Here is a 57,671-nt window from a genome sequence, read left to right as displayed (position 1 = left end):
CTAACCAGCTTTTTTACGACCTTTTGTTTGCGCTGCATCATTTTTGAAAAATCGAAGGACACTTCCTTGGCATTCACACCATATTTTGAACCTGCAACAGCATTATCGTAGGTTTTTGCACTATATAATAAAGTTTTGGTTGGCATACAGCCTTCATTTAAGCACACGCCACCCAGTTCTTTCTTTTCAATAAGAATAACTTTTAAGCCTTTTGCTCCAGCACGTTCGGCGGCCACATATCCTGCAGGACCACCTCCTATTATTGCTAAATCATACATAAGTGTAACTTTTTTTGGTATTTGTAGTAGAATTAGTTGAGTATACACTTACCACAACCAATCCTACTACTATCTAAAAACAACCTAAATATCTATTTGTAAATTCTCTATCTCAATGGCTATCTGCTTTAAGAATCGGGTAGCTAAACCACCATCTAAAGCTTGGTGATCGTAGGTAAGACTCAATCCCATAAAAGGCACAAAACCATAAACACCACCTCCTAAATCTGTTGGGCGCGGTACAATTGTGTTAACGCCTAAAATGGCCACCTGAGGAAGATTGATTACTGGCGTAAACATTTCGACACCGTAATTTCCGAGATTTGAAACTGTAAAAGATGCCGCTTCAGATGAAAGTAACTCTGGATCAACACTCCCTTTTTTACATGACTCTGCTACCTCCTTAAACTGACGTGATAATCCTCCAATAGATAAATCATCGGCATTTTTAATTACAGGAACCATTAAGCCTCTATCTGTATCAACAGCCAAACCCAAATGTACTTTATTGAAATATTTAACACTATCTCCCAAGAAGTGAGCATTGGCATCAGGAAACTTCTTTAAAGCTTTGATTACTGCAAAACAAACCAAATCGTTTATTGTAATATTTGGCGCCCCTTCTGTGGCCTTTATTGTTTTTCGAAGCTGCATTATATTGCGAGCATCGGCACCCAAATGGTGGGTAAGCTGAGCTGAATTCTGCAGTGAAGCATGCATAGCTTTTGCAATGAGCTTGCGTATATTCGGCAACTTTTTTATCTCATAATCTTCAGCATACACGGGATTGACACTACTTAAATCGCTAGAAGTAACAGCACCCGCTAGGCCTGTACCACTATCAGAAACAAGCAATTCTTCTTGCTTTATGATCTCTCGGGCCAAAGGTGTTACTTTAGGCGTTGCTGCTATATATGCTTGAATATCTCGTTCTATTATTCTGCCTTCGGGGCCTGAACCTACCAAAGTTTCAAAAGGGACACTATTACTATTTGCTAATTTTTTCGCTCGTGGCGATATTTTAACATCTTCAGAAGATCCACGCTCTTTTGTTTGCACAACAAGCTCTTCTTTAATATCTTCTATCTTTTCTTCTGAAGCTTCTTGTACTACAGGTACCTCTTCTAACTGAGAAGTATTAGCTCCTCTATACTCCTCTATATTTTCGCCAGGAGCACCAATTACGGCAATATTTTGCAAAACAGGAACTTCATCCCCTTCGTTGCAAAATACTTCAAGTAAAGTTCCTGCTTCAGTAGCTTCCTCTTCAAACGAAGCTTTATCGGTTTCGTAAGCGAACAAAATATCACCTTTTTTAATTTGGTCTCCCACCTTAAAGAACCATTCTGTAAAAATACATGATTCAACAGATTGCCCTTGTCGGGGCATTATAACAACTGTAGCCATATTTTAAATATTTTTATCAAATATAACACTCATCAACTTGTATTTACAAGTTAATTAATTGATTAATCATTATTTACTGATTTACAGATAATTAACACTATTTACAAGTTACTTGTATATACATTTAATTATACTTATCTTTACATTTAAAGAAAAAGCCATGCACAATAGAAAAGAATTACCTCCCTATAAATTACTCTACGAGAAAATTAGAAAGCACATAACTGATGGTATCTATAGCAAAGGTGACATACTCCCATCCGAAAATGAATTATGTAACTCACATGGGTTAACACGCCCAACGGTTCGTAAAGCCTTGGATAGATTGGTTCATGAGGGCTACATTAGAAAAAAACAAGGAAAAGGAAGCATTGTACAAGGACAACCCCAAGGAGTTGGTATACTATCGTTATCGGGTACTACTTCGGCAATTGGGAAAGATAACCTTGTTACAAAAATGATAGTTAAACCTCATTTAGTACATCCTAAAAACGACATGTTTGGTTTTCCGCTAAAAGACATTGAGAAAGAAGTTGGATTTTACCAGTTAGAAAGACTGAGAATTGTAAACAAACAACCTGTATTCTACGATATTACCTTAGTTCCAAATATAAACATCCCGCGCTTTGCAGGGCGAAATTTCGAAAACAGATCGTTATTTGATATTATGAGAACAGTATATCAGATTGAAGTAATTGGCGGCGAGCAGAAACTTATGGCAATTAATGCTGATGAAAAATTACAAGAATTCTTTAATTTACAATCAACACAGCCCATACTCAGGCTCGATAGAAGGATGGAAACGAACAAAGATGGTTTCTTCTTTTTTAGTCAGGTATTTTGCAACACTGCTGATTATGGTTTGTACGGAACTTTTTAGAATAAACTTAATACCCTAAGTTCAATATAAAATGAATGATTTCATTTTCATTCGAACTCAGGGTATTAATATGGAAAAAATAAGTGATTTAGATTTCGTTTTCGCCTTTCACATAGCCAAAATTAGCCAGTATACCCCCATCAACATATAAGATATGGCCATTTACAAAATCAGCTGCTTTTGAAGATAAAAATAACGCGGCGTTACCTACATCCTGAGGATCCCCCCAACGACCAGCTGGCGTACGAGTCATTACCAAATCATTAAATGGGTGTCCATTTTCTCTAATAGGTGCTGTTTGTGATGTTGCAATATACCCTGGTCCAATACCATTAATTTGCAGATTATATTTGGCCCACTCACATGTCATGTTCTCTGTTAGAAGTTTTAAGCCACCTTTAGCAGCTGCGTAGGCTGAAACGTTTTGACGACCATAAACACTCATCATAGAGCACATGTTAATAATTTTACCTTGACGACGCTCTATCATGCCGGGAGCAATTCGTTTTGCTACAATAAGTGGTGCAACCAAATCAACATCCAAAACCATTTCGAAGTCTTTTATTGGCATCTCTAAAATAGGAACTCGCTTTATGATACCTGCGTTGTTTACCAATATATCAATTGGTCCAACTTCTTTTTCTATAATTGAGATACCCTTGTCCACATCTTCTTCAGATGTTACATTAAAATTAACCGTAAAAACATCAATACCCACTTTGGCATATTCTGCTTTACATTCTTCTAATTTTTCATCATTAATATCATTAACACATAACTTAGCTCCTGCTAAAGCTAGGGCCTTACCACAAGCCATACCAATACCATGTGTACCTCCGGTTACCAAGGCAATTTTTCCTGATAAATTAAACAATTCATTAATCATAAGTTTCGTATTATTTTATTTAAATAGATTCATTTATTCTATATCGTTATATTAAATATTCACAATTACAAGGATTGTTCATATAAAAACCTGCTCTAGTACACATGCTTAGTTTTTACAGTATTGAGCAACAATTAAACTTACATTTACCTAGAAGCTAATTCTTTTGTTTTTCCTGATAATGATTTACATAGAGTAATCTGTATTGCACCATTCCATTTAGTAGAACGGCCTGCTTTTACTATTCCATAGCACGATTATAGAGGTAGCTTCGAATACTATTGATATAATCAGAATAGATTATTTTAGAGTCATCAACGAAATTACTGAATTTAGGAAGTTCAATAAACTCATTCGGAAGTTTTAGTAAATCTTCAGATTTATTTTACCTTATCAGAGTACTTACAAGGATAAGATTTGATTAGCTTTTCATATAAAACCTTTGTTTTTATTCTATGAACAACAAAACCCCACCTGAAAGAACTTCAACTCTCATTAGTAGTTTTGTAACTCAACACATAAGCGTTCGAATTTCCCTTTATAATCCAGCCTCGAAAGTTGTATTACTTTTTGAGCCTCTTCAGCACCATAAACATGCGTAATTTCGCAATCGCTATTGTGCCCTGGCATATCTTTATAGGTTAAAAAGTAATGCTTCAATCGTGTAATTACTAAATCAGGCAACTCACTTATATCCTTAACATTGCCATACATCACATCTTCTTTTAGTACAGATACTATTTTATCATCTGCCTCATCTCCATCAATCATTCTAAAACCACCTATTGGAATAACTTGGGCAATAATATCACCGTGAGGTATTTCTTTCTCTGTGAGCATTAATATATCAAGAGGGTCTTGATCGCCAAATATCTCCTCCTTACCAGTCATTTGAGAACAATACTCACCAACTTTTTTCCCACAATAGGTTTGTGGAATAAAGCCATAAGGTGCAGGCACAACATTAGAGTATTTTTGAGGCCGATCAATTTTTAAATAACCACTTGGCTTATCCACCTCATATTTAATTGTATCCGTAGGCACAACCTCTATAAAACATGTTATTAGGTTATTTTCTATATCTCCAACATCAATCCCATGCCAAGGGTGAGATTTATACCTCAAACCCATTAACTGACCTATAGGATCCATTATATCACTCATACTATTCATCAGGGTAAGAAATTTGTTCGAGTTAACTATAGCCTCTTATATCTCTTACAAAAATGTGTAAAAAGAACTTTTAAGCCTTTTGTTTTACAAACGAACTTAGGTTATTAAAAAAGGCGAACCCTAAGGTCCACCTCCAAAAAACTATACTTAAAATTATTATTTAACAAAGAAACTTTTGTCGTAATGCTTCAACTTGATCATCGTTAATAGGGAATAACTTACCTAGTGGAGCTCCCATAACTAATGACTTAGCACTAAACTCTGCAACCTCTAATCTATCGAATGTTTGTAACAACTGATCACCTGTTACTAAGAACGAATCATTTGAAATTAATACAGATGGGACATCTTCACTTAATAATTCAGGAATAGTATTATCTCCATCAAAATGAGAACCAAATGGCAAACAAGGAACATCTTGCAAGAATATCCAACTTTCTGGAATTGTTCTTACATCGAACTTAACTCCTGTTGTTCCGTAAGCCATTAAGTGCGGTGGCTGAGTTAAAATAATTGAATTAATATGCGGATTTAATTCATATATTTTTTGATGTAGCGCATACGATCTACTTGGCGTTTTACCTTCTTCGGCCTTACCACCTTTAATTTGTACAATATCCTCAGGAACAATGTCCCAACGCGCAATATTTGGAGGAGTAATTAAGAAATCATTATCCTTCCATCGCACCGATACCGTACCATAAGAACTGATCATTAAACCTTGATCACAAGCACGACGCACTATGTTACAAATCTCTTGTCGGATGGCTCTTTCCTCTGGTGGATAAGCTACATCATCATTCTTCTCGATGTCATACGGAATTTGATCTTCGAATGATTTAATTTGATCATCAGTAAGATATACAGGTTCGCCAATAGCTTTGGCATTAATAATAGTGCGTGCACAAAACTCAAGCGTTTCGAAACGAGTATATGCATCCATTAAATCAGACCCTCCTAAAACTGTACCATGATTCTCCATAATAACAGCCATATTTTCACTTCCTTCAAACTGAGCTGCAATTTTCTCTCCTAGCTCTTCACTTCCTGGCATACCGTATGGAGCATATCCAATAGCTCCACAAATTTCTTTAGCCTGAGGAATAATATTAGTATTAGGAATATCTCTTACAATACTGAAAGAAACTAATGCTGGTGGATGTGCATGAATTACCGCCTTAATTTCCGGACGTACATCATAAATTGCCTTATGAAAAGGAAATTCAGAAGATGGCTTATGATCGCCAATGATACTTCCATCCTTTTTAACACATATAATATCCTTTTCTGTTAGAGTTCCCTTATCAATAGCAGATGGTGTTACCCAGATATCGCCATTTTCATCTTTAATAGAAATATTACCTCCTGATGTGGTGGTCATTCCATTTTTGTAAATTCGGCTTATTACTTTTGTTATTTGCACTCTAGGGTGCATTAACTTTACATCTAATTGCTTCATATCTCTATTTTTTTATCTCTTCTATTCTACTACAAAGCAGCTTGGTAAATACCGATTGTATCTTCGAGTGTAACTCCCTTTGGGTTTCCACCTGCGCAAACATCGAGCAATGCATTTTTTGCCATTAATTCAATGTCTTTTTCTTCTACACCTAATTCTTTTAAACCACTCGGAATTCCGATATCTGCAGATAGTTTTTTAATGGCATCTATAGCCGCCTTGTTGGCTTCTTTGGTGCTCATACCTGTTGTATTAACACCCATAGCTTCTGCTATATCTCTAAATTTTTCACCACAAGCATCGGCATTAAACTCCTCAACAAAAGGGAGTAAAACCGCATTACAAACACCATGGGGTAAATTATAAAATCCTCCAAGCTGATGTGCCATTGAATGCACGTACCCTAAACCACAGTTCGAGAATGCCTGCCCTGCAATAAACTGTCCCCATGCCATTTTGCTTCGTGCCTCAACATTACTTCCATCTTTAACCGCATCTCTTAAGCTACTTGCAATTAATTCTATTGCTTTTATAGCTAAGGCATCGGACCACTCAAATGCACCTGCCGTAACATATGCTTCGATGGCGTGGGTAAGTGCATCCATACCTGTTGCAGCAGTTAATGCAGCCGGTTTATTAAGCATTAAAATTGGGTCGTTAACAGCGATATCAACCAAACAGTTTTTATCAACCATTACCATTTTAATTTTACGCTTCTCGTCGGTGATAACGTAATTAATGGTTATTTCACTAGCCGTGCCAGCAGTAGTATTAATAGCTACAATTGGTAAGGCTTTTTTACTTGACACGTGAATACCTTCGTAATGCTGTATTTCCCCACCATTGGTAGCTAAAATACCTATTGCCTTTCCGCAATCTTGAGGAGAACCACCACCTAAAGTGATGATGCAATCGCATCCAAAATCTTTTAGTAGTTGCAAACCTTCATTAACATTCTCTACTGTTGGATTTTGCTTTACACCACTATATGTGACATATTCAATTGATGCCTTTTTTAATATTGCTTTCACATGATCGGCAATACCAATTTCTACTAGAATACTATCCGTTACCAATAGAGCCTTTTTAAAACCTCTACTGCTAAATTCTTCTTCTAATTCTTTTAATGCATCAGGCCCTACAATACTTAAGGGTGGCAAATAAATTTTTCTTGAAATGTTCATTATTTGAGTTTATTATACTAGTATATCAGACACTTTTGTGAGTTCAATATTATTGTTTGAAAAGCCATCACATTCACCCGAAATAACCATAGCTGCACCCAAGGCACTGGCATTATCAATTTCGGAGGTTAACACCTTCTTATCATCGAAATAATTGGATAGAATATTTAGGAATATTGGGTTTCGAGCAAATCCTCCAGAAACGTATACTATTTTTGATTCGTCATTTTCTGGAATAATTAACTTAATAGAATCAATACAAAGACTTGTTAATTCAATAACCATTCTCGTATAAGCTTCTATAAAATTCTTAAACTGAGGTACATCTACCACTTTTAGGCCGTTGTCAAAGTTTTCAATTCCCTCTGGGAAGAAGACTTTTCGATCTCCGAATTGAGTATTTAAACTACGCTCAATCTGGTTATCATAAGGTACCGTCTTAAAATAATTGGCATCAACGCCAAAGTATTCTGTTAGCTTATCTGTAATTTTTTCGTGAAAATGCCCCATAAATAACCTTGAGGATTTCACTTGTTGATTTTGAGGTGTTAAAAAGCACAAGCAATCATTTTGTAATTGCGTACTCGTTAATGCTTCGCTATTGTACGGATTCATACTAATACACCATGTGCCCGTAGAAACAAGAATAAACTTCTCTTTAGAATTTGCCAAATAAGGCACTAAAGATGCTGAACTATCGTGAATACCGACTCCTACCTTCACCTCTTTATTCTTAATTTTGGCAGGATATACCGTATCATTGTTAACCGGCGTTGGTACCTTAATACCTTCTTTATTTAACCATGGGTGATATTGCATATTATCAAAATCCCACATAAAAGTATGACAACCAATTGAGGTAGGTTCAGAACTTACCTGATTGGTTAAAACATACGACAAGTATTGCGGAAAATGCAACACAGCATCCACCTTATCCCAAAGTGATTTCTTGGTTTTCTTAAGCCATAAAGCCTGTATACCCGAATTTAGTAACATACCCAGTGATGGACTTGCAGTTCGTCGACAAAACTCCTCTACTCCGCCATTGGCATTAAACAATTCATTTTGAATTTCAATATCAACCTCTTTCAAATAATTATATATCGGGGTTAACAAAGTTCCTTGCTTATCTAAAAAGGCCAAAGAAGCCCCATAGGTAGAAAAATTAACACCTAGAATATCGTATTGACCTTCTTCTATAATAGCACCTAATGTATCTATAATCCAATTCTGAATTTTTTCTATATCATCGCATTCTGAACCATCCTCATCAACTGTGGTCGCAAACTTTTGCTCGTGTTGATAAGCTAAGCCCATCTTTTGATTAAATAGTAAAATTTTCTTATTCGTTTTACCAATATCAAATACCGCAATTACTTTTATCGTACTCATATTAATTAGTTTCTTTAGATATCTTTCTTCTATAATTTTCAACCTCCCAATTATCTATAAAATCAATTTGATTTTGAGACATTGGGCGTGGACCTCCAAAGGAATGTGTAAGGGCACAAATTTTTACCATATCGGTAAATACATCCAACACAATTTTTGCAGAGTTCAAATTATCTTCAACACAAATAATTCCAAGCCCTTCACAAGCTATAACTTTAGGGTAATAGCCATTGGTTTTAAAAAATACAGCAAAGGCTGATAAAACATCACCACCTTTATTGAGGTATAGATATTTTGATTTACAATACACTATGTTATCGGGCGTAAATGGTTTAGATATTTCTTCAAACGCTGCTGTATTTTCAACATAACGTTTGATTAAAGAGCTACTATCAGCAACTATACTATCTGATTGTAAATCTTTTTGAAGTTGAATAACCAAGGCATTAAGTTCTTCTGACTTATTTTGCTTTTGGGTAGAATTATTGCTTTGTAAATTTTGTTTAAGCTTTTCTTCTATCTGATTATAGATAGAATCAATTTCTTTGCAGGTATTGGCTCCAACAAAAACACCATGATTCTCTAAAAATATAATTTGAGCATCTTTTTTGTTTTTATCTTTAAATAATTTTAATGCAGCTAAAACTTCTTTATACAAAACATATCCCGGATCAGTATAAGGTACATAAACTACCTCATCTCCAAATATTCGTTTAACCTCTGATTCTGAATTTAATGCGCACAACAAACCATTAACTAAAGTTGGGTGTGTATGCATTACAAAAGAATAAGGTATCACCTCGTGCATACTCGCCTCCACAGAAGGCCTTTTTCCTTCTGGAAATAAAATGGCGGCATGTAAATCTTGCTTTACTTGTTCCTCTCGCTCAGTAGGGTTTTCACTATATACTTTTGTTGACAGTACTTGCATTAGGTTTCTATCCAAACAAACAAAGCCATTCTCGTTAATAGTAGCCATGGATGTTCCACTGGCTTTCACCCACATTTTTTCATTATCCTTAAAGGAACTATTTCCACCTCCGGCAATAATATACTGGGGATCTTGTCCAAACTTTTGCGACATTTCCACCAATTGATTTATACTGTTTTTCATTTTGTAGATTCTGATTTTTTTTAAGGGAGTAATGTTTACAATACTGTGAAATAGCATTAATATAAAGTAGACAAGAGTGTATCATCAGGGCATTAAATCAACACCTTGTCTACTTTTATAATATTATCGTTTTGATAAAACTTCTTTTTCGTATGCTTGCACCTCAGCAATATAATCTTCGCCCACAGGCACATTGTTTTGTAAGCAATAGTAATCCCAAACAGCACCAAAAGGTTTTGTTTTTAATTCCTCTAGCATAGCCAAACGCTCAAAATTTTGACCTGCTTCTTCCATCTTAATCATAGAAGACGTCGGCTCTAACATGGCAATCATAAATGCTTTTTGTGCAGCTCTTGTGCCAACCACATAAGCACCAATACGATTAATTGAAGCATCAAAGAAATCTAAACCTACTTTTACTCTATCTAAATAATCGTTTCTAACAATCTCCGAAGCAATTAACTGAACATCTTCATTTAAAGTTACTACGTGATCAGAATCCCAACGAACCGGACGAGTTACGTGAAGCAATACTTGATCGACAAATTGAAGACATGCTGAGATTTTATCGCCCACTTGCTCCGTTGGGTGGAAGTGACCATTATCTAAACAAATCATTTTATCGCGACTAATGGCATAACCAAGGTAGAAATCGTGCGATCCCACAGTCATTGACTCAGCTCCAATACCAAATAATTTACTCTCGACAGCATCCATCATATGTTCTTTTGGATAGTCTGTAGCCATAGCTTCGTCGAGCGATTTTTTTAGCAATTCTCTATGTCCATTTCTATCAATAGGCGTATCTTTTGATCCATCAGGAATCCAAGTATTATGCACACAAGGTGTTCCTAATTGCTTACCAGCTTCGGCAGATATTTCACGACAACGCTTTAGATGCTCTACCCAAAACTGACGTGTTTCTTCATCCTTAGATGACAAAGTAAAACCACTATCGGCTTTTGGGTGAGAAAAATTAGACGCATTAAAATCCATTCCCAAACCATTTTTCTTACACCAATCAATCCAACTCTGAAAGTGCTTTACTTCAATTTGATTACGATCGACAAGTTCACCACCAAAATCGCCATAAATAGCGTGAAGATTTAATCTTAAATTACCCGGTAATAACGAAAGTACCTTTTCTAAATCGGCGCGCATTTCTTCAATAGTGCCTGCTTTACCTGGGTAATTTCCGGTTGTTTGAATACCACCACCTGATAACTCAGCATCTGGCGTTTCAAAACCACCAACATCATCGGTTTGCCAACAGTGAAGACTGATCGCAACCTTGCTCATATTTTTAATTACTTCCTCTGTATCAACACCTAATGCAGCATATTGAGCTTTAGCTATATCATATGCTTTTTCAATTAATTCCTTTTTTTTCATTTTAATTCTGATTTTGATTTATTGCATGTAAAAAACTTCTTCTAACTCCACAGATACCGGCGAATTATCTTCGTTGGTACGCATTAAGGTACTCATATAAGACCACCACTTCTGCACTATATCTGTTTTACCCAAATCTTGAGAACCTTCGCCCCCAGCCACTTTCTGAAAAGCAAAAAGTGTATTGGTGTCTTCATCTAAAAAGATGGAATATTCACTTACTCCAGCATCTTTTAATAGCTGTTTCAGCTCTGGCCATATTTCAGCATGGCGTTTTTTGTATTCTTCTTTTTGCCCCTCGTTAAGGTGCATTTTAAAAGCCTTACGTTCCATGTAACTGTTGTTTTATATATTAGATTCTATCCGATATTAACTACAAAGGTGGATAAGATGAGTACCAGAATACCAATGACTAGGATGGCCATTGTTTTTTTACTAACACCTTTCCACTCTCCTAAAAAGACACCCCATAAATTACCAAATGCGATATTTAAAGCCATTAGGATACTCCATGCAAATGGAGCAATATCAGATGAGAGCTGACTTTTACCCATGCCATAAAAGTGAAATTGCAAGAACCATAGCACTCCGGCTAAAAACGTATACCCTACATTGCTAATTAATACTTTAGTAGACACTTTTGTATAATCGGTGTAGGTTTTATTTTTAATATTTAGATAAACACAGTAAACAAGATTTGTAATAAACCCTCCGAACAATATGAATATGAGCGTTGGATTACTCTGAAACAATACATTTGTTCCATACTTTAATGCTACATCTTCAATAGGTTTACCTGCTGCAAACCCATAACTCATAGCCGCACTCATTAAACCCGCAACAAAAGCAATTATCAATCCTTTTTTTAGTGCAAAATCCTTTACTGCTGCCTTTCTTTCTTCATCAGATAAGCCATTATTTTTTAATGCACCAGCGTACCCAATAATTGCGATACCGGCAATACATATAGATACTCCTATAATCATTAATACACCGACTTGTGAACCCAACAGGTTTTCGCCCGCCACGATTGGCGGAATGAGTGTTCCAAAAGCTGCACAAAAACCTAAAGCTATACTTTGACCCAAAGCAATTCCGAGGTATCTGATACTTAAACCAAAGGTTAAACCTCCAACACCCCACAGGGCACCAAACAATAAGGACAACCACTTTGCCGAACTTGGTGCTTCGCCAATAATATCAAATAAAGTTCCGGATGGTACAGTTAAAAGAGCGAATACTACTGGAGCCAAAATCCAAGCTGCAACCCCTTGAGTAATCCAATAAGATTCCCAAGCCCATTCTTTAACTTTTTTGAATGGTACATAAAAGCTTGCTGCCCCAACACTACCAATAGCTATTAAACCAATTGCACTTAATGAATTCATATTTAATGTAGATTTTAAAGATTAGTTATATATTATTATCTTGCCTTGATAATTAATTACATTGACAAATGTAGGGTACAGGCACAAGCTCATCAATACACAAAAAATGTATTAATTTGCACATTATGTAGGTATACTATTGTAATCATAATAAACATTCAGCAACACACCTTATAAGCAACTGAAAAGCAATCAAATTGAAAAAAGACTAGAGAGATATGAAGGACTTTTTTAAATACTTAACCGTAAGTAATGAAAACAAAAACTGGGGATTGTTTTTAAACGTAGCAGGTCAGTCATTTATACCTACGCATGTACAATACCCCTCTTCAGAACATCCATCTAGTTACTATTTTAAGTACGAGAATGGAAGAATACTCAACGAGTACCAACTAAACTATATTACCAATGGTAGTGGTATTTTTGAAACAAAGGAAGAAAGTTTTAAGGTGGAGCCTGGCACCTTAATGATTATACGAAAACAACAATGGCATAGATACAAACCTGACAATAATATAGGGTGGACTGAACATTATATTGGCTTTGACGGCCCAATTGCCGACCACTTTTTACAACAAAAAAGTGTACTAAACAACAACTCGGTAATTTCGCTCGGGATGCACGAAGAATTAATAGATACCTACTACAAAATCTTCCACCTTGTGCAAGAAGAGAAACCTGGCTTTCAGGAAATATCCTCTGGTCTAATTATAAAATTATTGGGATACATTGTTGCCGCACAAAAGCAACAAGAGTTTAGAGGTGGTCACATTGAAGTAGCCATACAAAAACTACGTTTTGAAATGCGTAAAGAGATACTACAATTACCAGATCTTACGCAATGGGCTTCGAGCTGCAATGTAAGTTATGACTACTTTAGAACCATGTTTAAAAAATATACCGGCATATCACCACACCAATACCATCTAGAACTAAAAATATTGCGGGCTAAAGAGTTATTACTTACAACAGATAAGTCTATTAAAGAAATTAGTTATGAACTCGATTTCCAATCTATTCATTATTTCAGTAGACTTTTTAAAAAAAAGATGGGACAAAGTCCATCTTTGGTAAGAACACTCTAAACCATACAATGATAAACAATGCTGTTAGGTAAACAAATATTGTGGGTCCGTGCTTTTTTAAGAACTCAAGTAAAAACAAAAAAGGCATTTAAAACAATTGTTTTAAACGCCTTACACATACTTTCTTTTTATATGTGCCCAAGAAAAGACTCGAACTTTCACGCCCTTGCGAGCACAGCCCCCTCAAGGCTGCGTGTCTACCAATTTCACCACTTGGGCATTTATTAAAAATATGAAATTATTTTCAATAAATTAATGGAGCGAAAAACGGGACTCGAACCCGCGACCCCGACCTTGGCAAGGTCGTGCTCTACCAACTGAGCTATTTTCGCATTAGCGGTCACAAAAGTATAAAATATAATGAATGGTGCAATACTATATTCTGAATAATTACGAGGCTCATAAGACATCTCAATACTTTTTTCTCGGAGTAGGTACCAATACATTACGTAAACTATTTTATAATAAAACACTTAGTATAACAAAGCAGCTTCTTATAGAACTAATAATAATTATTCATCCATTTTATTAAAACCATTTTTCATTTTTAGCGTACAACTTTTAATAATTTAAATCAAAATCAATCTTCATGGCCAGTATATTTGGAATTAATTTTGGAAACAAAATTCCTTCAACCGATAAATTTGAAGCTTCAATTAAACAATTAGAACTAGACTTTGAACGCTTTACGGAACTAGAAAAATCGGACTTACTTTTAAGGTATAATGAATTAAAAGATATTGTTAACAGCCCAGAATTTAACTCGAAAGTGAAAAAGTTAAAAAAAGAGCGTTTTAAAGACTCTCTAGCTTTTGCAAAGGAGAAAGAATTTAAAGCTTTAAAGCGATCTAGAATAGTTAAGCGATATAATAAGTTTTTAAGTAAAGGCAATAACGAAAAAGCAGAAGAATTAAAATCAACTGCAGAAGTTATTAAGTATTACGAACTAAAAGAATATACTGTATCACAAGAGTTCACTGAAATAAAAGCTCATATGACGGATAAAAACCGTTATAAAAACTCTGAAGAACATAAACTAATAGAAGAGTTTACGGGCCTAGAAAAGAACGATGATTTAAACTGGTTTTTTAAAACTCAGAATAATAATTCATTTGAGGACCTTAACAAATGGTCGTTGACTTTTGAAGAGCAATTTAGCACTAACACATTAGATAAAAACAAATGGCTTACAGGTTACTTTTGGGGTAAAACTCTACTGAATGATAACTATGTACAGGCCAATGAAAAACAGTTCTTTACCGATAAAAATGTAAGCACTTCAAATAACTGTGCGCAAATCACTACCAAAACTGAGAAATGTACAGGTAAAGTATGGGATACTACTATTGGATTTAGACCCCAAGAATTTAACCTTACTTCAGGTATAATTAATACTGGCCAAAGCTTTCGTCAACAGTATGGTAAATTTGAAGCTAAAATTAAATTTACCCATAATAAAGATGCTCAGCATATTTTTAGTTTACACTCAGAAACTGTAACACCTCAAATTAACATCTGTAAGTCTGGAAAATCAAGCAACAAATCAATTGTAGGAAACTTTTGGCAACAAAATAATGAAGTTCAAGCTAACGAGAAAACACTAAACGCGCCAACCTCAACTAGTAAGTATTTAATTTACTCACTTGAATGGAGCAAAAATAAACTAGAGTGGAAAATTAATGGTTCAACAATTCATACAGAAACCAATAACATTCCAACAGATCCAATGTACCTCAGCTTTAGCACTCACTTTTTAGAGGAGCCAAAAAATGGCTTACCACTTTCTTTTGATATAGATTGGGTTAAAACTTATAAATTAAATTAACACATAAAAAAAGCGGCTATGCCGCTTTTTTTATCTTCAACAATAGCAATTTCCTATGCCCTATCAATCCTTGATACAGCGTATACTCCTTTAACATTTTTAATCTTCCTAATTAAAGTATTAAGCACATTTGTATCGTTTACAAAAACGGTAACAGACCCTTCAAAACTTCCTTCATTGGAATCAATTGAAATAGAACGCATCTTCATACTCATATCTTTTGTAATAACCTGACTAATGTTACTTACTATACCAATATCATCAGTTCCAGTAACTTTTAGTGTGGCCTGAAAACTTGCCGAAGCCCCATCAGTCCATTGTGCATTTACAATTCTATAACCAAATTTAGTTCGCATCTCAGGAGCATTAGGGCACGACTTCCTGTGAATTTTTATACCACCAATTGCTACTACAAAGCCAAAAATATCATCACCAAATATCGGATTACAACATTTTGCTAATGAGTAATCAACATTTTTCAGATTCTTATCAATCATTAAAACATCTGAAGATTGACTCTCTTCATCCTCTTGAACAACAAAATTAGTCGCACTTTTCAAAGAAGCTATTTCTTCAATTGGCTTTTCACTTTCCTTATCGTCTTTATGAAGGATAAATTCCTTCACAGCCATTACATCAATGGCTCCGGTTGAAACATCTCTAAAGAAATCGTTGATACTTTTTGTTTTAAAATGCTTTACCAACTGATGAGTTAACTGATCAGTTAACTCCATTTTCCAGTTTTTCAAGCGTCGTACCAGTGTTTCTTTACCAAATTCTGCTTCCTTATATTCAATTTCTCGAAGCGTTTGCTTCAACTTTGTTTTTGCTCTACTTGTAGCAACAATATTTACCCATTCAGGTCGTGGCACTTGATTATTAGCAGTAATAATCTCAATATGATCTCCGTTAGAAACCTCATGCTTAATGGATACATGTTTACCATTAATTTTAGCTCCAGTACATTTCTTTCCTACTTCTGAATGAATATCAAAGGCAAAATCTAATATTGTAGCTCCTTTGGGTAAACGACGCAAATCTCCTTTAGGAGTAAAAACAAATACCTCCTCATCGTAAAGATTCAATTTAAAATCATCAATAAAATCTACGGCGTTTCTTTCAGGATTTTCAAGGACTTCGCGAATATTACTTAACCATTCGTCCATTCCCTTCTCACCTGAGCCTCCTTTATATTTCCAATGTGCAGCCAGTCCCTTTTCAGCAACTTCGTTCATTCTATTGGTACGAATTTGAACTTCAACCCATTTCTTTTCTGGCCCTAACACCGTGGTATGTAAAGATTCATAACCATTTGATTTAGGTATTGAAAGCCAATCTCTCAAACGAGATGGATTGGGTTGATACTTATCGGTTACAACAGAATACACTTTCCAACAATCGGGCTTTTCCGTATTTCCTTCACTATCCAATATAACTCTAATGGCAAACAAATCGTACACCTTCTCAAAAGGCGTATTTTGTTTCTTCATTTTATTATGAATGGAATGAATGGACTTAGTTCTACCTTTTATATCAAACTTCAATCCCATATCAGTAAGCTCCTTTTTCAAGGGAGCAATAAAATCCCCAATATATTTATCTCTAGCTCGCTTAGTTTCATTCAGTTTTTTGGCAATAAAAGAATACATTTCTCTATTTGTAAACTTCATTACCAAATCTTCCATTTCGGATTTTATGGCGTATAAACCTAAACGATGTGCCATTGGAGCATACAAATAACCAACCTCAGCAGCAATTTTATGTTGGCGTTCCTCATCAAGTAAATGCAAAGTTCGCATTACCTGTAATCGGTCGGCTATAATTATAAGAATAACACGTACATCTTGCGCAAATGTGAGTAATAATTTTCTGAAGTTATCTGTTTCAATGGATGTATCCTTATCATATAACTCCCTAACCTTAAGCAAACCACTAACTATTGCCTCAACGTTTTCACCAAATATCTCAGATATTTCGTGCTTCTCCATATCGTCGTTTCGCAACAAATCATAAAGTAAAGCACATGTAACTGATGTTCTTCCTAAACCTATTTCGGAACCAACTATTTGGGCTACATCAAGTGAGTGTACTGCTGAAAGAATTCCGGTTTTTCTTCGAATTTCTTTTTTTCGAGACAAGGCCATTAACATTGCAGTACGAACCTCTTTTAGATCTTCTTTATTGAAAATATTTTTACTCGATTTAAGAAGACTTCTATATTTATTTATAACTTCTTTACGTTCTATAGCGCTTAGCTCATTTTGGGTCTCCATTAGGATATATATCGTTTATTTGTGATTTCAGGTATTTATAAGACCAATATATTAAATGCTAATATTAGTACATCGTTCAAAAATAACCTTCATTCGTCTTTAATCAAAACAAATGTGTCAAAAGCTTTTATGTTTTATTTGATATTACAAGCAATAATTACGATATTAAACATATTACATTATACGTAATATTACTTTATATTTTTATAACAATTAAATAGTTTAAATCATGAAAAATACTGGCTTATTTTTAGGTGGAATTATTGCAGGTGCTGTTTTAGGCGCTGCTGCAGCATTACTTTATGCTCCACAAACAGGAACTGAAACTCGTAAGGACATTAAGGACAAATTAGACGACCTTGAGAAAGAATTAGAAGTAACTAAAGGAAAGATTAAAAGCAAAGGCGGCGAATTAAAGGATGAATTAAAGGAAAAGATGGGCAATTTAGAATCTAAAATTGAACAACTTATCTCACAAGCAAAAAAAGCCCCCGAAGCTTCTGAAACGAGTGCAAACTAATTAATATCGTATGAATATTTTTTGCAGCCTAAATTGATTTTTCTATTTTTCATGAATTATTCAATTTAGGCTTATTAAAAAATACCAAACCAATACATAAGCTAAAACAAATCTTATTTAGATGGATCTAAAAAAAACGATACGTAATGAGGCCAGTGAAATATCTGAAGAGGTGGAATCATATGTTCAAAATAAAATAAACCTCACTAAACTTCAAATAGCGGAAGATATTAGTAGGTTATTCTCTTCTACAGCAATAATTGTAGTCCTATCCTACTTCAGCTTCTTCACTTTATTGATGTTATCATTGGCAGGAGGTCACTTTTTAAGCAGCTTATTGGGCAGTACTGAGTTAGGTTTTTTAATAATCGCAGCTATCTATGCTTTACTTGCTTTGGTATTCTTTTTAATGAGAAAAAAAGTTGTTCAGAAGCCAATTATCAAGTCTATTACTAGAATGTTCTTCCAAAAACACGATGATTATGAAGCCTAATAATTTTAGAAATATTGAGTCGTTTGAGGATTTTGAAAACGAAAAGGTTCGTTTGTACTATGAACTTAAATTAACAGAGAAGAAATTACTCATTAAAAAGATGGAAATTTCAGAGGCACTTAGTCCTGCAAATATTCTTACCACCATTTTTACTGAAATATCTAAACCTTTGCTAAGGCAATTTGGAGAGCTTATTAAAAACCTCTTTAGCCGCAATAAGAAATCTAACGAGGACAAAGAACAACCAGAAAAAGAAAGTTAAATCATACAAACTTCAAAGCATAAAAAAAGCGTTATAGAACTAATCTCTTATAACGCTTTTCTATTTTAATATTTTTATGCTAGGCCTTAATGCGCTTCTGCTTAAAACTAATTTTATTATATACCAACTGACTAATTTTATCATAAGTATTATCACTTGGTAAAACCGGTTCTAAAAACTCTACCATTACCTTTTTAAAAGGTTTCGGAAAGTAAGTTCCCCTTGGTAAAGCATCAAAAGCACCTTTTATTGAAACAGGTACAATGGGTACATTAAGTTCTCTACTCAATATCGCAAAGGTCTTTTTAAAATCGCCTAAGTCACCATCTTTCGTTCGGGTTCCTTCAGGAAAAATAATGAGATTTTTCTTCTTTTTAAGTGCCTCACCCATTTTTTGGATGGACTCTTTCAGATCTTTATTCAAATCCATTACAATAATATTATTTCTATTTGCTAGAAATTTAAGCCACTTACTACTCACATGCTTTTCTTTTGCATAGAAGTAAGTGTTTTTAATAATATTACTTTTCAAGAAAGAGGCAACAAACAAGCCATCAAAGTAACTTTGATGATTTGGCGCTATAATACATGGTTCATTAGGTATATTATTTAGACCCTTTCCCTTTAATCTGAAATATCCTTTAAAAAATACCTTTGACATTTTTACTAAAGCACGACCTGTAAACCATGTTTTTGGTAGCGAGAGATTTACTTTCTCCTTAAGAATCTTTGTCCAGTCAATTTTCTCAACACTCATTTTACTTCTATGCTCATTTATGTAAAATGACAACTCTTTAAGATCCTTAAAGCTAACAAGATCTACCGGCTCTATATTTACACCAAAAGTAGATTGAATAAAAACTTGAAGACTTACTTTATCAAGCGAATCCATTCCTAAATCCATTTCTAGATGATAGTGTGGAAATACTTTTTTGTTTTTCTCCTGCTCTAAATAGTTTGATAATATTTTGTACTCTTTAAGATCAACTTGTTCTGTTACAATAGGCTCTGCTACAAGCTCTGATTCTAACTCATTTAGTTTAAACCTACGCACTTTACCTAACCTAGTACGCGGAAGCTCACCTTCAAAAACCGTAAAATCCATTATCTTTTTATACGGTGCACATTGTTGGTTATAATTATCAATAACCTCCCATTTTAATTGTTTTTGAAGCTCCTCAACATTATTATTTTTAAATAATAATTCATCGGATGGAACCAAAATAGCACGTATTTGATCGCCATTTTGATAAACACCCACTTCCTTAACAAAAGCTGCGTATCGCTCTAACTTAATTTCTATCTCAACAGGATTGATATTTTTACCGTTACTTAATACAATTATTTCCTTTTTTCTACCAGTAATGTGTAAATAACCTTCTTTATCAAAATGCCCAAGGTCGCCAGTATGTAGCCAACCATTTTTCATAACCTCAGCCGTTTCTTCTGGTCGGTTATAATACCCTTGCATTATATTTTTACCACGAGCTGTAACCTCACCATCTTTAATATCAATTTCACATGATGGTAAAGGAAAACCAGGAGAACCGACTTTAACAAAACCAGGTCGGGTAAAGGTAATCATTGGAGCTGCTTCAGTCATACCATACCCTTCTAAAACCTCGAAACCGAGCGTCTTATAGTCATTTCCAACTTCAGAATCTAATGCTGCACCTCCGCAAACCATATAGCGAATGCTTCCTCCAAATTTATCATGGACTGATTTAAATATAAATCTGGAAAACGAAGGAGAATTCACTTTTTCTGCAATAGAAAATAACAGCTTTGCAACCTTACTTTGATTAATTTTATCCTTTACACCTTTACGTATAGCGCTAAATAATCGTGGTACACCTATTAAAAGTGTAACCTTAATTTCTTTTAAAGTTTTGATAATATCCTCAGAAGCCATACTAGGAGACATGGCTATTGTACCTCCTGAATATAAAGGCATAACCATAGTTCCTAAAAGAGGAAAAATGTGATGCAATGGTAGCAACATTAAAATTCGATCTTGAGGTCGAAATATTTTAACATCCTCAGAAACAGCATGGATATTTGCCAAAATATTCTGATATGACAACATAACACCCTTAGGACTGCCTGTTGTACCCGATGTATAAATAATTACGGATGTAGCATCCAAGCTAGGATCAATAACAGGATAGTCTGTATCTGAATTTTCAACCACCGCTTCATAATCATCAATAATAATTATGGTCGGTTTATACTTTACACCTTTCAAAGCTTCTTGAAGATCAGCTTTCATCTCTTCAGAAGTAAAAATAACTTCAGGGGTACAATCATTTAATATATAAGCCACTTCACTTGAAGTGCTCATAAAATCAACTGGTACTACCACTGAATTATTAATCCAACCTGCATAAAAGCTATATATCCATCCTACCCTATTTTCAGAGTATATGGCAATCTTATTTGTGGAATCTGCATTAAATAAATTGCTAAAAGCATTTATTTTTTTTCCTAAAAGGTTATATGAAATCTTCCCCTCTTTACCAACAATAGCAGTTCTATCACCTCTATATAAAAACATTATTTCTCTGTATTAATTGGGCAAATATATCAATAATTACTTAGTTGACATCAAATACCAAGCCATATACCTAATAACACCTTAGAATGCCAATTTGTTATGAGATTAAATCTTGAAGATATTGTATTATTTTTATTAGAATTGCACTTATTCTTAATGGAGAAGGTTATAAACCTCTTTATTAAGGATAAAATATTATATATTCGGAAATATTACTCATAACATAAAATATTATCTAAGATGAAAAAGGTTTATATATTCGTTGCTGATGGCTTTGAGGAGATAGAGCTTATTACTCCGCTTGACGTTTTAAGAAGGGCTGAATTGGATGTTGTTACTGTTTCTATTAGCGAAAAAAAGGAAGTAACAGGTGCTCATAATGTTACATTTTTAACTGATGCACTATTTAGTGATAGTAAATACTCAGATGCGGAACTTTTACTTTTGCCAGGAGGAATGCCAGGAGCAAAAAAACTAAACGAACATACTGAATTAAAAGAACTTGTTGCTAGTTTTAACAAAAGAGGAAAAACAATTGCTGCTATCTGTGCTGCTCCAATAGTATTAGGTGGTTTAGGAATTTTAAAACGTAAAAATGCAACTTGTTACCCTGGTTTTGAGGCTGAATTAGAAGGTGCAAATATTACAGGAGAGGCTGTTGAAGTTGATAAGAATATTATTACGGCAAAAGGCCCTGGAGCTGCAATGTATTTTTCATTAGCTATTGTTACAAAACTTTGCGGAGAACAAAAAGCAATTCAATTAGCTAAAGAAATGGTATTGGCAGGAACCTATTAGTTAAAAGCTGCTCTGATACCTAGCATATCAGAACAGCTTAACCAAAACCAAACCTAACTATAGTGATTCATTTATACCTAATAAAGTGAGCTCTCTTACTTCTACTTTTGGTATTTCGTTATTTCTTATTTTATCCGCTACTAAATTACCTACTAACTCAGCATCCTTTCTGCTTTTAAAAGCAATTTTGCCTGGTATTGCAGGTATAATATTCTGGCAGATAAACACTTTGTTATTCACATATACTTCATATCCCCATTTCTCACCTTCGCCAAAAACTTCTAAATTCACATTATCTGCGGCAGCTTTTGGTGTTTGGGGCGAGCAAGCTAGTACAAGAGTTAAAACAATAACTGTAATAATATATCTAGTCTGCGCTATCATACTCATCATATGGCTTAAAAATGTATAAATCATTAAACGAATAACTTCCATTTCCTCCTGTGGCTATATATCCCTGTCCATTAACCGTAAAGCCAACAGCTCCATTTCTACCAGCTCCTTCAAAGTCCGTTTTTTGAGTCCACCTGTCTGAAGAAGGATTATACTCCCAGGTTTCAACACTATTGCTGCTTTGAATACCTGCTGTTAAATATGCCAGTCCGCCCATAACAAAGGTACTGCCCTTATATCTAGCCATAGTATAATCATCATCAAAAGAATCATCAGTATAATCAGACAACCTGTTTAAAGCAGTCCACTCATCACTATCTGCATCGTACTTATAAAAGTCGTCTAAATAACCCCCATTACTAAGACCACTTAAAACGTAACCTTCGTTGTTAATTACAAAGCACATTGCATCCCTACGCGATGTTCCTTTCACACTTGCTTTTTTCTCCCACACGTCCGATTCACTATCATACTGATAGAAATCGCGAACAGCAACGTTTCCCGAGTCGTAACCAGTACCTACGTAACCTTTACCATTGGCATAAAAAGCAATGGCTCCATAGCGCGCTGTACCCGCAAAATCAGCTTTCTGAGTCCAAACATTAGCCTCTGGGTCATATTCGTAAAAATCTTGTAGCTTATCACTTCCATCATAACCAGTACCACAATATCCTTTTTTATCAGAAGCAAAAGCAACTGCTCCATTACGCGCTACTCCCGGAAAATCAGCTATCTGAGTCCACGAATCTTTATTCGCATCATATACAAAAAAATCATTTAACCGATCCTTATTCTCAATATCGTATCCGGTGCCTATATAAGCATCATCATTAATGGTAAAACAGACTGCTTCTGTTCTCGGAGTTCCTTCAAATGTTGATAACTCTATCCAGTTACCCAGGTAATCTTCATCATCATCGCTACAACTCACAAAAACAAATCCGAATGTTACCAAAACGGCAGTTATAATTAAGGAGTATCTCATCATCTTTTGTTCTTTAAATAGTTAGTTTATGTTTTACTGATGACAAAAATATAGCCTCCTTTACTGTGGCTAACTATAACATAGATATAAAGCCGAGAAACATCGACTAATAGGGAATTTTATTCGTTCTATCTGATTTAAATTTCTCTATGAAATGATAAAAACAGTCTATCAAAAATATATACCATTGATTATCAATAAACTAAAATCCACTCCCTTTTAACCTCTATTTTTAAACAAGTGGTTAGCGACCAAAACAGCCTATTAGTCGAATTTTAACAGGTCATAAGCTACTTTTTAAGAATCCCAAGCTCAAAAGTAATTTCCTTTGCCTGCATAAAACTTAAGAATATGAATATTAAACTGACTTTATATTGCATTATTATTGCACAATTATGTTTTGCCTGCGGCGATGATGATGTTAGCATGCTTCGATTGGGCGAAGATTTCGTCGACTCAGAATCCGGTATCGTTTTAATAGATACACTTTCAATTAAATTAAGCAACGTACACATAGATTCTATACAAACCTCTAATACCGGTGTAGCATTAGTTGGAGCTTACAACTCCGACGAAACAGGTAAAATCCAAGCGGACGCCATTTTCAGGTTAGGTCTCTGCTCAGAAAATATTACTGATGAGGATGTGTTAGATTCAATAACAATATGCGTTAAACATAACCAATATTACAGAGGTGATACCAGTCAGATTTTATCTTTTAAGATACACGAATTAGAAACTGATTTGGATGGTCTTGACGAAAGTATCTTTTATAACACCACTACTTTTTCTGTTGTTGATGAAGCTATTGGAGAGGTAAGTTACTATCCTTCGCCAAATAGTGGAGATGAGTATGAATTTAAACTTAGTAATGCGTTTAGTACACGTTTGTTTAATTTATTTTTAGAGGATGCTGACGAAGTTGGGGACGCAACATCCTTTGTTGAATATTTAAAAGGTATCGTATTTAAAAGTGATGAAAACGATGCTATTGTGGGATTTTTAGCAAATGAGGAGGATCTTAAACTAAAAATGTATTACCACAGAGTAGAACACGAGAAACTTGAATTTACGGCTACCTTCCCTATTGAAGTTTCAAACAATCAGTTCAATCATATCCAATCAGATAGGAGCACTAGTTTATTAAAAGACCTAAACACACAGAGAGAGGACATTGGCAGTCTACAGACCAATAACACCGTATTTCTGGAAGGCGGAACGGGAGTAATGACCAAAGTAATGTTTCCCGGATTGGCTCACGTATTTCAGCTTGTTTTATTAAATCAGATTATAAAAGCTGAGCTCATTTTGGAACCAACAAAACAAAGCATTGAAGCTAATGATTATAATTTACCCCTATCTTTATCGGCTTATACTACCAATAACACCAATGCAGCAACCGGTTTTTTAGTAGGAAGTGATGGTATCACAGAACTAACCTTCTCTTTAGTAAAAACTCCCCACGATTATGAAGAATCATACTACTACACAATAGACATAACTCAATATATTATCAACGAACTATTAAACGGATATTTCGACCCTGACTTTGCTTTATTGGTAAGTTTAAATGGAAGCGACCAAGCATCAACCGTTAAAAACTTAGCAATTGGTGGTGACGAAAACACCGACTTTACACCAAAATTTAAACTATACACCTATTACTACTAAATAGTGTTTATGAATAACAGGACAATAAGGGTACTTAAAAACATTGCATATTTTTCAATTCTTTGGGTACAAATAACAACAGCTCAAACCAACTCTCTATCTCCATATTCATCATTTGGAGTAGGTAGAATAGAAAATTCAGGTTTTGGCAATAACCAAGGTATGGGAGGAGCAGGAATAGCCCTACCTACTACCAACCGAATAAACGCTCTCAATGCTGCTTCATTATCAGGTGTAGATAGCTTAGAAATGTTATTTGATATAGGCCTCGGAATAAACTCAACCACTTACTCCTCTTCTTCAGGAGATGCAAGTGCTGTTTCCGGAGGCTTAAACAACATAGCTTTGGCATTTAAACTATCTCCTATTATTAATACAAGCATAGGGATATCACAATTTTCGTCAATAGGCTACAATGTTACTTCTAGCACTTATATTGATGGTGGAAATAGCGAGATAAACAAATCTTACGAAGGTAGCGGAGGAATTGATGAAGTGTTTATATCAAACTCAATATCTATATTCAAAAACTTCTCGCTAGGCCTGAAGTTCTCATACTTATTCGGACAAATAAAAAAAACAGAATACTATAACGATAGTGAAATTGGTGGTGAACTTGAATTAAATTATGCCGATAACTTAAAACAAATCTATTTTGAACCCGGATTTCAATATCACATAAATACTACTAAAAATACTTTTAGTATTGGAGGAATATACAGCCCCGAAGTCAATTTTAATTCCTCGCGAAGCGTTACCACATCCAGCACAAGTGGTGCAGGCATAATTGAAGATATTGATGGAGATAACTATGAGCTGCCAAGTATGATGGCTGGTGGTGTGGCTTGGATAAACAAAAGTGGAATTAAATTAGCTATAGATTATAGGTTACAAAAATGGAGTAATGTTGAATATACCAGCGTAAAAGTAAGCTATAAAGACAGTCATAAATTTGCCACTGGACTAGAGTACACAAATACGAAAAGTAAAAGGGCAGCGCCATATATTTGGCAACTTGGGGGATATTATGAAGATACTTATTTAAAAGTAAAAGGTAAATCCATTGTTGATAGAGGAATAAACCTAGGTGTGGCTGTGCCGCTTAGAAATAAGGACTCCTACCTCAACCTTAATTTTAATTATGGAAAAAGAGGCACAAATGATAATACCTTAATTACCGAAGATTATTATGGTGTGAACCTCAGTTTATCAATTATGGAACAATGGTTTAAAAAGCAGAAATTAAATTAACAACAATCTTCTATGCTGTAATTGATTAGAATTACAGCGTAGAAAATTGATAACGACAATAGAATTTTGCACATAAAATGATTACGCAAATTATAATTACAAACAACATTCCTACTCTTTAATCTGCCTCAAAAAAGCTTCTTTATAGTTATCTCCTATAGGTATCCAATCTTCATTAATAACAACCCTATTTTTAGTAATAGATTTTATATGCTGAATAGATATAATAAACGACCTATGAATTCGAACAAAACCCATACCTTCCAATGTCTCCAACATGCTCTTCAATGACTTGTGCGTTACCAAAGGCTGCTTATTTTTTAAATGTATTTTGATATAATCTTTTAATCCTTCAATGTATAAAATATCCTTATAGTTCACCTTCTTTTCTTTGTAATCAGCTTTTACAAACAAATAATCGGGCTTTATTGCTGGCTTAGGGGCAGGCTGTTCTGAAAGTGCAGTCTTATTTTTGATATTGTGATAATCAACCACCTTATTGGTTGCCTTTAAAAAACGATCAAACGGAATTGGCTTCACTAAATAATCAACAGCATTTAAATCAAAGGCTTCAATGGCATATTCTGAGTATGCAGTTGTAAAAATAAATAAGGGTCTTGTTTCTATACTTTTAATAAAATCGATACCTGATATATTAGGCATATGAATATCTAAAAAAATTAAATCGATAGAATGATTTCGTAATAAATCTAAAGCCTCAAGAGCAGATGAGCATTTTGCAACCAAATTAATAAACGGTATTTTGTTTATATACGATTCTAATAAATCCTGAGCCAAGGGCTCATCATCAATTATTAAGCAATTAATTCTCATCAATATCTAGTTTTAATTTTACCATAAAACGTTTTTCATTTTCGGCAATAGTCAATGTATGTCGGTTCTTATATAATAACTCCAAACGCTTATGAATATTACTTAACCCAACACCTGAGTGCGAAGAACTGCTCCTCTCTCCCTTTAAAACACTATTGATAACCAACAAACTAATTTCTGATTCTTCAACCACAATTTCAATGTCGATAGAACAATTGTTAGCATAATCAATTCCATGCTTAAAGGCATTTTCTATAAACGGAAGAAATAATAAGGGCTCTATTTCTTTTTCACCTATTTCTCCCATTACATAAAAATCAATATCAACCGATTTAGCCAGCCTAATTCGCTGCAGATCAATAAAATTTTGAATATAATTTATCTCATCTTTTAACAATACAGTTTCCTTATCTGCATCGTAAATATTATAACGCATAAGCTCTGATAATTTAAGAATAGTTTGCGGTGCTTTATCAGACTTAAGTTGTGCTAACGAATAGATATTATTGAGGGTATTAAAAAAGAAATGAGGATCGATCTGTGATTTTAAAAAGGAAAGTTCTGCACTTATTTTCTCTTTTTTTATAGCCGTTTTTTCCTTCTCCTCGTGCAGCCATTGGCTTGTAATTCTAACGCATGAACCTACAGCTATTAAAATAATTGAAAACACAGTGGAGAACTGAGGCTTACCATGTGGCTTAAAATCATTTATCAACCCCAGCTTTTCCAATGCTTCTTCGCCTACATGAGGTGGGTGACCAAAAAAATCACCTTCAATTTGATTTACGAAATAAACGTTTATCGCCAGTAATGCGATTATTGAAATAAAGTATAATACAAACCTCTTCCTAAAAAAAAGATGGGGTATTAGTAAGTAGTAATTGGTATAAAAAACCGCAATTATAAAGGAATGTAAAATATAGAATTGAGGTTTTAGAAACAGATTAAAATTTACCTTAAAGAAAAAAAGTAATGGGCTTGAAATAAACAAGGCCCAGAATAAACAGTGTATTATAATGATATAGATATTTACTTTTCTTAAGCCCATTTTTTCGTTTAGATTATAGCTCTGAAATACAATAATACAGATAATAGCTAGGATGAATAATAAAACACGACGAATCAAGAAAATTCGTCTACAAAAAGGTTTTAATTATCTACCAATAAAAAGATGTGCATTTAATATTCTATAAAAACCTACCTTTATGTACAAATGGATAATAGGTATAAAATGGAAAAATACATAGCTCTGTTAAGAGGTATTAATGTAGGAGGTCATAAAAAGATACTAATGGCCGACCTTAAAACGCTGCTAAGTAGCAACGGTCTCATTAATGTTACAAGCTATATACAAAGTGGTAATGTTATTTTTAGTATTCTAGAAGATCTTTCAAATTCTGAACTTGAATTAAAAATAGAGACTGCAATTAAAAATCACTATGGTTTTGAAGTTCCTACAATAGTAATGCACCATTCGGAATTAAAAGAAACAATTGATCAATACCCCTATATAATTCATGAAGATCTTAAAAAGCATTTAATCACCTTTTCGAAAGGTAAAATAGACTCCGCAACAAAAGAAAAACTAGATACTTTCAATTTTACTCCCGATCAATTTCACGTAGCTCCAAAGGCCATTTATCTATTTTGCCATACTGCTTACCATAAATCTAAGATGGGCAATAATTTCTTTGAAAAGCAATTAAAAACAAGTACTACAACACGTAACTGGCAAACTTGCTTAAAACTATTAGAATTAAGTAAAGATTAAAATCCAACAATCGCTACTTGGCTTGTAATTTCAATTTGGCTCTTCTATCGTACATTACTATACTTCCTGCTACAGATACATTTAAACTCAAGGGCGTATCAAATTTCACTAAATGATGCGATTTTTCAATGGCTAATTTAGATAAGCCATGATCTTCAGCTCCTAACAAATAAACACACCTTCGTGGATGCTCAAAAGTTTCTAACTCAACCGAAGCTTCATCAAGCTCTACCCCAACTAACATGGCACTTTTAGGCAGATGTTTATAGAACTCATCAAAAGTATCGTAATGAAAATAAGGCATGGCTCCAACCGCTTTATGTGTATCGCACGCCTGTTTCGCATACCTATTACCAATGGTAAAAATGAAACTTGCCCCCATATTCTGAGCCGAACGCCATAAAACACCTAAGTTTTCAGGGGTTTTCCCGTTCTGAATTCCAATGCCAAAATACCCTTGTTCTAAATTATCAATCATCAATACTTTATTTTTAGATTTCGCAAAGGTAAAAAAAGAAACAGGGTTTATTATAGCCTCTTTTAACAAAACATAACCTTCTAATTATAATAGCATTGCTCAAAGTTTTATATTTTTGTCGCTTCAAAATTTTGATGATATGCAATATAAAATGTTGGTGTTAGATTTAGATGACACCTTATTAAGAGACGATTATAGTATTTCAGAGCGCAATAAGCAATGTTTAATGAAAGCCCAAGAGCAAGGTGTATTTGTTGTATTGGCTTCAGGACGTCCGACTCAGGCTATGATGCAATATGCCGAAGAATTAGAGTTGGCTAAATACAGTTCATACATCATCTCATACAATGGTGCTATTATTACTGATATAAAAAGTGGGCAATCTATTTTTGAACAAACTCTTAACAAACAAGAAATTCACGATCTGTACGATTATAGCAAGAGCAATGACTTACACATCCTAACATATAAGAACAACGAAATATTAACCGAAACAGAATCTGAATATATTGATATTGAGAAAAATTTAACAGGGATGCCTATTAATAAGGTGCCAAGTTTTAAAGCTGAAGTGCAAGAACCCGCTGTAAAGTGTATTTTATTAGAAGACCCTATTAAACTAAAGAATATAGAACCTCTTTTAAAAGCTGATAAAACAGATTTGAGTGTAGCTATTTCAAAACCTTTCTTTTTGGAAGTAATGCCCAAAGGCATTGATAAAGCAGCAAGTATTCAACGCCTAGGCGAACGCCTAAATATTAAACAAGAGGAAATTATTGCAGTAGGAAATGCTGGTAATGATTTAACTATGGTTGAATATGCTGGCTTAGGTGTTTGGGTAGATAATGTAACACCCGAATTAAGAGATAAAGGGGATGCGATTGTATCTTCGAACAACGATGATGGTGTTGCTGAAGTTGTTGAGCAATATATTCTGAACTAGTTAAGTTTACGATTTTTATTTTTGAATCATAAAAAAAGCCAACCGAACTAAATCGGTTGGCTAACTTTTCTCAAACTAATACAAACAAACCTTATTTAATCTCAATAACTCTTTTAGGTTTCATTTTTGCTTCTTCTTTTTTTGGAAGTAAAACTGATAAAACTCCATTTAAATATTCTGCCTCAATACTTGAATCATCTACCTTTTGCTTGGCAACTTTAAAGCTCTTTTTAAAGCTAGAATAATTAAATTCTCTTAAGGTCTGCTTTCTTCCTTCCTGGGTATTCTCTTCAACAGAAGCCGAAATACTAAGCAATCCATTATTAAACTCAATACTGAAATCTTCCTTTTTAAGACCAGGAGCGGCTAACTCAATACTATAAGAATTTTCATCCTCATAAATATTAGCAGCTGGTACGCTTTTATTTCCTGAATACATACCTTGTGGAGTCATAAAAAAATCTCCACCCATAAATTCATTTAACATTGAATCTAGTCCTCTTTGTTTTCTTGTAATTACTGTCATCTCTAAAATCTCCTATTATTTAATTTTTACTTATTTGAATATTTGTTGCTTCATTTATTTCAATTGCCGTACCAACATCACATTTATGTAAAATTGACATATCTAGATATAATACAGATGCCACAATGACCTGTAAAATCCATTTCGCAAGTCATTATGTCACATCTAAACAAATTATACGAATTTATTATTTAAGATATTCGTAACAGAGGGGTAACGTTGAGGCAGTATTAATACTACATCTTTGCTTGCGAAGAAAAAAGACTCATTAGTTAAAAAACTATATACGATATCAATAATTTTTTTCCTCCCAACAATTCCTGTGTGTATCGGAGGTCTCGGCATTTCATGCCCGACCTCCGTTTTCACTTACACTCGCATAACAAATACCATTAACAATAAAACATAAAGCATCCTAGCTCAAAATCACATTAGAGATATAGTTGATCCAAAGTAATATTTATTAGTTTTGTTGGCAATATTAAAACAACATTACCATTTGTATGATTAAAGTATGTGCCTTAGCTTCGGGTAGTAACGGAAATTGTTATTATATAGAATCTGGCGATGAAGCCATAATAATTGATGCCGGGATTAGCAGGAGACAAATAGTTGAGCGAATGAAAAAAAAAGGACTCAGCCCAACAAAGCTTAAAGCATTATTTATTTCTCACGAGCATTCTGATCATTACAGAGGTGCTAAAATGGTACATTCAAAATTAAACATTCCAGTATACCTCACGCGTAAAACTGTTGAGCGCGGTTTTTTTACCATGCGCCCTAATACAGTAGAAATATTTGAAGCTGGAAAAACCGTAGAGATAGGTTCATTTAAAATACATAGTTTTCTAAAACAACACGATGCTATTGAGCCTTGCAGCTTTAGAGTAGAAGTTGCTAATAAAAACATTGGCGTTTTTACAGATATAGGAGAAGCTTGCAACAATGTAAAACAACATACTGCCTTATGCGATTGCATTTTCTTAGAATCGAACTACGATGAACAAATGCTTATAAAAGGCAAATATCCTCCTCATTTAAAAAGTCGTGTTTCTGGATCAAACGGGCACTTATCAAATGACCAAGCTGCTGATTTGATCGACCAGCATGCTTCTGATAAACTCAAATATATTCTACTATCTCATATTTCAGAAGATAATAATAGAGGAGATATCGCATTAAAGGCTTTCGACCGATTTTCAAGTAAGCACAACGTTAAACTTACTTCAAGGTACGATGCTAGCGAAATTATCGAATTATAAACACACTAAGCACTTATATATTAGCACAAATAAACAAGCATACTAATGAGAATTTTAAAAGACAAAACACAAGCTATCGCTGTTGATATTCAAGAAAGATTGTTCCCTCATATACATGAAAACAATGTACTTCAGAAAAATACTGAAATATTAATTGATGGGCTCATAGCACTTGGTGTACCCATTAAAGTTACCGAACAATATAAAAAAGGCTTAGGCAATACCATTGAATCGTTAGCAACACGCCTAGCCAATTGTGATAGTTATGAAAAAACAGCTTTTAGTTGTTATGATGACGCTCCTTTTAAAGCTGACTTTAATAAAGAAGCTCCTTTTGTAATTCTATTCGGAATTGAAGCGCATATTTGCCTCCTACAAACTGCGATTGACCTAAAAGAAAATGGCTTTCAGCCAATTATTATAGAAGACTGCGTAGGCTCGCGTAATCCCGACAATAAAAGAATTGCAATTAACAGAATGCTTCAAGAAGGTATTATTGTATCAAGCACCGAATCGATTCTTTTTGAATTGTGCCGTGCTGCCGGAAGTGATACTTTCAAAACAATATCAAAACTAATTAAATAAAAACCATGCGTGTATTTGGGCTAGGCGAAACAGTTTATGATATTATTTTTAAAGACGGAACTCCACAAGCTGCAAAGCCTGGAGGCTCTGTTTTAAATAGTATGATCTCCTTAGCTCGCATGGGCGTAGAAACATATTTTATATCAGAATTAGGAAATGATAATATCTCAGAAATTATCATTTCCTTTTTAAATAAAAATGGCGTTTCTACTCAATATATTCAACAGCATAACAATGGCCAATCTGCAGTAGCCATGGCATTTTTAAATGAGAATAATGATGCTAGCTATGAGTTTTACAAAAATTATCCTAAAACTAGATTAGATATTGAATTGCCTGACTTCAGAGAGGGTGATATTTTACTTTATGGGTCTTCATATGCCATAGATAAAAACATACGAAAACAAGTTAAAAGTATTATAAACAGGGCCAAAAGTGCAGGGGCAACTATTATGTACGATCCCAACTACCGACAAAAAGATGGTGCCAATGACTCAGAAAGAATTCTGTTTGTAAAAGAAAACTTATTATCGGCAGATATAATTAGGGGAAGCAACGAAGACTTTCTAAATATCCTCAATGCCAGAGATATTATAGAGTCTCACCAAAATACCAATCCTAATTGCCACTTATTTATTTATACTAAAAATGCTTTAGGTATTGATGCTATTTTCAATGACAATAGCAAAAGCTACTTAAGCGATAAAATAACCCCAATAAGTACAATTGGTGCTGGCGATAACTTTAATGCAGGTATTATTTATAGCATCATTCAACTTGTACTCCTAAAGAACAATCTATCAGCTATAAACGATAAGCAAGTAGATTACATCATCAGCAATGCCAAACAATTTTCTTCTGCGGTTTGCATGAGTATGGACAATTATATTCCGATAGGATTTACCCTAAAATAAATTGACTTTTAAACTTGGTGAGCCACTCTGAATAATCTGAGTAAGACCCTAACTTGCGAAGCTTACGATACAGACGCTTTCCCTCAACTGTATCCGCTAAAGGATATTCCCAAAACACTTTCAGTAAGTTTAGTTTTTTCACATCATCTAAACTTTTAATGACATCGCTAAAACTTTTATGAAACTCCATCATCTTCAAATAAAAATCCAACGTTCCATATTCTACTCCTTGCAATAAGAAAGGATTTCTTAAAAGTCCTCTTCCTATCATCCAACCATTTACCCAAGCATGTTTTATTGATTTATCGGTAACATCCATGTTTGTTAATAGGTCACCATTTCCGATAACGGGAAAATTAAATTGATCTTTGAACTCCTCAAATGTATCCCAATCAGGCGTGCCCGAATACTTTTGAGATCCCAAACGAGGATGGATAATAAGCTCACTTATTGGATATTTATTAAGCGTTTCTAATATTTTATTAAACTCAGATGCATCTGTTTTCCCCAAACGTAATTTAACAGATAGTTGAATATCTAAACCTTCTTTAAAGTAGCCTGAAAGCATTTCATCAACCAATTCAGGATGAGGTAAAACACCACTTCCTAAGCGCTTATTCACCACCATCGGAAATGGACAACCCATATTTAAATTAATTTCGTCAAAATTTCTCGTAATCATACACTTGGCAAAACTATTCAAATCTTTGGCAGTATTACATAACACTTGAGGAACAATGCGCACACCTTCCTCTGCTAACAACTCTTTTTCAGCATTATAAGCCCCATTCTTACCAACACGATAAAACGGCGTGAAATATTTATCCACACCTCCAATATGATTACTAAAAGCTTTTATGTAAAATAAATTGGTATAAGACTGTAAAGGAGCTAGATAAATCATAGTATTTTTTTTATTTTTGACACTTCAAAATTAGCATTAAATTATAGTTAAATATGGGTATTCAAAAAGATCCCTTGGGAACCGCTTGTCTTGATTACATTTCAGGAATAAAAAATTCAGAAATAATTGTACAATCAAATATTACTGAGGACGATGTTTTACCTGTTGAATATTTATTTCGACCTTTTAACCAGATGCCTGATATTGAAAAGAAAGCACTGACTATTAGCAAGGGGAAGATTCTTGATGTTGGAGCTGGAGCAGGAAGCCATGCACTATATTTACAGCAAATAAACAAAGACGTTACTGCCAATGAAATAAGTGAGAATGCATGCAGAGTAATGCAACAACGAGGTATTAAAAATATTATTCATAACGATTTTTTTCAGCTTCCAACAGATACTAAATTCGATACCATACTAATGCTAATGAATGGAATTGGTATAGCAGGAGATATTGATGGCTTAAAAATATTTTTTGACAAATGTAAAGAGCTACTATCTCCTAAAGGATCAGTAATAATAGACAGTAGCGACCTACGTTATCTATTTGAAGATGATGATGGGAGTATGCTTATCAATCTAAATGATAACTATTATGGAGAAGTTGCGTACAAGATGAAATATAAGAATACTGAGGGTGAATCTTTTAAGTGGCTTTTCATTGATGATGAATCATTAAAATTTCATGCAAAGCAGAATGGGTTTGCAATTGAGAAGATTGCAGACGGCCCTCATTACGATTATCTAGCCAAACTCACCTTACTATAATCTCGAAAGCAAACCTACTAATTAAAACACAAATTCAACCATTGGTTATATGAATATTAAGACATATTTAAAGATTTTAGTTGCCTTATTAATATTATTTGTCAGTGAGAGCGCTTGGGGGCAATGGGATGGTTTGGATCCTGCCTTCTCACCAACTATCGGTATGACGGACGTAGAAATTAATCCTATAATAATTCTCGATTTTAATGGAGCAAATATTATTGAATTTGAAAAAGAGCAAACAATATATGTTACTAATGAAGCATGGACTAGTACATTTAGTTTTTTCACAGGCAAAGATGGTGCCCCAGGCTTTCCTCCTAACCCAGAAATCCCTATGGACCCTAGGGTAACTATCAGTGGGAGCAAAGTATTTATTAATTTATCAGATGATCTATTATTGAATAGTACAGAATATATAGTGTATATCGGCCCAAACACCTTAAAGGTTGATGGTACTTATTATAACGCGTTAAGTAATCCTAACAAATGGAGATTCACAACGGCCTCCCTTCTTCCCCCTCCCACAATAACGTCCTACAATCCTACACCAAATTCATCAGGAGTCATAATAGACCAAAATCTTCAAATTGTATTCAACGAAGAAATTAAGAAAGGAAGTAGCGGTAGAATATTTATCAGACATATAGATGACGGAAGCGAACACAATAGCTTTGGAACTGATAATAATGCAGTAGTTGCTTCGGGCAACACAGTTACTATTAGCAATTCTAACCTTAATTATAATACTGGCTATTATGTAGAAATAGATGATGGCTATATACTCAATACAAGTGATGTTGCTTTCCCTGGCTTTTCAGGAGCAAGCGATTGGTATTTTACTACGGAGACTTTAATGCCTACAGCTACTTTCAATCCTGATGATAAATCAGATGGCATTAGCATTCAAAGCATTATCACCATTACCTACAGCGAGGCTATGGTAAAGACTAATGATAGCGAATTGGTTGATAGTGATTTAGCTGGACTTATTTCCTTAGCATATGGAGGTTCTAGTATTCCTTTCTCTGCAACAGTGAGCACTGATAAAACCACAATTACAATAACTCCAAACTCGAACCTACCAGAATTTGAAACAATTACTACAACAATCGCATCATTAAAAGGGGAAGTTGGAGGTGGAGAAACAGGAATACTTAGTTCTTTTTTTGTTACAGATGGTTTAATTACTTGGAATGGTTCCGTTTCGCGAGATATTACTGATGATGCCAACTGGTCGGGTACCTTTGTTGAAGGCATTAGTGTTCACATACCTGTTAGCAATAACAACCCAGTGGTTCCATCAGGCTCATCTCATTATGTAAGAAATTTAACTATTGATGCAGGAGCATCTTTAACCATTGATGCTGGTGCAACAGTTACAGTAGGGAAATACCTTGAGCTTAGGTCATCTAATAATACCACCATTGGTAATGCTAGCTTGCTTGTAAATGGCACTTTAGATACTGACCTTGCAGATGTAGTAGTTCACCAAATGGTAGAGAGAGGAAGTGTGGCCTTATACATATCGAGCCCTATGCAGAGCTCTACATTAGCTGATGCTACAGAAATAAGAAGCGCTTATGCATATAACTCGCCTTCTGCTAATTGGTCTCTATTAACCACAAATGATACTTTTGATCCAGGAATTGGATATTTTGTTTACTCAAACGAAGGAGAAATTACTTTTAAAGGTGATTTAAATCAAGGAGACCAAGCTCCAATACCAACATACAGAACTACATCACCCAATAATTACGGTTGGAACCTAATTGGTAATCCTTATCCTTGCAGCATTGATTGGAACTTGGTTGACAAAACTAATATGAAAGATCAGTTTTATATTATGAAAAGAGATAACCAATCCTATGGTGTATATAATGCAGGGGGAGGGTCTCAAGTAAACCTAAACCCCATAAATCCAAGCCATATACCATCTTGCCATGCATTTTGGACTCAAGTAGAAATAGGTGAACCAAATGGAACGCTTACCTTTACCGAAGCATCAAAAGTTGACTCGCATTATAGCTACTTGAAAACAGTTAACTCAAATACTCAAAAAGAAATTCGCTTTAGTGGGCTAAATTCTAACAATATTGAAGATGAACTATTAATTGCCTTTAACGAGAATTCTGATGATCTTTTTGATAATTATGATTCCGAAAGACGAATGGCATCAAACGATGAACTATTACAACTATATACCATTCATTCAAACAAACAACTAGTAATTGATACATATAACAACCTTAATGATAGTAAAACTATTCAACTTGGATTTAAAGTAGGTAAAGCAGGTACTTATAAAATCAAACTCAAAAACTTAGTAAATATTGAGGATGATATTTCTATTGAACTTGAGGATATAATAGATGGTAGCACTACTCAGATGAACAAAAATAGCGAATACACTTTTGAAACAGCAAGTGGCAGTTTTAATAATCGATTCCGTATAAACTTATCTAGCACTTCTACTGATATTGATAATGGTAAAAAAGATGCGGATATATCAGTTTATAATGTTAACGATAATATCTACATAAAAATACCCGATTTAAACAATCCTCATTACAAAATATATGATGTATCGGGTGCACTAGTTAGTTCAGGTAGACTAAACTCTAACGAAAACAATATCATTAAGTCAAAATCATCAGGTTTAGTAATTGTGAAAATTATTTCTAATGATTACGCATATAATAAAAAAATTATTATCAAAAAATAGTACATTTGTTGCATATGACTAAACGCAAATATAACAGCCCCGAGATCGACTCTATAATTATTGATGCAGAAATTTCAATGATACTAATGAGTGAAGGAAGTCCTCCTGTTGGCCCTCCAGAAGGGGGCAAGGTAGCCAACGAGCCCGCAACCAATAATACAAGCTCATTTGAACACAACCCCTTCGGAACTGAAGAGTAAAAAATATAAAGGTTATCACTTACTAAGTGGTAACCTTTTTTTTATCTTTGCGCCGAATATAATTAAATGATATTGTGGGAAGATCAAGAAAAAGAAAACCGCTATTTGAAAAGGTTGAGGTAATAGATGTAGCTGCAGAAGGCAAAGCAATGGCTAAGATAGATGATAAAGTTCTATTTATTCAACATGCTGTACCTGGTGATATTGTTGACGTGCAGGTTAATAAAAAACGTAAAAACTATCTTGAGGGTTATGTAACACAATATCATACCTTATCTGATATTAGAGTAGAACCATTTTGTGAGCATTTTGGAAAATGTGGTGGATGCAAGTGGCAACCCCTTCCTTATGCAGAGCAGTTAAAATACAAACAACGCGAAGTTGAGAATAACCTAAAACGACTAGGCAAAATTGAGCTTCCTGAAGTTGATTCAATTGTTGGTTCTGAGAAAACACAATTCTATCGTAATAAATTAGAATATACTTTTTCTAATAAAAGATGGCTCGATAATGACGAAATGCAAATGGAAGAGGGATCACTTGAGCGTTATGGTTTAGGATTTCACGTACCTCGAATGTTTGATAAAGTTATCGATGTGAAAAAATGCTGGCTACAAGATGAGCCTTCAAATAGCATTAGATTGGCCATCAAAAAATATGCACTTGACAATGGTCTTACATTCTTCGATATCAGAAATCACGAAGGTTTTTTAAGGACATTAATTATCAGAACCACTTCTACCGGAGAAGTAATGGTTATAGTAGCATTTTATCATGAAGATGTTGAAAAACGCGAAGGCTTATTAGAGCATTTAAAAACAGAATTCCCACAAATTACTTCGTTAATGTATGTGATTAACGAGAAAGCAAATGATACCATCGGCGATCAGGATATTATCTGCTATAATGGTCAGGATTTCATCACTGAAGAGATGGAAGAGTTAAAATTCAGAATTGGACCGAAGTCTTTTTATCAGACCAACTCTGATCAGGCATATGAGCTGTATAAAATAACTCGCGATTTTGCTGAACTTAAGGGTGATGAAATAGTATATGATTTATATACAGGTACAGGAACGATTGCAAATTTTGTTGCTAAAAAAGCTAAGAAAGTAGTCGGTATAGAATACGTTCCTGAGGCTATTGAAGATGCGAAACTAAATTCGGCGAATAACAAAATAGACAACACAAGCTTCTATGCAGGTGATATGAAGGACATTCTTAATGAGCAATTTATTAGCGAAAATGGAATGCCTGATACAATTATTGTAGATCCTCCAAGAGCAGGAATGCATGAAGATGTTGTGAATACCTTATTAAAAACAAATGCCCCTCGCATAGTATATGTTAGCTGTAACTCAGCCACACAGGCGCGTGATTTAGGATTAATGGATCACAAATATAAAGTTACCAAAGTTCAACCTGTTGATATGTTTCCACATACGCACCATGTTGAAAATGTGGTTCAATTAGAATTAAGATAAAAATAAAATAATTAAGCTGTATAATAAAGAAAAGCACCAACGTATAAACTGTTGATGCCTTTCTTTAAATACACTATAATTACCCAATTGTCTACTACTCAACATCACCCGATAGGGTGCTAATACTCTTTTTTCCTTTTAACTCTCTAATCACAAAATCACCAGAAACAGAGTTCCCTTCAAAATCACCCTTCACTTTATTAATTTCAACATCGCCTGATACCGTATTGGTATCAACATCGCCACCAATATTTGTTACACTCATATCACCAGACACCGTATTTAATTCTACATCACAAGCTATATTGTTCAATATAATATCACCAGAAACAGTATTGCACTCTAATTCATCAGTGCCTACTCCTGAAACATTTATATCGCCACTAACGGTATTTATTTCTAATTCACAATTTTTAGGTGTAGTTATATACAACTTGCCTTCACAATTTCCTTTTGTTTTATTTGGGTGTATCAGTTTAACAATTAACGTAGATCCACTTTTCTTAGTAGTGATACTGTATTCTTTCTTCTCATTTTCCCATTCAACGTATCCATTAACTTCAGTTTTATCCGATCCTGACTCGTCAACAAATACATCTGAAAAAACCATATCCACTTCAATTTCTTTTATTCCAGAAAATTCCGCGTTTATGTCGAACCTTTTATTTTGTGCACTTAGAGCTACTGTTATGCTAAAAAGTATAATTAAGGATGCTAAAGTTTTCATATCATTTTTTTTTTTAGATTATATACTTGAGACGCCTCCCTATGACCATAAGTTACAGCTAAACAAAAAAATAATTCTAAACCATTAAAGCTTAATGCTTGTTTCCCTAGATATCAGAATGATTTATTCTAACATTTCAACTAAATAAATTATGAGTAAAAAAATTTTAGCTTTTGGAGCAAGTAGTAGCAAAAACTCCATTAATAAAAAATTCAGTCAATTTGCAGCCAAACTTTTTAACGATTCCGAAATTACCCTAATCGATTTAAATGATTTTGAACTTCCTATTTACAGCATCGATAAGGAACAAGTTGAGATACCTGAATTAGCACACAAAATCAACAATATAATCCAAAGCTCTGATGCTTATATTATTTCATTTGCTGAGCACAATGGCGCATATACCGCTGCCTATAAAAACATTTTCGATTGGGTTACCAGAATCAATAAAAATGTGTGGAATAACAAACCCATGCTTCTTTTATCAACCTCTCCGGGACCTAATGGAGCTTCATTGGTTTTAAACATAGCACATAAAACATATGCGCATAGCAACTCAAATACAATAGCAACATTTTCACTACCTTCCTTTTACGATAACTTTGATGATCAAAAAGGTATTACCGACGATAAACTAAACGATGATTTCAACAAAACAATCACCACATTTTCAAACGCTTTATAAAAAAACAATATGAAAATTCTTCTTACAGGTGCAACAGGATATATTGGTAAACGCATATTACCTGTATTGGTGAATCAAGGTCACCAAGTAGTTTGCTGTGTAAGAGATATGAAACGCTTTACTCCTATAGCCTCACTCAAAAGTAAAATTGAAATTATTGAAGTTGATCTACTCAATCCGCATTCACTAAATAATATCCCTTCAGATATTTACTGTGCATTCTACCTTGTGCATTCCATGTCTGCAGCCAAGAATTATGCAGAACTTGAAATTGAATCGGCAAGAAACTTCACCAATGCCATTAATAATACTAAGACTAAACAAGTGATCTATTTAAGCGGTATTATTAATGACAAGAACTTATCCCCTCATTTGCAATCGCGTAAAAATGTAGAATTAGAACTCGGGAAAGGTAAATTTGCACTTACTACATTTAGAGCAGGTATTATTATTGGTTCAGGAAGTGCTTCATTTGAAATAATTCGCGACTTAGTAGAAAAGCTACCTATTATGGTTGCTCCCAAGTGGCTTAAAACCAAATGCCAACCGATAGCCATTACTGATGTAATTAAAATACTATCTCAGTCTGTAGATAATGAGAGTGTATATGATAAAAGTTTTGACATTGGTGGCCCCGAAGTATTAAGCTATAAAGAAATGCTGCTGCAATTTGCTGCTGTGCGACATTTAAAACGAACGATCATCAGTATTCCTGTAATGACACCTCGTTTATCATCGTACTGGCTGTATTTTGTTACCACAACCACTTATAAATTGGCATCTGCCTTGGTTGATAGTATGAAGGTTGAAGTGATTGCAAAGGACAGTAATATTAATTCAATTATTGGAATTAAACCCCTATCGTATAAAACAGCCATTGAAAAAGCGTTTATTAAAATTGAGCAAAACGAAATTATATCTAGCTGGAAAGATGCTATTGTTAACGGGACTCTTGAATTTAAAGTTTCAGACTTTATAAATGTTCCAACTTTTGGTTGTTTTGTTGATAAACGAGAAAGAACATCTGCAAACATCTCAAATACCATCGATAAGGTTTGGAAGATAGGTGGAAACACTGGCTGGTATCATGCCAATTGGCTTTGGAAAATAAGAGGCTTTATGGATTTGCTAAGTGGTGGTGTAGGTTTAAGAAGAGGCCGAACCAACCAAGATGAAATATATGTTGGAGATGCTTTGGACTTTTGGCGAGTGATTTATGCTGATAAAGAAGAAGGTCGTTTATTATTATTTGCAGAGATGAAATTACCGGGCGAAGCATGGTTGGAGTTTAAAGCAAATGGAAATACCTTAATACAAACGGCCACTTTCCGTCCGCATGGCTTATGGGGAAGAGTATATTGGTTTGCTGTTTATCCATTTCATGGGATTATTTTTAAGGGCTTACTCAACAAATTAGTAAGCTAGAGGTTTGTTAAATTAGAGTTGTATCCGATTAATCGTATATTCAAAAAAAATAGTTCCTACAGAAGCATGAAACGAATATTTTCCATATTCTTAATTCTTATCGTTGCAATTGGCACTTTTAAGCATGCTACAATATTCCTTTCCTTTAAATTGAATCAAGATTATATTGCAAAAAACCTTTGTATTGAGAAAGATATCGAGGAATCGAGCTGTAAGGGTTGTTGCCAACTAAAGAAAAAGCAAAACCAACAAAAAGAAACGGATAAACAAAACATCCCTAATCAGAAAAAGGACTTTAACATAGATTTATTTTATACCAAAGTTATTTCAATTTCATCAACGTGTAAAGACAGTCTACATACTTGGATTGAAATAAGCAATTTCTACAATTACATCCGGTTCCATTCATTATTTCGACCGCCACAGATGGCTTAACATTAGTTCACTTACTACATTCTTAATCACAATCTTCTGGATTGTAGTAGTTAATATGATATTTATTGCATTAATAAAGAACAGCTAGCATGCTGAATGGAAGCATTCTATCCGATTACTAGATAGATAAAATCTGCATAAATCATCTGTAAACAGAAATATGAAACGAACATGGATATTTTAATATAAAAGTGCCACTAGTGCCCAAATTAAAATTGATTTGACAGTTTCATGTAACTATTAAAAAGTAAATTCAAAACACATGAAAAGTAACATAAACCCTAAAATATTCGGTATAATATTATTATGCCTTTGGAGTTTGATTACACAGGCTCAAACAAAAATTAAAGTGATTGATGCCAACACCAATAAAGCAATACCTGGCCTCAACTTTCAATATAATAATGTTAAAGGCTCATCCGATTCTGAAGGATTAATTAATGTTGAACTCGATGATAATAGCACGCTCCAACTTTCGCACCTTAGCTACGGAACTTGGTCGCTCAATGCACAAGAGCTCAATACTGCTGCTCAAAAAGGTACAATAAAACGTGCGCCCTTAGAAGTAAATTTATTTCCGGTAACTGTAATTGGGATGCATGATCATAAAGATACCGAACAAAATATCCAACTATCTTATCAAGATAACTTATCACATGATGGTGCTTCAATACTTACCCAAATACCTGCCATAAATGGTATCCGTAAAAGTGGTAGTTATGGAATTGATCCTGTAATGCGAGGCTTTAAATATGAACAACTCAATATTATTATTAATGGTGGCCAAAATGCAATAGCTGCCTGTCCCAATAGAATGGATCCGCCTTCGAGCCAAATCTCGCCAAATACAATTGGTGAAATTGAAATATTAAAAGGCCCCTACGCCTTGCGATATGGAAATGCAGTTGGTGGTACCATTAACTTTAAGCAAAGTAAACTAAAGTACTCTGATAAAGCAGATGTTTATGGAAGGGCTACTGCAGGTTATGAGGGCAACGGAAATCAAACCAGAACGGAAGCATTGGTTGGCTTATCGGGCAAAAAATATAATATTGCCATATTGGGCGCATATTCTGAAGGCAATGACTATAAAGATGGAAACCACAACACTGTGCAAGCCGATTATTTGCGTTACAGCTATGGCATTAACGGTCGGGTGGCAATAAGCAAGACTCAGAACCTCAGTTTTTCTGCTGTTAATAATATTGCTAAAGATGTCGACTTCCCAGCTTTAGCAATGGATCTTAGGTCGGATGATACTTGGATTTTAAATGCACAGCACGAATTAAACTTCAATAATAAAAACCTCCAGCATTGGAAAACTTTAGTTTATGGATCTCTCGTTGATCATACTATGGATAATTATAGTAAAAAAATAGACCCCAGAATGGTTAATGCAGATACCAAAGCGAATACCAAAGCCTATGGAGGTAGAACTGAAGGTTTCTGGAGTTTTAATAATAGCGTTTTGTACGCTGGGGCGGATTATCGTTTTGAAAATGCCGATGGTGAACGAACCCGCAATATGCTTATGGGACCTATGCAGGGCAAAACAATTAAAGATAATGTATGGCAAGATGCTCAAATTAGTAAAACAGGATTATTTGCAGAATATTCAATAACTCAAAATAGCTTCAGGTACACTTTATCTGGTCGTTTAGAATTAAATCAGCGTAAAGCCAACGACCCCGATACTAACTTTGCATCTTTGTATAATGATTTAGAAAAAACGCAGGTTAACCCAGGCATTAGCGCAGGTATTAACAAAGCATTAAATGCCAATAACAACCTCAGCTTTTGGTTGGGTAGAGTGCAGAGAAGTGCGAGTTTAACGGAAAGTTACATTAACTTTTTTTCTGTAGGTTTAGATCCATACGAAATGATTGGTAACCCAGATCTTAATTCGGAAATTAACAATCAAGCAGATATAATTTGGGAATTTAAACGACCTAAAACACAAATTAGTTTTGATGTATTTGCTGCTTATCTGCAAGATTACATTTCTTCAGTTATCGACCCTAACATAGATCCGAAAATGCCTAGTAGCCCAGGTGTTCGCCAGTATATAAACATAAATAATGCACTTAAAACAGGTTTCGAAGCTTCGTGGCAACAAGATATTGCATGGGGGGTGCAGCATAATTTGAGCTTGGCTTATACATATGGTAAAGATTTGGAACGAGATGAGCCTCTACCTGAAATTGCACCTCTGGATATAAGGTATACCTTGATGGGTAAATATTTTAATAACACATTAATTCCAATAGTTTCAATACGCCATGTTATCGAACAAGATAGAATATCTGAGGAATTTGGAGAAACTAAAACACCTTCGTTTACATTGTTAGATGCCAAAATATCTTATCGCTTCTTGAAGTTTTGCAGCGCTACGGTTGGGGTGAATAACTTACTTGATCAAGCTTATTACGAACACTTGAGTCGTTCTGTTAAGGGCAGTGACCCTACCCCTATTTATGCTCCCGGCAGAAATATATTTGTTTCTTTAAACATCAATCTGCAATAAAACGGATCAACCACCTGTTTATATTACACATAGTATAAACAGGTGGTTTTTATTAATTTTTCAAAGCATCTCTCCTAACAAAAGAAACCTCTTCGTAGGAATCTGAAATAGCAAACAAGTCATATCCATTGTGCTTCATATCATTCACTAATTGAATAGTTTTATCTTTACCATCATCAAAAAAACGCTCATGTAACTCAATGGCAAATTGATCTATCTCTACACTCGATTGTAAAATATCAGTAATAATATTGTACTCTGAGCCTTCAATATCCATCTTTAACACATCAATACGTTCATGCTTTAACATTTTAACAATATCGCTAAAAGACTGCATTTCAACTTCTACCATATCTTTATCCGAAACATTATCTTGTAGAACCAAGCTACCCGATACATGATCTTTATTCTTAGGCAAATGAAACATTTCTTTACCCGTTTTATTGGAAATACCAAATGGATAAAAATGAAAGTTAGCAGGCAAATCCTGATTCATGCACCAAGCAATAGACTTAGGAGTCGGATCAAATCCATAAACCTTGCATTGTCTATTTTCAATTAAGGATTGGTCAAATGAAATGTCCTCCCCTATTCCAAAGGAGTAAATTATAGATTGATCACTTAATAAATCAGGGTTAAGATAAAAACCACCATACTTATTTCCGTACCATCTTACCTTACTCCTTAACCCTATTTTTATATGATTATATTTAAGAGGATTTATCAGCTTGCGCTTTATAATATTCAATACTGCTTCCACGAGATAGATTTTCTTAGGGTTTTAAAAAGTTTAAAACCGTCGTAATTTAATCATTTAATTATTCATCATTAAATTTGTGCTTAAATTTCACAGCTTAGATATAAGTATATCTGACTTAGATTAACTTTATAGGCCAGATAAAAAACGAAGTGGAACAAAGCGTAACTTTATTAGTTTATAAATCAAACATTAATACAAATGACAAAAAATATAAGTATTCTGGGTTGTGGTTGGTTAGGTTTACTATTTGCAAAAGAGCTCCTAAAAAAAGGTTATAAAGTAAACGGTTCGTGCACAAGTACTGCGAAACTAGATACTTTAAAGCAAAACAACATTAATGCTTTTGTAATAAACACCGAAGATATTAATGATAACATCGAGCCTTTTCTTGATTCAGAGGTATTGTTAATTGCAATTACATCAAAAAACATTGAAGCGTATCGTTCTTTGATAAAGCATATCGAAAAATCAAATATTAAAAAAGTAATATTCATCAGTTCAACTTCGGTATATACTGCAAGTAATAGTATTGTAGATGAAGAAACGCCTACGAACGACGGCCCATTAGCCGAAATAGAGAAACTATTTATTAACAACCCTATTTTTAAAACAACCATAATTCGTTTTGCTGGTCTTATTGGATATACCCGCAAACCTGGTAATTTTATCAGACCCGATAGTATCATACGCAACCCCAAGGGATATGTAAATATGATTCATCGCGATGATTGTTTAGCTATTCTTCATCTTATCATCACTAAAAATGTATTCGGACAAGTTTTAAATGCTTGCGCAGATGAGCACCCTACTCGCGGCGAATATTACATACAAGAAATGAAAAAAGTGGGCAGAGAAAACCACAAACTAGAAGAAGAAAGTACAGCTCCTTACAAAATAATTAGTAACCAAAAATTAAAGAATATTTTAAACTACAGTTTTAAGTACGCCAAGTTATTAAGCTAAGCTTTTCTTTTTGTTTTAATTTTAACGCTACACATTGAACATGTTCAACTAAATTCCGTTTTGCTTTCTGATAAATTACCAAAATAAAGCAGTATTTTTGCTGCAAATCAATTAATCCGTAAAGTATATTATGGCGAATAACGATCAATTTGGATTTAAGCACGACGATCATCATATAGAAAACGACCCAAATTTTAAAAACCTCAATGTTAATAAGGGAGTTGAAAATATTGAAATAGTAAATAAAGCTGCGGCTGAAAGATTCTTAAAACGCAAACGAAAACTACCGAGTGTTGATACTTTTTTTGAAGGTATCCGCAAAGGCGATATCACACTGTTAAGCCAAGCGGTAACATTAGTAGAAAGTTCTAAACCTGAGCATCAAAAAATTGCCCAAGAAATTATTGAGCGTTGCTTGCCATTTACAGGCAAATCAATTCGATTGGGGATTACAGGTGTACCCGGAGCCGGAAAAAGTACTTTAATAGAATCGCTAGGAATGCACATTGTGAAAAATGGTGGCAAGCTTGCTGTATTAGCAATTGACCCTAGTAGTGAACGATCAAAAGGAAGTATTTTAGGTGATAAAACCCGCATGGAAGAGCTTTCGGGCGAAGCCAATGCCTACATACGCCCTTCCCCTTCGGCCGGATCGCTTGGAGGAGTTGCTCGTAAAACCAGAGAAACCATTATTTTATGCGAAGCGGCAGGCTTTGATACTATATTTATTGAAACCGTTGGTGTGGGTCAATCTGAAACGGCGGTACACTCAATGGTCGATTTCTTCTTACTGATTATGCTTGCCGGAGCTGGCGATGAACTACAAGGCATTAAGCGTGGTATTATGGAAATGGCTGATGCCATTGCTATAAATAAAGCCGATGGCGACAATCAAAAAAGAGCATCGATGGCAAAAGCCGAATATACCAGTGCACTACACCTATTTCCGCCTACAAAATCAGGTTGGTCGCCGAGGGTAGAAACCTGTTCTGCATTATACCACGAGGGCATTGCCAATTTATGGGATATGGTTAAAGAATACGTTAATAACACCAAGGCCAATTCATACTTTGATGCACGACGTAAAGACCAGAGTCAGTATTGGATGTTTGAGAGTATTAATGAACAACTTAAGGCCAACTTTTACACCAATAATGAGATTAAACCTGAAATTGATAAATTTAAAAATCAGGTACTTAATGATGAAATTAGCTCCTTTGCGGCAGCACATAAACTACTCGAACTATACTATAAGGGATAAAACCCACATATAAGGCAATATTTTAAAGGAAATCACGTAAAAGATATTGTGGCTAGGTAGTGGCAGAATGTAAAAATCTGACTATTATTGTACGACTAAAAAAATAAATAACTAAAATAAACGATTAAGTAATTTTACTTGATACAACAAAAAAACAAATGAAGAAATTATTAATTATTGCTATTGCTGCAATTAGCTTTGTAGCTTGTCAGCAAAAAAATTACACAATTAACGGTACTATTGAAGGCGTTGCTGAAGGACAAGCTATTCTTCAAACAATTGAAGGTGGTCGTCCTGCTCCAAAAGATACTGCAGTTGTTACTGATGGTAAATTTACTTTTACAGGCGTTGAAGATGAAGCTCAATTGTATTTAATTTTTATTGATGACAATAGAGCTCCAATTGTATTTTTTGGCGAAAACGCGAATATTACAATTACTGCTGATGCAAAAGAGCTTAACAAAGCTAAAATAACAGGTTCTAAAAACACCGATATCTATACTTCTTTCATTGATGGAATTCCTTCTAAAGACAGAATGGAAGTAATTCAAGGAGAATACCAACAAGCTATGGGTTCTGGAAACCAAGAAGCCATTGCTGCTATTCAAAAAGAAGTTGAAGAAATAATGGAAAAGCAAAAAGCTTATTTCATTCAGTTTGTTAAAAACAATACCACTAACGTAGTTGGTGCTAACATGGCATTGCAAGCTGCTAGCGAGTTTGAATTAGATGAATTCAAAGCTTTAATAACTTCTTTTGAAGCTAGCTTAGGTGAGCACAAATATGTGGCAGCTCTTAAAGATATTGTTGAGCCAATGGAAAAAGCTGCTGAAGCTAAATTAGCTACTGAAATAGGTGCTGTTGCTCCAGATTTTACGCTTAAAACAGCTGATGGCGCTGATATTGCTTTATCTTCTTTAAAAGGAAACTACGTATTGGTTGACTTTTGGGCATCGTGGTGTAAGCCTTGTCGCGAGGAGAACCCTAATGTTGTTAAAGCTTACAATGAATACAAAGCTAAAGGGTTTGATGTGTTAAGCGTTTCTTTAGATAGAGATGAAGAAGCTTGGAAAAAAGCTATTGATGAGGATGGTTTAAGCTGGACTCAATTAATTGACGGAACAGGTGACGTTGCTAACACTTACGGTATTCAAAGCATTCCTTTTACTTTATTATTAGATAAAGAAGGTAAGATTGTTGCTAAAAACCTAAGAGGTGAAGAACTTGAAGCAAAATTAGCTGAGTTATTGAACTAAGCACTAGTTTATAAAAATATCAAAGCCGGACGTTGTACCGGCTTTTTTTTATAGAAATTATTTGTAATCATAACCTTTTGGTTTATAATCCACAACAAAACAAATATTAGAATAGAAACTTTGAAATATTTAATCGAAGATTATTTAAAATTATAGTATTGTTGTAGCTCTAAACAAATAGGAATTATTACTTGAAAAAAAACATATGAAAAATTTATTAATTATTGCTTTGGCTGCCATCAGTTTTGTAGCATGTCAGCAAAAAGACTACACAATTAACGGTACAGTAGAAGGGGTATTAAACGGACAAGCGATTTTACATACTCTTGAAAATGGTCGTCCTGCACCTAAAGACACCGCTGTTATTACAGATGGTAAGTTTACTTTTACAGGATCTGAAAAAGATGCTCAGTTATATTTAATTTTTATTGATACCTATAGAGCTCCAATCATATTCTTTGGCGAAAATGCAGATATCACTATTGCTGCCGATGTAAAAGAGCTTAATAAAGCTACTATTACGGGTTCTAAAAATACGGATATCTATAATTCTTTTATCGAGGCAATTCCTTCGCAAGTAAGGTTAGACGAAGTAAAACGTGAATACCAACAAGCTATGAGTTCTGGTAACCAAGAAGCTGTTGATGCAATCAGAACAGAGGTTGACGAAATTATGGAAGAGCAAAAAGAGTATTTTCTGCAATTCATAAAAAATAATACAAACAACGTTGTGGCTGCTCATTGGGCAATACAAGCTGCTAGCGAGTTTAATTTAGAGGAATATAAATCTTTAGTAACTGCGTTTGAAACAGACTTAGGAACGCATAAATATGTTACTACACTCAATGATATACTTGAGCAAAAGAAAAAAGAATAGTTGAGGTATTAAGTTAATATCAATGTTATAAATTCAGCTTTGCAATAAAGTTGTTTGAAAATACAAAAGCCGGCCATTGTGTCGGCTTTTTTTATGCTTTTAACCATACCTACTGTGCATATTAACTATCCAATACCAATAGTTTCCTAAATGTTTTTAAGGCTTGGTTCTATTTTACTGATGTCTATCTTAGTATCGGATCTTTTATTTTTAGGGGTTTGTTTTTATGCGTCATATTATATGGCCTCTTTACAAAAAACTTTTGTTTTATCTAAAGCTTTAGTAAGATTGGCTAGCTGAGAGCTGTGCTCTCAGATCCGCCAACCGCACTTAAGCTTTAAATAAATAAGAAAGTTATTTGTAAAGTAGCCTTGAATTTCTTTGCTTCCGTTTCTTGCTTCAAGGCATCGGGACGATTAAGAATTGAGTATTCTTAATTGTTTCAGGATGAAGTCGGGTTTGGGTTGAAAACCCAATACGTAATATAATTTAGGCCAAAATTGATCCTGAAGGGCTTTAGCAAAAGAAAAAATGCTGGTGACACAGTTTATTGAATAGACCCCGCTAAGCTTTGTGCAACATGTATTAATGTTCTCGTAATTTCGCTAAGCTTTGTGTAATATGAATTAATGCTCTCGTAATTTCGCTAAGCTTTGTGCAACATGTATTAATGCTCTCGCAATTTCGCTGAGCTTTGTGCAACATGAATTAATGCTCTCGCAATTTCGCTAAGCTTTGTGCAATATGAATTAATGCTCTCGCAATTTCGCTAAGCTTTGTGTCTTTAAATTTTAATCTAACTTGGGTTAATAAGCATGCCTACTCGTCTAAATTAATAATTGACTTATCGTTACACACATTATATTCGGCCTGCAAAGTATGATGACTAATATTATAGTGATGGCTCAACTCATGACGCACTATATTTAAAATAGCATCTACCTCTGATAGTTTAAGATCTTTATCTAATTCGATATGAGCTTCGAAATGATTTTCGTGATCGCTTAGTTGCCAAATATGGATATGATGTAGGCACTTAACCCCTTCGATTTTCTTTATAGATTCAACAATATCGTTAAGATTTATATGCGATGGTGCAAATTGCATGAGTACTTTGGTGGCGCCTATCACTAATTTCCAACTTGAGATGATTAAGTAGATGGCAATCATGATACTTAAAATACTATCGACCCAATAAAAACCATAATATTTCATCATTAAACCGCCAATTAAAACCGCAATTGAGGTTAACATATCAGAAAATAAATGAAGATAAGCTGCCTTCATATTCATGCTGTGTTTGGCATCTTTCTGAATCAGCAGCACACTTAAACCATTGGCTACAATACTGAGTAGGGCCAACCAAATAACCATATCGCCTTTAACAGCAATACTTGAACCGCCCATTAATCGCTCTACGGCTTCTACTATTAAGTATACTGATATCCCGAGAAGAGTCGTTGCATTGATAAATGCGGCTAATATTTCGGCCCGTTTATAACCAAATGTTTCCTTATGTGTGCTTTCGCGCTTGCTTAACTTATTGGCAACCCATGAGATAATAAGCGCCATTACATCCGACAGATTGTGCAAAGCATCTGTCATTAATGATAAACTTTTGCTATACAAGGCCCCAATAATTTGAGATACGGTTATAAGCACATTTAGTAAAATGGCAATACTCAAATTGGTTCCTTTTAGTTCGGGGTGATGATGCCCATGATTGTGATGATGATGGTGAGAATGATTATGGCCCATAAATTAGTTTTAAAAGTAAATTTAATAAAATAGAGGTTTCATTTTTCAAATTCGTTTCTAAATGATCTCTAAATTAAGTGAGAGCAAGTAAAGATGATACAAGCAAAAAGCGAAATAAGAATAAATGAGTGTATATTTGCAGGCATAATTTTAGATAAGTAACAATGGATTTTAAGCACGAAATAAAGAACCTTACAAAGAAATATTATTCGGAAATAATAGGGATTAGAAGACATATTCACGAAAATCCGGAATTATCCTTTGAAGAATTTGAAACTTCTAAATATATCTGCAGTAAACTGGATGAATATGGCATCTCCTATAAAGCTGGTTATGTAAAAACGGGTATTATTGGCACCATAAAAGGTAAAAATCCTGATAAAAGAGTAATTGCTTTGCGAGCTGATATGGATGCCCTACCTATTGATGAGAACGAAGCCCATGATATAAAATCGTGCAACAAAGGTGTGATGCATGCTTGCGGTCACGATGCCCACTCTGCTTCGCTTTTAGGAACTGCCAAAATATTAAATGAACTTAAAAACGAATGGGAAGGTACCATCTTGTTAATATTTCAACCAGGTGAAGAGAAATTTCCGGGAGGTGCTAAATTAATGATGGAAGAAGGTGCTTTAGATAACCCAAAACCTGAAATTATTTTAGGGCAACATGTGCTACCAGATATGGATGCGGGCGATGTGGGCTTTAAAGAGGGTATGTACATGGCTTCGGGCGATGAAATTTACTTAACCATTACGGGTAAAGGCGGTCATGCTGCCATGCCACACACCTTAACTGATAACGTATTGGTAACTTCGCATATTATTGTAGCCTTACAGCAAATTGTGAGTCGATTTGTAGCAGCAAGCATCCCTACTGTTTTATCGTTTGGTAAAGTAATAGCCAATGGTGCTACCAATATTATCCCTGAAAAGGTTGAGGTTGCTGGTACTTTAAGAACAATGAACGAAGAGTGGCGCGCTAAAATAAAAGAACAAATTAAAAAAGTTGCCACTGAAATGGCTTCGAGCATGGGCGCTCATTGCGAGGTTAAAATCAACGATGGCTACCCTGTAGTTACCAATGAAGCTACCGTTACCGAGATGGCTTACAATGCGGCTCAAGATTATTTGGGAACAAAGCATGTGCATAAAATGGATATTAGAATGACTGCTGAAGACTTTGGCTATTACACTGAAAAATTCCCTTGTACTTTTTATCGTTTCGGAGTAAAACAAGATGGAGATAAAAAAACAGGAGGTTTACATACGCCAGGTTTTAACTTAAACGAAGATGCTTTAGAAACTTCAGTTGGCCTGATGGCTTATTTGGCAATAGAAGCCCTGAAGAAATAAGCATGCTTATTGAAACCAACATGGCAAAGTTCTAACAGTATCTATAAAAGTGATCCTTTATTTGAACATTTTCTGTTTTATAGTAAGATTTGAATTTGAATACTATAGCTATTAAAACGGGTACTTTTATAGATGTTTTTTGATTTAAATATTACAAATAACAAATAAGAGGCAAGGCTTTACCTTATTTAAAAGCATTTCAAATTGATAGCAATATTCGATTTTTGTTTCCTTTTTAAAAAAAAGAAAATAATTTTGCTAGCCTAAATACTAATATTAAAATAATATAATCATGGCTTACGTTATTAATGACGATTGTATTGCATGCGGAACTTGTGTTGACGAGTGTCCAGTAGATGCAATTTCTGAAGGAGATATTTATAAAATTGACGCTGATGCTTGTACTGATTGTGGTACTTGTGCTGATGTTTGTCCTACAGAAGCAATTAGCCCAGCTTAATTGCACCAAACAAAAAAATAAAAAAACTCCATTTCTTACGAGATGGAGTTTTTTTTATGTCTTAGCCAAACAAAACCTGATCTAACTTAACATCATGCGGCTCTATTGGAATAGGGTTTCGCCTTTGTAATTGATAGCCTACCCCTATTTTATAAGCATTTACCAATTGAGGTAACAGACGGTCGTAATAACCACCTCCCCTGCCCATTCGGTCGCCATTATCAGAAAATGCTACACCCGGAACAATGGCTAAATTAATGGCTTCTAAATTGCTAAAAACATCGCCAATAGGCTCAAGTATATTATAAGCACCACTGCGCATTTTATCTAAGCCTGTAAATTGTATTAAATCAACTTTAGCGCCATTTACAACCGGAAGGTAAATTACTTTATCGTGAAACCACTTTTGAATAAAGGCATGCGTTCCTAATTCATCGTTCAACGACCAATAGCATAGAATATTTTTAGCCGAACGAAATAATGACATACGCTCTAAGTCGGCAAAAATGGACAGAGAAGCGTTTTCCTTATCCTTGTTTGATAACGTTTTCTTTTGCGTTGCAATGTCTTCTCTAAGAAACTTTTTATTCATGGGCTATGTATTACACTATGGTCTGTATTTTGATGCCGCTAATATTTTACGTCCATCATTGTTCTCCATTAATTCTTTGAGGCTAACATCCGGATTGTTTTTCATATACGATTGTATAATCTGATATCCTAGGTACTCGCCAATACGTGGGGCTGAATCGTTTCCAAAATGAGCTGAAAAAGGTGCATCGCCAGTATATTTCTGAATCGTCATTCGCTCATCGTTAAACAAATGCTTCCATTCAACAATTGCGGCCCAAGTATCTTTCTCTGTTTTTTCTGCCCATCGCAGTTGATCCTTTGAATAATCAAAAAGTAAAGTATTCTCTAGCTTTGGGAACATCTTCTTCACAAAATACTTGATCTTACCCTGATAAATCATATTACTAATTACATCATCATTCACATTACGCTCAGGATACAAAGTGAGCCCCATTGCTCGAAGAACATCAGGTGCCATTTTTTCTTTTATCATGCCCACTCTTAAATATTTTGGAATCTCTAACCACTCATAAAAGATGCAGTCTGCCCCTAAATACTTTTCAATACTCACCCCTACCCAATCCATATCAACGGCAATAGATTGGCTAAAGCCAGATACCATCAAATAAATATCAGGCACTTCATTCTCCGGGAAATAATATTTGTAATATTTAAAAGCTTGGCTCAGCTGGGCCGAAAAATCTTTATGATCAACAAATACATGTTGCGCCGAATCAATGATATCCTTATTCGCATCATAATCAACAAATGCTAAAACTCGTTTTCCATAATCAGCACCATCTAGCGGTCCCGATTTTACAATACGCTGACAGTAAGCATCCATAAAAACAGGATATTTCTCGTTCAGTGTAGCCAAAGAACTTTCTACGTTTGAAGAATCCATAGCATCAAACTCCTTATAGAACTCGATAATATTAACATCGGCATTAATATTAGATACATCAGGCGTATTATCTGAATTACACGACAACAAAACCATCATAATTAGGGCAAGCAATAAGTATTTTGATGATATTTTATTTAATAACATGGGCAATTTTTTATTGAAGTTGTTTGAAGTCCAAACTTAAATATTTTATCCGACATTTTTATTTGCCGATATAGCGATCTCGGAAATAGATTATTTTATTTTTGTAATCAAAGATATCCCTAATGCTAAAAAAGATAGACGGTTTTATTATAGCACTCATTTGTGTAATTGTATTTGCTTGGTTTATACCTATCTCTGATCATACAATAAACACAAATTTAGAAACCATTACCGACATTGGTATTTCTTTAATATTTCTGTTTTATGGTTTAAAACTTAGCCCCAAAGAAATGAAGATGGGTTTGGCAAACTATAAACTCCACATTTTAATACAGGCCACTACCTTTTTATTATTCCCTTTACTGATATTGTGTTTACTTCCCTTGGTAAGTAACCCTGATTTGCAAATACTTTGGATGGCACTATTCTTTATGGCTGCGCTGCCCTCAACCGTTTCTTCATCAGTTGTAATGGTATCAATTGCAAAAGGAAATATTCCGGCAGCCATTTTCAATGCTAGTTTATCGGGTTTGTTAGGCGTAATTATAACACCCTTGTGGATTGCCATTTTTATGACTACCAGTGATCATCAGTTTAGCCTTACAGATAGTGTAGTAAGCTTAATTCTTAAAATTATATTACCCGTATGCATTGGCTTAGTTTTAAATAAACGCTTGGGACATATTGCTCAAAACAATAAAAGAGCATTGACTTTATTTGATAAATCAGTAATACTCACAATAGTTTACCACAGCTTTAGCAATTCATTTTCATCTAATATATTTGGCAACTTTAAAGTAAGCTACATTGTATATACCCTTATCATCACCATTGGTGTTTTTGTAATGGTATATTTCATCAGCAATTTTGTGGCACTTAAACTGGGATTTAGCCGAGAAGATAGAATTACAGCATCTTTCTGCGGGTCAAAAAAATCATTGGTTCATGGTTCTGTAATGGCAAAAGTGCTATTTAAAGGTATGTCAACCCAAGGAGTTTTTATTGTGCCCATCATGATATATCATTCTATACAGTTAGTTATAATTAGTTTTATTGCTCAAAAAGAAGAGAGGAATACTCAAAAAATTGAGGACTAAGCCTAGCTTAAGCTATATCATTAAGCTGATACTATCACAGATTTTAATTATGTTTGCGGTATAATTATTAAACAATTATTTTGTACTACAAGAGATATCAGTACATATTAAATCATCTGTTTTAATACCAAGAACACTTGAACTAAACAACAATTTATCTAAACATTGCTTAGAAATAATATTACATCATGAGAAAATTACTTTTTGCAGCTTTATTTATATTGATAACAAATGCCATCTGTGCTCAAACACAACGCGAATCGGATCTTAGGTTTGCATTTGCATTAAGTCCGCAAATTAGTTGGTTAAAATCAGACCACGCAGATGTAGATGGAAATGGAAGTTCTTTTGGCTACAATTTTGGAGTAGTAATGGATAAGTTTTTTGCTCCTAATTACGCCATTT

The 57,671-nt window shown here is 34.4% G+C and carries 55 protein-coding genes and 2 tRNA genes (2 of these 57 only partly in view); 30 read left to right on the top strand and 27 right to left on the bottom strand.

Going from position 1 to position 57,671, the window contains the following annotated elements:
• Both lpdA and QMO11_RS01620 read right to left on the bottom strand, forming a co-directional pair.
• Positions 1–278, bottom strand: the beginning of a protein-coding gene (lpdA, locus tag QMO11_RS01625; protein ID WP_282035719.1) for a dihydrolipoyl dehydrogenase. The gene continues 1,084 nt to the left of window position 1, outside the view; only the first 278 of its 1,362 coding nucleotides appear in the window; its start codon is at positions 276–278; its stop codon lies beyond the left edge, outside the window.
• 84 nt (positions 279–362) lie between these two features.
• The gene (locus QMO11_RS01620) at positions 363–1,685 is read right to left on the bottom strand and encodes a dihydrolipoamide acetyltransferase family protein (protein ID WP_282035718.1); all 1,323 of its coding nucleotides are present in this window, start codon (positions 1,683–1,685) and stop codon (positions 363–365) included.
• 160 nt (positions 1,686–1,845) lie between these two features.
• On the opposite strand from QMO11_RS01620, the gene QMO11_RS01615 reads away from it, so the two are divergent.
• Entirely contained in the window at positions 1,846–2,565 is a 720-nt protein-coding gene (locus tag QMO11_RS01615; protein WP_282035717.1) for a GntR family transcriptional regulator, read from the top strand.
• Positions 2,566–2,653: 88 nt separating this feature from the next.
• On the opposite strand, the gene QMO11_RS01610 is transcribed toward QMO11_RS01615, so the two are convergent.
• From QMO11_RS01610 to QMO11_RS01570, 9 genes are all read right to left on the bottom strand, one after another.
• Positions 2,654–3,451, bottom strand: a complete 798-nt coding sequence (locus tag QMO11_RS01610) for a gluconate 5-dehydrogenase (protein ID WP_282035716.1) — start codon at positions 3,449–3,451, stop codon at positions 2,654–2,656.
• A gap of 495 nt (positions 3,452–3,946) precedes the next feature.
• Complete coding sequence (locus tag QMO11_RS01605; RefSeq protein ID WP_282035715.1) at positions 3,947–4,615, bottom strand: inorganic pyrophosphatase; 669 nt, start codon at positions 4,613–4,615, stop codon at positions 3,947–3,949.
• Between the two features lie 169 nt (positions 4,616–4,784).
• Positions 4,785–6,083, bottom strand: coding sequence for a class II aldolase/adducin family protein (locus QMO11_RS01600; protein ID WP_282035714.1), 1,299 nt, complete (start codon positions 6,081–6,083; stop codon positions 4,785–4,787).
• A 29-nt stretch (positions 6,084–6,112) separates the two neighbouring features.
• Complete coding sequence (locus QMO11_RS01595) at positions 6,113–7,267, bottom strand: iron-containing alcohol dehydrogenase (protein ID WP_282035713.1); 1,155 nt, start codon at positions 7,265–7,267, stop codon at positions 6,113–6,115.
• Between the two features lie 12 nt (positions 7,268–7,279).
• Positions 7,280–8,659 (bottom strand): FGGY-family carbohydrate kinase, encoded by a 1,380-nt coding sequence (locus QMO11_RS01590; protein WP_282035712.1) that lies wholly within the window; start codon positions 8,657–8,659, stop codon positions 7,280–7,282.
• Position 8,660: 1 nt separating this feature from the next.
• Positions 8,661–9,773: a class II aldolase/adducin family protein gene (locus tag QMO11_RS01585; RefSeq protein ID WP_282035711.1), complete on the bottom strand. Its 1,113-nt coding sequence runs from the start codon at positions 9,771–9,773 to the stop codon at positions 8,661–8,663.
• 123 nt (positions 9,774–9,896) lie between these two features.
• Entirely contained in the window at positions 9,897–11,165 is a 1,269-nt protein-coding gene (locus QMO11_RS01580) for an L-rhamnose isomerase (protein ID WP_282035710.1), read from the bottom strand.
• Positions 11,166–11,183: 18 nt separating this feature from the next.
• The gene (gene rhaM / locus QMO11_RS01575; protein ID WP_282035709.1) at positions 11,184–11,498 is read right to left on the bottom strand and encodes an L-rhamnose mutarotase; all 315 of its coding nucleotides are present in this window, start codon (positions 11,496–11,498) and stop codon (positions 11,184–11,186) included.
• A 26-nt stretch (positions 11,499–11,524) separates the two neighbouring features.
• Complete coding sequence (locus tag QMO11_RS01570; protein WP_282035708.1) at positions 11,525–12,553, bottom strand: L-rhamnose/proton symporter RhaT; 1,029 nt, start codon at positions 12,551–12,553, stop codon at positions 11,525–11,527.
• Positions 12,554–12,771: 218 nt separating this feature from the next.
• Between QMO11_RS01570 and QMO11_RS01565 the strand changes: the two genes are divergently transcribed.
• Positions 12,772–13,638 carry an AraC family transcriptional regulator gene (locus tag QMO11_RS01565; RefSeq protein WP_282035707.1) on the top strand — a complete coding sequence of 289 codons (867 nt, stop codon included), beginning with the start codon at positions 12,772–12,774 and terminating at the stop codon, positions 13,636–13,638.
• Between the two features lie 135 nt (positions 13,639–13,773).
• On the opposite strand, the gene QMO11_RS01560 is transcribed toward QMO11_RS01565, so the two are convergent.
• Positions 13,774–13,857, bottom strand: a tRNA-Leu gene (locus QMO11_RS01560).
• 37 nt (positions 13,858–13,894) lie between these two features.
• Positions 13,895–13,970, bottom strand: a tRNA-Gly gene (locus QMO11_RS01555).
• 257 nt (positions 13,971–14,227) lie between these two features.
• Here QMO11_RS01555 and QMO11_RS01550 point away from each other — a divergent pair.
• On the top strand, positions 14,228–15,463 hold the full coding sequence (locus tag QMO11_RS01550; protein ID WP_282035706.1) for a glycoside hydrolase family 16 protein: 1,236 nt from the start codon (positions 14,228–14,230) through the stop codon (positions 15,461–15,463).
• A 53-nt stretch (positions 15,464–15,516) separates the two neighbouring features.
• On the opposite strand, the gene QMO11_RS01545 is transcribed toward QMO11_RS01550, so the two are convergent.
• Entirely contained in the window at positions 15,517–17,736 is a 2,220-nt protein-coding gene (locus tag QMO11_RS01545) for a RelA/SpoT family protein (RefSeq protein ID WP_282035705.1), read from the bottom strand.
• Between the two features lie 229 nt (positions 17,737–17,965).
• Here QMO11_RS01545 and QMO11_RS01540 point away from each other — a divergent pair, with 229 nt between their 5' ends.
• The 3 genes from QMO11_RS01540 to QMO11_RS01530 all read left to right on the top strand — a co-directional run bounded on the left by QMO11_RS01540 (position 17,966) and on the right by QMO11_RS01530 (position 19,011).
• On the top strand, positions 17,966–18,256 hold the full coding sequence (locus QMO11_RS01540) for a YtxH domain-containing protein (protein WP_068472862.1): 291 nt from the start codon (positions 17,966–17,968) through the stop codon (positions 18,254–18,256).
• A gap of 121 nt (positions 18,257–18,377) precedes the next feature.
• Positions 18,378–18,749 carry a phage holin family protein gene (locus tag QMO11_RS01535; RefSeq protein WP_068472860.1) on the top strand — a complete coding sequence of 124 codons (372 nt, stop codon included), beginning with the start codon at positions 18,378–18,380 and terminating at the stop codon, positions 18,747–18,749.
• The gene (locus QMO11_RS01530; protein ID WP_075602906.1) at positions 18,739–19,011 is read left to right on the top strand and encodes a hypothetical protein; all 273 of its coding nucleotides are present in this window, start codon (positions 18,739–18,741) and stop codon (positions 19,009–19,011) included. Before QMO11_RS01535 ends, QMO11_RS01530 begins: the two co-directional genes overlap by 11 nt.
• A gap of 79 nt (positions 19,012–19,090) precedes the next feature.
• Here the strand turns inward: QMO11_RS01530 and QMO11_RS01525 are convergent, their stop codons facing one another.
• Positions 19,091–21,565 carry an AMP-binding protein gene (locus QMO11_RS01525; protein WP_282035704.1) on the bottom strand — a complete coding sequence of 825 codons (2,475 nt, stop codon included), beginning with the start codon at positions 21,563–21,565 and terminating at the stop codon, positions 19,091–19,093.
• 240 nt (positions 21,566–21,805) lie between these two features.
• On the opposite strand from QMO11_RS01525, the gene QMO11_RS01520 reads away from it, so the two are divergent.
• Positions 21,806–22,363 carry a DJ-1 family glyoxalase III gene (locus QMO11_RS01520; RefSeq protein WP_282035703.1) on the top strand — a complete coding sequence of 186 codons (558 nt, stop codon included), beginning with the start codon at positions 21,806–21,808 and terminating at the stop codon, positions 22,361–22,363.
• Between the two features lie 57 nt (positions 22,364–22,420).
• On the opposite strand, the gene QMO11_RS01515 is transcribed toward QMO11_RS01520, so the two are convergent.
• Both QMO11_RS01515 and QMO11_RS01510 read right to left on the bottom strand, forming a co-directional pair.
• Complete coding sequence (locus tag QMO11_RS01515) at positions 22,421–22,747, bottom strand: DUF4907 domain-containing protein (protein WP_068472850.1); 327 nt, start codon at positions 22,745–22,747, stop codon at positions 22,421–22,423.
• Entirely contained in the window at positions 22,731–23,744 is a 1,014-nt protein-coding gene (locus QMO11_RS01510) for a Kelch repeat-containing protein (RefSeq protein ID WP_282035702.1), read from the bottom strand. The genes QMO11_RS01515 and QMO11_RS01510 overlap by 17 nt, the downstream gene beginning before the upstream one ends.
• Positions 23,745–24,092: 348 nt before the next feature.
• Here QMO11_RS01510 and QMO11_RS01505 point away from each other — a divergent pair, with 348 nt between their 5' ends.
• On the top strand, positions 24,093–25,412 hold the full coding sequence (locus QMO11_RS01505; protein ID WP_282035701.1) for a DUF4270 family protein: 1,320 nt from the start codon (positions 24,093–24,095) through the stop codon (positions 25,410–25,412).
• 9 nt (positions 25,413–25,421) lie between these two features.
• Positions 25,422–26,663: a BamG family beta-barrel-assembly machinery protein gene (gene bamG, locus QMO11_RS01500; protein ID WP_282035700.1), complete on the top strand. Its 1,242-nt coding sequence runs from the start codon at positions 25,422–25,424 to the stop codon at positions 26,661–26,663.
• 111 nt (positions 26,664–26,774) lie between these two features.
• On the opposite strand, the gene QMO11_RS01495 is transcribed toward bamG, so the two are convergent.
• Both QMO11_RS01495 and QMO11_RS01490 read right to left on the bottom strand, forming a co-directional pair.
• Positions 26,775–27,497: a LytR/AlgR family response regulator transcription factor gene (locus QMO11_RS01495; protein ID WP_282035699.1), complete on the bottom strand. Its 723-nt coding sequence runs from the start codon at positions 27,495–27,497 to the stop codon at positions 26,775–26,777.
• Entirely contained in the window at positions 27,487–28,167 is a 681-nt protein-coding gene (locus QMO11_RS01490; protein WP_282035698.1) for a sensor histidine kinase, read from the bottom strand. Before QMO11_RS01490 ends, QMO11_RS01495 begins: the two co-directional genes overlap by 11 nt.
• A 561-nt stretch (positions 28,168–28,728) precedes the next feature.
• Between QMO11_RS01490 and QMO11_RS01485 the strand changes: the two genes are divergently transcribed.
• A complete protein-coding gene (locus tag QMO11_RS01485; protein ID WP_282035697.1) occupies positions 28,729–29,268 on the top strand; it encodes a DUF1697 domain-containing protein in 540 nt (179 codons plus the stop codon).
• Between the two features lie 13 nt (positions 29,269–29,281).
• Here the strand turns inward: QMO11_RS01485 and QMO11_RS01480 are convergent, their stop codons facing one another.
• Positions 29,282–29,746 (bottom strand): RNA methyltransferase, encoded by a 465-nt coding sequence (locus QMO11_RS01480; protein WP_282035696.1) that lies wholly within the window; start codon positions 29,744–29,746, stop codon positions 29,282–29,284.
• Between the two features lie 139 nt (positions 29,747–29,885).
• Between QMO11_RS01480 and QMO11_RS01475 the strand changes: the two genes are divergently transcribed.
• On the top strand, positions 29,886–30,689 hold the full coding sequence (locus QMO11_RS01475; protein WP_282035695.1) for a Cof-type HAD-IIB family hydrolase: 804 nt from the start codon (positions 29,886–29,888) through the stop codon (positions 30,687–30,689).
• A gap of 91 nt (positions 30,690–30,780) precedes the next feature.
• On the opposite strand, the gene QMO11_RS01470 is transcribed toward QMO11_RS01475, so the two are convergent.
• On the bottom strand, positions 30,781–31,215 hold the full coding sequence (locus QMO11_RS01470; RefSeq protein WP_282035694.1) for an Hsp20/alpha crystallin family protein: 435 nt from the start codon (positions 31,213–31,215) through the stop codon (positions 30,781–30,783).
• A 503-nt stretch (positions 31,216–31,718) separates the two neighbouring features.
• Between QMO11_RS01470 and QMO11_RS01465 the strand changes: the two genes are divergently transcribed.
• Genes QMO11_RS01465 through QMO11_RS01455 form a run of 3 tightly spaced genes read left to right on the top strand, consistent with a single transcriptional unit; the run spans position 31,719 to position 33,976 of the window.
• The gene (locus QMO11_RS01465) at positions 31,719–32,477 is read left to right on the top strand and encodes an MBL fold metallo-hydrolase (RefSeq protein ID WP_068472833.1); all 759 of its coding nucleotides are present in this window, start codon (positions 31,719–31,721) and stop codon (positions 32,475–32,477) included.
• A 45-nt stretch (positions 32,478–32,522) separates the two neighbouring features.
• Entirely contained in the window at positions 32,523–33,062 is a 540-nt protein-coding gene (locus tag QMO11_RS01460) for an isochorismatase family protein (protein ID WP_282035693.1), read from the top strand.
• A gap of 5 nt (positions 33,063–33,067) precedes the next feature.
• The gene (locus tag QMO11_RS01455) at positions 33,068–33,976 is read left to right on the top strand and encodes a PfkB family carbohydrate kinase (RefSeq protein ID WP_282035692.1); all 909 of its coding nucleotides are present in this window, start codon (positions 33,068–33,070) and stop codon (positions 33,974–33,976) included.
• On the opposite strand, the gene QMO11_RS01450 is transcribed toward QMO11_RS01455, so the two are convergent.
• The gene (locus tag QMO11_RS01450; protein WP_282035691.1) at positions 33,963–34,880 is read right to left on the bottom strand and encodes a tRNA-dihydrouridine synthase family protein; all 918 of its coding nucleotides are present in this window, start codon (positions 34,878–34,880) and stop codon (positions 33,963–33,965) included. The genes QMO11_RS01455 and QMO11_RS01450 overlap by 14 nt on opposite strands.
• A 53-nt stretch (positions 34,881–34,933) precedes the next feature.
• Between QMO11_RS01450 and QMO11_RS01445 the strand changes: the two genes are divergently transcribed.
• The 4 genes from QMO11_RS01445 (at position 34,934) to rlmD (ending at position 40,059) form a co-directional block, all read left to right on the top strand.
• Positions 34,934–35,650 (top strand): class I SAM-dependent methyltransferase, encoded by a 717-nt coding sequence (locus tag QMO11_RS01445; protein WP_282035690.1) that lies wholly within the window; start codon positions 34,934–34,936, stop codon positions 35,648–35,650.
• A 49-nt stretch (positions 35,651–35,699) separates the two neighbouring features.
• Positions 35,700–38,375: an Ig-like domain-containing protein gene (locus tag QMO11_RS01440; RefSeq protein ID WP_282035689.1), complete on the top strand. Its 2,676-nt coding sequence runs from the start codon at positions 35,700–35,702 to the stop codon at positions 38,373–38,375.
• A gap of 14 nt (positions 38,376–38,389) precedes the next feature.
• A complete protein-coding gene (locus QMO11_RS01435; protein WP_282035688.1) occupies positions 38,390–38,575 on the top strand; it encodes a hypothetical protein in 186 nt (61 codons plus the stop codon).
• Positions 38,576–38,649: 74 nt separating this feature from the next.
• Positions 38,650–40,059, top strand: coding sequence for a 23S rRNA (uracil(1939)-C(5))-methyltransferase RlmD (rlmD, locus tag QMO11_RS01430; protein ID WP_282035687.1), 1,410 nt, complete (start codon positions 38,650–38,652; stop codon positions 40,057–40,059).
• 94 nt (positions 40,060–40,153) lie between these two features.
• On the opposite strand, the gene QMO11_RS01425 is transcribed toward rlmD, so the two are convergent.
• Positions 40,154–40,786 (bottom strand): DUF4097 family beta strand repeat-containing protein, encoded by a 633-nt coding sequence (locus tag QMO11_RS01425; RefSeq protein WP_282035686.1) that lies wholly within the window; start codon positions 40,784–40,786, stop codon positions 40,154–40,156.
• Between the two features lie 151 nt (positions 40,787–40,937).
• Between QMO11_RS01425 and QMO11_RS01420 the strand changes: the two genes are divergently transcribed.
• From QMO11_RS01420 to QMO11_RS01405, 4 genes are all read left to right on the top strand, one after another.
• The gene (locus QMO11_RS01420; RefSeq protein WP_282035685.1) at positions 40,938–41,471 is read left to right on the top strand and encodes an NADPH-dependent FMN reductase; all 534 of its coding nucleotides are present in this window, start codon (positions 40,938–40,940) and stop codon (positions 41,469–41,471) included.
• A 9-nt stretch (positions 41,472–41,480) separates the two neighbouring features.
• Positions 41,481–42,896, top strand: coding sequence for an SDR family oxidoreductase (locus tag QMO11_RS01415; protein ID WP_282035684.1), 1,416 nt, complete (start codon positions 41,481–41,483; stop codon positions 42,894–42,896).
• Between the two features lie 66 nt (positions 42,897–42,962).
• Entirely contained in the window at positions 42,963–43,331 is a 369-nt protein-coding gene (locus QMO11_RS01410) for a hypothetical protein (protein ID WP_282035683.1), read from the top strand.
• Positions 43,332–43,593: 262 nt separating this feature from the next.
• Positions 43,594–45,855: a TonB-dependent receptor domain-containing protein gene (locus QMO11_RS01405; protein ID WP_282035682.1), complete on the top strand. Its 2,262-nt coding sequence runs from the start codon at positions 43,594–43,596 to the stop codon at positions 45,853–45,855.
• 52 nt (positions 45,856–45,907) lie between these two features.
• Here QMO11_RS01405 and QMO11_RS01400 read toward each other — a convergent pair whose 3' ends face one another.
• On the bottom strand, positions 45,908–46,615 hold the full coding sequence (locus QMO11_RS01400; protein WP_282035681.1) for an FkbM family methyltransferase: 708 nt from the start codon (positions 46,613–46,615) through the stop codon (positions 45,908–45,910).
• 198 nt (positions 46,616–46,813) lie between these two features.
• On the opposite strand from QMO11_RS01400, the gene QMO11_RS01395 reads away from it, so the two are divergent.
• From QMO11_RS01395 to QMO11_RS01380, 4 genes are all read left to right on the top strand, one after another.
• Positions 46,814–47,578, top strand: a complete 765-nt coding sequence (locus QMO11_RS01395; RefSeq protein WP_282035680.1) for an NAD(P)H-binding protein — start codon at positions 46,814–46,816, stop codon at positions 47,576–47,578.
• 130 nt (positions 47,579–47,708) lie between these two features.
• Complete coding sequence (gene meaB / locus QMO11_RS01390; RefSeq protein ID WP_068472811.1) at positions 47,709–48,839, top strand: methylmalonyl Co-A mutase-associated GTPase MeaB; 1,131 nt, start codon at positions 47,709–47,711, stop codon at positions 48,837–48,839.
• 158 nt (positions 48,840–48,997) lie between these two features.
• Positions 48,998–50,095: a TlpA disulfide reductase family protein gene (locus tag QMO11_RS01385; protein WP_068472805.1), complete on the top strand. Its 1,098-nt coding sequence runs from the start codon at positions 48,998–49,000 to the stop codon at positions 50,093–50,095.
• Between the two features lie 205 nt (positions 50,096–50,300).
• The gene (locus QMO11_RS01380) at positions 50,301–50,972 is read left to right on the top strand and encodes a DUF4369 domain-containing protein (RefSeq protein WP_068472804.1); all 672 of its coding nucleotides are present in this window, start codon (positions 50,301–50,303) and stop codon (positions 50,970–50,972) included.
• A gap of 819 nt (positions 50,973–51,791) precedes the next feature.
• Here QMO11_RS01380 and QMO11_RS01375 read toward each other — a convergent pair.
• On the bottom strand, positions 51,792–52,730 hold the full coding sequence (locus QMO11_RS01375) for a cation diffusion facilitator family transporter (protein ID WP_282035679.1): 939 nt from the start codon (positions 52,728–52,730) through the stop codon (positions 51,792–51,794).
• 164 nt (positions 52,731–52,894) lie between these two features.
• Between QMO11_RS01375 and QMO11_RS01370 the strand changes: the two genes are divergently transcribed.
• Both QMO11_RS01370 and QMO11_RS01365 read left to right on the top strand, forming a co-directional pair.
• Positions 52,895–54,085, top strand: a complete 1,191-nt coding sequence (locus tag QMO11_RS01370; protein WP_282035678.1) for a M20 metallopeptidase family protein — start codon at positions 52,895–52,897, stop codon at positions 54,083–54,085.
• Positions 54,086–54,377: 292 nt separating this feature from the next.
• Positions 54,378–54,545: a DUF362 domain-containing protein gene (locus QMO11_RS01365; RefSeq protein WP_068472801.1), complete on the top strand. Its 168-nt coding sequence runs from the start codon at positions 54,378–54,380 to the stop codon at positions 54,543–54,545.
• Between the two features lie 61 nt (positions 54,546–54,606).
• On the opposite strand, the gene QMO11_RS01360 is transcribed toward QMO11_RS01365, so the two are convergent.
• Both QMO11_RS01360 and gldB read right to left on the bottom strand, forming a co-directional pair.
• A complete protein-coding gene (locus QMO11_RS01360; RefSeq protein ID WP_282035677.1) occupies positions 54,607–55,137 on the bottom strand; it encodes a 5-formyltetrahydrofolate cyclo-ligase in 531 nt (176 codons plus the stop codon).
• 15 nt (positions 55,138–55,152) lie between these two features.
• Positions 55,153–56,169, bottom strand: a complete 1,017-nt coding sequence (gene gldB, locus QMO11_RS01355; protein WP_282035676.1) for a gliding motility lipoprotein GldB — start codon at positions 56,167–56,169, stop codon at positions 55,153–55,155.
• A 122-nt stretch (positions 56,170–56,291) separates the two neighbouring features.
• Here gldB and QMO11_RS01350 point away from each other — a divergent pair, with 122 nt between their 5' ends.
• Together QMO11_RS01350 and QMO11_RS01345 are read left to right on the top strand one after the other, a co-directional pair.
• Positions 56,292–57,266 carry a bile acid:sodium symporter gene (locus QMO11_RS01350; RefSeq protein WP_282035675.1) on the top strand — a complete coding sequence of 325 codons (975 nt, stop codon included), beginning with the start codon at positions 56,292–56,294 and terminating at the stop codon, positions 57,264–57,266.
• A 188-nt stretch (positions 57,267–57,454) separates the two neighbouring features.
• Positions 57,455–57,671, top strand: the beginning of a protein-coding gene (locus tag QMO11_RS01345; RefSeq protein WP_068472791.1) for a porin family protein. Its footprint extends 440 nt past the window's final position; the window shows 217 of its 657 coding nt (coding positions 1–217); its start codon is at positions 57,455–57,457; its stop codon lies off the right edge, out of view.

The sequence above is a fragment of the Saccharicrinis aurantiacus genome, assembly GCF_947489045.1.
Taxonomy (GTDB): domain Bacteria; phylum Bacteroidota; class Bacteroidia; order Bacteroidales; family Marinilabiliaceae; genus Saccharicrinis; species Saccharicrinis aurantiacus.
The sequence above is the reverse complement of the archived record's forward strand: the minus strand, read 5'-3'. Positions and strand labels throughout refer to the sequence as shown.

Coding starts and splice junctions, on each gene's coding strand:
- QMO11_RS01465 (WP_068472833.1), top strand. CDS start 31,719: ATGATTAAAGTATGTGCCTTAGCTTCGGGTAGTAACGGAAATTGTTAT.
- QMO11_RS01360 (WP_282035677.1), bottom strand. CDS start 55,137: ATGAATAAAAAGTTTCTTAGAGAAGACATTGCAACGCAAAAGAAAACG.
- QMO11_RS01505 (WP_282035701.1), top strand. CDS start 24,093: ATGAATATTAAACTGACTTTATATTGCATTATTATTGCACAATTATGT.
- QMO11_RS01615 (WP_282035717.1), top strand. CDS start 1,846: ATGCACAATAGAAAAGAATTACCTCCCTATAAATTACTCTACGAGAAA.
- QMO11_RS01570 (WP_282035708.1), bottom strand. CDS start 12,553: ATGAATTCATTAAGTGCAATTGGTTTAATAGCTATTGGTAGTGTTGGG.
- QMO11_RS01425 (WP_282035686.1), bottom strand. CDS start 40,786: ATGAAAACTTTAGCATCCTTAATTATACTTTTTAGCATAACAGTAGCT.
- QMO11_RS01415 (WP_282035684.1), top strand. CDS start 41,481: ATGAAAATTCTTCTTACAGGTGCAACAGGATATATTGGTAAACGCATA.
- QMO11_RS01515 (WP_068472850.1), bottom strand. CDS start 22,747: ATGATAGCGCAGACTAGATATATTATTACAGTTATTGTTTTAACTCTT.
- QMO11_RS01485 (WP_282035697.1), top strand. CDS start 28,729: ATGGAAAAATACATAGCTCTGTTAAGAGGTATTAATGTAGGAGGTCAT.
- QMO11_RS01455 (WP_282035692.1), top strand. CDS start 33,068: ATGCGTGTATTTGGGCTAGGCGAAACAGTTTATGATATTATTTTTAAA.
- QMO11_RS01595 (WP_282035713.1), bottom strand. CDS start 7,267: ATGAACATTTCAAGAAAAATTTATTTGCCACCCTTAAGTATTGTAGGG.
- QMO11_RS01565 (WP_282035707.1), top strand. CDS start 12,772: ATGAAGGACTTTTTTAAATACTTAACCGTAAGTAATGAAAACAAAAAC.
- QMO11_RS01605 (WP_282035715.1), bottom strand. CDS start 4,615: ATGAGTGATATAATGGATCCTATAGGTCAGTTAATGGGTTTGAGGTAT.
- QMO11_RS01375 (WP_282035679.1), bottom strand. CDS start 52,730: ATGGGCCATAATCATTCTCACCATCATCATCACAATCATGGGCATCAT.
- QMO11_RS01590 (WP_282035712.1), bottom strand. CDS start 8,659: ATGAGTACGATAAAAGTAATTGCGGTATTTGATATTGGTAAAACGAAT.
- meaB (WP_068472811.1), top strand. CDS start 47,709: ATGGCGAATAACGATCAATTTGGATTTAAGCACGACGATCATCATATA.
- QMO11_RS01520 (WP_282035703.1), top strand. CDS start 21,806: ATGAAAAAGGTTTATATATTCGTTGCTGATGGCTTTGAGGAGATAGAG.
- gldB (WP_282035676.1), bottom strand. CDS start 56,169: ATGTTATTAAATAAAATATCATCAAAATACTTATTGCTTGCCCTAATT.
- QMO11_RS01610 (WP_282035716.1), bottom strand. CDS start 3,451: ATGATTAATGAATTGTTTAATTTATCAGGAAAAATTGCCTTGGTAACC.
- rhaM (WP_282035709.1), bottom strand. CDS start 11,498: ATGGAACGTAAGGCTTTTAAAATGCACCTTAACGAGGGGCAAAAAGAA.
- QMO11_RS01450 (WP_282035691.1), bottom strand. CDS start 34,880: ATGATTTATCTAGCTCCTTTACAGTCTTATACCAATTTATTTTACATA.
- QMO11_RS01525 (WP_282035704.1), bottom strand. CDS start 21,565: ATGTTTTTATATAGAGGTGATAGAACTGCTATTGTTGGTAAAGAGGGG.
- QMO11_RS01380 (WP_068472804.1), top strand. CDS start 50,301: ATGAAAAATTTATTAATTATTGCTTTGGCTGCCATCAGTTTTGTAGCA.
- QMO11_RS01435 (WP_282035688.1), top strand. CDS start 38,390: ATGACTAAACGCAAATATAACAGCCCCGAGATCGACTCTATAATTATT.
- QMO11_RS01510 (WP_282035702.1), bottom strand. CDS start 23,744: ATGATGAGATACTCCTTAATTATAACTGCCGTTTTGGTAACATTCGGA.
- QMO11_RS01530 (WP_075602906.1), top strand. CDS start 18,739: ATGAAGCCTAATAATTTTAGAAATATTGAGTCGTTTGAGGATTTTGAA.
- QMO11_RS01580 (WP_282035710.1), bottom strand. CDS start 11,165: ATGAAAAAAAAGGAATTAATTGAAAAAGCATATGATATAGCTAAAGCT.
- bamG (WP_282035700.1), top strand. CDS start 25,422: ATGAATAACAGGACAATAAGGGTACTTAAAAACATTGCATATTTTTCA.
- QMO11_RS01535 (WP_068472860.1), top strand. CDS start 18,378: ATGGATCTAAAAAAAACGATACGTAATGAGGCCAGTGAAATATCTGAA.
- QMO11_RS01540 (WP_068472862.1), top strand. CDS start 17,966: ATGAAAAATACTGGCTTATTTTTAGGTGGAATTATTGCAGGTGCTGTT.
- QMO11_RS01440 (WP_282035689.1), top strand. CDS start 35,700: ATGAATATTAAGACATATTTAAAGATTTTAGTTGCCTTATTAATATTA.
- QMO11_RS01475 (WP_282035695.1), top strand. CDS start 29,886: ATGCAATATAAAATGTTGGTGTTAGATTTAGATGACACCTTATTAAGA.
- QMO11_RS01545 (WP_282035705.1), bottom strand. CDS start 17,736: ATGGAGACCCAAAATGAGCTAAGCGCTATAGAACGTAAAGAAGTTATA.
- QMO11_RS01480 (WP_282035696.1), bottom strand. CDS start 29,746: ATGATTGATAATTTAGAACAAGGGTATTTTGGCATTGGAATTCAGAAC.
- QMO11_RS01585 (WP_282035711.1), bottom strand. CDS start 9,773: ATGAAAAACAGTATAAATCAATTGGTGGAAATGTCGCAAAAGTTTGGA.
- QMO11_RS01410 (WP_282035683.1), top strand. CDS start 42,963: ATGAAACGAATATTTTCCATATTCTTAATTCTTATCGTTGCAATTGGC.
- QMO11_RS01620 (WP_282035718.1), bottom strand. CDS start 1,685: ATGGCTACAGTTGTTATAATGCCCCGACAAGGGCAATCTGTTGAATCA.
- QMO11_RS01460 (WP_282035693.1), top strand. CDS start 32,523: ATGAGAATTTTAAAAGACAAAACACAAGCTATCGCTGTTGATATTCAA.
- QMO11_RS01350 (WP_282035675.1), top strand. CDS start 56,292: ATGCTAAAAAAGATAGACGGTTTTATTATAGCACTCATTTGTGTAATT.
- QMO11_RS01470 (WP_282035694.1), bottom strand. CDS start 31,215: ATGACAGTAATTACAAGAAAACAAAGAGGACTAGATTCAATGTTAAAT.
- QMO11_RS01385 (WP_068472805.1), top strand. CDS start 48,998: ATGAAGAAATTATTAATTATTGCTATTGCTGCAATTAGCTTTGTAGCT.
- QMO11_RS01405 (WP_282035682.1), top strand. CDS start 43,594: ATGAAAAGTAACATAAACCCTAAAATATTCGGTATAATATTATTATGC.
- QMO11_RS01395 (WP_282035680.1), top strand. CDS start 46,814: ATGACAAAAAATATAAGTATTCTGGGTTGTGGTTGGTTAGGTTTACTA.
- QMO11_RS01550 (WP_282035706.1), top strand. CDS start 14,228: ATGGCCAGTATATTTGGAATTAATTTTGGAAACAAAATTCCTTCAACC.
- QMO11_RS01365 (WP_068472801.1), top strand. CDS start 54,378: ATGGCTTACGTTATTAATGACGATTGTATTGCATGCGGAACTTGTGTT.
- QMO11_RS01495 (WP_282035699.1), bottom strand. CDS start 27,497: ATGAGAATTAATTGCTTAATAATTGATGATGAGCCCTTGGCTCAGGAT.
- QMO11_RS01420 (WP_282035685.1), top strand. CDS start 40,938: ATGAGTAAAAAAATTTTAGCTTTTGGAGCAAGTAGTAGCAAAAACTCC.
- QMO11_RS01445 (WP_282035690.1), top strand. CDS start 34,934: ATGGGTATTCAAAAAGATCCCTTGGGAACCGCTTGTCTTGATTACATT.
- QMO11_RS01600 (WP_282035714.1), bottom strand. CDS start 6,083: ATGAAGCAATTAGATGTAAAGTTAATGCACCCTAGAGTGCAAATAACA.
- QMO11_RS01370 (WP_282035678.1), top strand. CDS start 52,895: ATGGATTTTAAGCACGAAATAAAGAACCTTACAAAGAAATATTATTCG.